At 65.5% G+C, this 57,091-nt stretch carries 54 protein-coding genes (1 of these 54 only partly in view); 22 read left to right on the top strand and 32 right to left on the bottom strand.

The features are described from left to right. From AQZ49_RS09185 to zapE, 5 genes are all read left to right on the top strand, one after another. On the top strand, positions 1-6 hold the 3' end of the coding sequence (locus AQZ49_RS09185; RefSeq protein ID WP_067615004.1) for an Rne/Rng family ribonuclease. The gene continues 2,784 nt to the left of window position 1, outside the view; the window shows 6 of its 2,790 coding nt (coding positions 2,785-2,790); its start codon lies off the left edge, out of view; it ends in the stop codon at positions 4-6. Between the two features lie 71 nt (positions 7-77). After that, positions 78-887 (top strand): carbon-nitrogen hydrolase family protein, encoded by an 810-nt coding sequence (locus AQZ49_RS09180; RefSeq protein WP_067615003.1) that lies wholly within the window; start codon positions 78-80, stop codon positions 885-887. A gap of 111 nt (positions 888-998) precedes the next feature. Continuing rightward, positions 999-1,781, top strand: a complete 783-nt coding sequence (locus AQZ49_RS09175; protein ID WP_067615378.1) for a succinate dehydrogenase iron-sulfur subunit — start codon at positions 999-1,001, stop codon at positions 1,779-1,781. Between the two features lie 16 nt (positions 1,782-1,797). Further along, positions 1,798-2,268, top strand: coding sequence for a PaaI family thioesterase (locus AQZ49_RS09170; protein WP_067615002.1), 471 nt, complete (start codon positions 1,798-1,800; stop codon positions 2,266-2,268). Next, positions 2,269-3,399, top strand: coding sequence for a cell division protein ZapE (gene zapE, locus AQZ49_RS09165; RefSeq protein WP_067615001.1), 1,131 nt, complete (start codon positions 2,269-2,271; stop codon positions 3,397-3,399). Positions 3,400-3,759: 360 nt separating this feature from the next. Here zapE and AQZ49_RS09160 read toward each other — a convergent pair whose 3' ends face one another. Beyond that, positions 3,760-5,076 (bottom strand): EAL domain-containing protein, encoded by a 1,317-nt coding sequence (locus tag AQZ49_RS09160; protein WP_082701674.1) that lies wholly within the window; start codon positions 5,074-5,076, stop codon positions 3,760-3,762. A gap of 417 nt (positions 5,077-5,493) precedes the next feature. On the opposite strand from AQZ49_RS09160, the gene AQZ49_RS22780 reads away from it, so the two are divergent. Then, on the top strand, positions 5,494-5,991 hold the full coding sequence (locus AQZ49_RS22780) for a hypothetical protein (RefSeq protein WP_231739149.1): 498 nt from the start codon (positions 5,494-5,496) through the stop codon (positions 5,989-5,991). Positions 5,992-6,152: 161 nt separating this feature from the next. Here AQZ49_RS22780 and AQZ49_RS09150 read toward each other — a convergent pair whose 3' ends face one another. The 12 genes from AQZ49_RS09150 to AQZ49_RS09095 form a co-directional block, all read right to left on the bottom strand. Further along, positions 6,153-8,048 (bottom strand): XrtA/PEP-CTERM system amidotransferase, encoded by a 1,896-nt coding sequence (locus tag AQZ49_RS09150; RefSeq protein WP_067614999.1) that lies wholly within the window; start codon positions 8,046-8,048, stop codon positions 6,153-6,155. A gap of 5 nt (positions 8,049-8,053) precedes the next feature. Continuing rightward, on the bottom strand, positions 8,054-9,616 hold the full coding sequence (gene xrtA / locus AQZ49_RS09145) for an exosortase A (RefSeq protein WP_231739147.1): 1,563 nt from the start codon (positions 9,614-9,616) through the stop codon (positions 8,054-8,056). Then, positions 9,606-10,826: a TIGR03087 family PEP-CTERM/XrtA system glycosyltransferase gene (locus tag AQZ49_RS09140; RefSeq protein ID WP_067614998.1), complete on the bottom strand. Its 1,221-nt coding sequence runs from the start codon at positions 10,824-10,826 to the stop codon at positions 9,606-9,608. Before AQZ49_RS09140 ends, xrtA begins: the two co-directional genes overlap by 11 nt. Before the next feature lie 3 nt (positions 10,827-10,829). After that, on the bottom strand, positions 10,830-11,882 hold the full coding sequence (locus tag AQZ49_RS09135) for a FemAB family XrtA/PEP-CTERM system-associated protein (protein ID WP_067614997.1): 1,053 nt from the start codon (positions 11,880-11,882) through the stop codon (positions 10,830-10,832). Then, on the bottom strand, positions 11,879-12,733 hold the full coding sequence (locus AQZ49_RS09130; RefSeq protein ID WP_067615372.1) for an XrtA system polysaccharide deacetylase: 855 nt from the start codon (positions 12,731-12,733) through the stop codon (positions 11,879-11,881). Before AQZ49_RS09130 ends, AQZ49_RS09135 begins: the two co-directional genes overlap by 4 nt. Before the next feature lie 8 nt (positions 12,734-12,741). Further along, the gene (locus AQZ49_RS09125; RefSeq protein ID WP_067614996.1) at positions 12,742-13,950 is read right to left on the bottom strand and encodes an XrtA/PEP-CTERM system-associated ATPase; all 1,209 of its coding nucleotides are present in this window, start codon (positions 13,948-13,950) and stop codon (positions 12,742-12,744) included. A gap of 13 nt (positions 13,951-13,963) precedes the next feature. Further along, complete coding sequence (locus tag AQZ49_RS09120; RefSeq protein ID WP_067614995.1) at positions 13,964-15,760, bottom strand: hypothetical protein; 1,797 nt, start codon at positions 15,758-15,760, stop codon at positions 13,964-13,966. 6 nt (positions 15,761-15,766) lie between these two features. Then, positions 15,767-16,801 (bottom strand): AAA family ATPase, encoded by a 1,035-nt coding sequence (locus AQZ49_RS09115; protein WP_067614994.1) that lies wholly within the window; start codon positions 16,799-16,801, stop codon positions 15,767-15,769. Positions 16,802-16,822: 21 nt separating this feature from the next. Continuing rightward, positions 16,823-18,346, bottom strand: coding sequence for an XrtA system polysaccharide chain length determinant (locus tag AQZ49_RS09110; RefSeq protein ID WP_067614993.1), 1,524 nt, complete (start codon positions 18,344-18,346; stop codon positions 16,823-16,825). A gap of 16 nt (positions 18,347-18,362) precedes the next feature. Next, on the bottom strand, positions 18,363-18,977 hold the full coding sequence (locus AQZ49_RS09105; RefSeq protein WP_156428250.1) for an XrtA/PEP-CTERM system exopolysaccharide export protein: 615 nt from the start codon (positions 18,975-18,977) through the stop codon (positions 18,363-18,365). Positions 18,978-19,195: 218 nt separating this feature from the next. Further along, the gene (locus AQZ49_RS09100) at positions 19,196-20,443 is read right to left on the bottom strand and encodes a pyridoxal-dependent decarboxylase, exosortase A system-associated (protein WP_067614991.1); all 1,248 of its coding nucleotides are present in this window, start codon (positions 20,441-20,443) and stop codon (positions 19,196-19,198) included. Further along, positions 20,440-21,960: an AMP-binding protein gene (locus AQZ49_RS09095; RefSeq protein WP_082701672.1), complete on the bottom strand. Its 1,521-nt coding sequence runs from the start codon at positions 21,958-21,960 to the stop codon at positions 20,440-20,442. The genes AQZ49_RS09100 and AQZ49_RS09095 overlap by 4 nt, the downstream gene beginning before the upstream one ends. Between AQZ49_RS09095 and AQZ49_RS09090 the strand changes: the two genes are divergently transcribed. The 4 genes from AQZ49_RS09090 to AQZ49_RS09075 are packed head-to-tail and all read left to right on the top strand — an operon-like array spanning position 21,959 to position 24,691. Further along, a complete protein-coding gene (locus AQZ49_RS09090) occupies positions 21,959-22,978 on the top strand; it encodes a GNAT family N-acetyltransferase (protein WP_067614990.1) in 1,020 nt (339 codons plus the stop codon). The two genes, AQZ49_RS09095 and AQZ49_RS09090, sit on opposite strands and share 2 nt — an antisense overlap. After that, positions 22,975-23,235, top strand: a complete 261-nt coding sequence (locus AQZ49_RS09085; protein ID WP_067614989.1) for an acyl carrier protein — start codon at positions 22,975-22,977, stop codon at positions 23,233-23,235. The genes AQZ49_RS09090 and AQZ49_RS09085 overlap by 4 nt, the downstream gene beginning before the upstream one ends. Continuing rightward, entirely contained in the window at positions 23,232-23,891 is a 660-nt protein-coding gene (locus tag AQZ49_RS09080) for an alpha/beta hydrolase family protein (protein ID WP_067614988.1), read from the top strand. The genes AQZ49_RS09085 and AQZ49_RS09080 overlap by 4 nt, the downstream gene beginning before the upstream one ends. Then, the gene (locus tag AQZ49_RS09075; RefSeq protein ID WP_067614987.1) at positions 23,888-24,691 is read left to right on the top strand and encodes a hydrolase 1, exosortase A system-associated; all 804 of its coding nucleotides are present in this window, start codon (positions 23,888-23,890) and stop codon (positions 24,689-24,691) included. The genes AQZ49_RS09080 and AQZ49_RS09075 overlap by 4 nt, the downstream gene beginning before the upstream one ends. A 37-nt stretch (positions 24,692-24,728) precedes the next feature. Here AQZ49_RS09075 and trxB read toward each other — a convergent pair whose 3' ends face one another. The 3 genes from trxB to AQZ49_RS09060 are packed head-to-tail and all read right to left on the bottom strand — an operon-like array spanning position 24,729 to position 27,750. After that, on the bottom strand, positions 24,729-25,691 hold the full coding sequence (gene trxB, locus AQZ49_RS09070; RefSeq protein ID WP_067614986.1) for a thioredoxin-disulfide reductase: 963 nt from the start codon (positions 25,689-25,691) through the stop codon (positions 24,729-24,731). Between the two features lie 46 nt (positions 25,692-25,737). After that, positions 25,738-26,511: a tyrosine-protein phosphatase gene (locus AQZ49_RS09065; RefSeq protein WP_231739145.1), complete on the bottom strand. Its 774-nt coding sequence runs from the start codon at positions 26,509-26,511 to the stop codon at positions 25,738-25,740. A gap of 33 nt (positions 26,512-26,544) precedes the next feature. Further along, complete coding sequence (locus AQZ49_RS09060) at positions 26,545-27,750, bottom strand: M20 metallopeptidase family protein (RefSeq protein WP_067614984.1); 1,206 nt, start codon at positions 27,748-27,750, stop codon at positions 26,545-26,547. Between the two features lie 89 nt (positions 27,751-27,839). Between AQZ49_RS09060 and AQZ49_RS09055 the strand changes: the two genes are divergently transcribed. From AQZ49_RS09055 to AQZ49_RS21795, 4 genes are all read left to right on the top strand, one after another. Then, a complete protein-coding gene (locus AQZ49_RS09055; protein ID WP_067614983.1) occupies positions 27,840-29,087 on the top strand; it encodes an acetyl-CoA C-acetyltransferase in 1,248 nt (415 codons plus the stop codon). A 43-nt stretch (positions 29,088-29,130) separates the two neighbouring features. Then, complete coding sequence (locus AQZ49_RS09050) at positions 29,131-29,943, top strand: dienelactone hydrolase family protein (RefSeq protein ID WP_067614982.1); 813 nt, start codon at positions 29,131-29,133, stop codon at positions 29,941-29,943. Positions 29,944-29,990: 47 nt separating this feature from the next. After that, positions 29,991-31,670 carry an energy-dependent translational throttle protein EttA gene (ettA, locus tag AQZ49_RS09045; protein WP_067614981.1) on the top strand — a complete coding sequence of 560 codons (1,680 nt, stop codon included), beginning with the start codon at positions 29,991-29,993 and terminating at the stop codon, positions 31,668-31,670. A 123-nt stretch (positions 31,671-31,793) separates the two neighbouring features. After that, entirely contained in the window at positions 31,794-32,402 is a 609-nt protein-coding gene (locus AQZ49_RS21795; RefSeq protein ID WP_231739143.1) for an RcnB family protein, read from the top strand. A gap of 33 nt (positions 32,403-32,435) precedes the next feature. Here the strand turns inward: AQZ49_RS21795 and AQZ49_RS09035 are convergent, their stop codons facing one another. Next, on the bottom strand, positions 32,436-32,708 hold the full coding sequence (locus AQZ49_RS09035; RefSeq protein ID WP_231739142.1) for a winged helix DNA-binding protein: 273 nt from the start codon (positions 32,706-32,708) through the stop codon (positions 32,436-32,438). Between the two features lie 403 nt (positions 32,709-33,111). Between AQZ49_RS09035 and AQZ49_RS09030 the strand changes: the two genes are divergently transcribed. Both AQZ49_RS09030 and AQZ49_RS09025 read left to right on the top strand, forming a co-directional pair. Beyond that, a complete protein-coding gene (locus AQZ49_RS09030; RefSeq protein WP_067614979.1) occupies positions 33,112-33,789 on the top strand; it encodes a prolyl hydroxylase family protein in 678 nt (225 codons plus the stop codon). Then, positions 33,780-35,714 (top strand): DUF885 domain-containing protein, encoded by a 1,935-nt coding sequence (locus AQZ49_RS09025; protein ID WP_231739137.1) that lies wholly within the window; start codon positions 33,780-33,782, stop codon positions 35,712-35,714. The genes AQZ49_RS09030 and AQZ49_RS09025 overlap by 10 nt, the downstream gene beginning before the upstream one ends. Here AQZ49_RS09025 and AQZ49_RS09020 read toward each other — a convergent pair. From AQZ49_RS09020 to AQZ49_RS09010, 3 genes are all read right to left on the bottom strand, one after another. Further along, the gene (locus AQZ49_RS09020; protein ID WP_067614978.1) at positions 35,660-37,303 is read right to left on the bottom strand and encodes a lysine--tRNA ligase; all 1,644 of its coding nucleotides are present in this window, start codon (positions 37,301-37,303) and stop codon (positions 35,660-35,662) included. The two genes, AQZ49_RS09025 and AQZ49_RS09020, sit on opposite strands and share 55 nt — an antisense overlap. Before the next feature lie 207 nt (positions 37,304-37,510). Further along, on the bottom strand, positions 37,511-38,083 hold the full coding sequence (locus AQZ49_RS09015; RefSeq protein ID WP_067614977.1) for a phosphoribosyltransferase: 573 nt from the start codon (positions 38,081-38,083) through the stop codon (positions 37,511-37,513). A 97-nt stretch (positions 38,084-38,180) separates the two neighbouring features. After that, a complete protein-coding gene (locus tag AQZ49_RS09010; RefSeq protein WP_067614976.1) occupies positions 38,181-39,086 on the bottom strand; it encodes a flagellin N-terminal helical domain-containing protein in 906 nt (301 codons plus the stop codon). A gap of 191 nt (positions 39,087-39,277) precedes the next feature. Here AQZ49_RS09010 and AQZ49_RS09005 point away from each other — a divergent pair, with 191 nt between their 5' ends. Together AQZ49_RS09005 and AQZ49_RS09000 are read left to right on the top strand one after the other, a co-directional pair. Further along, the gene (locus tag AQZ49_RS09005) at positions 39,278-42,022 is read left to right on the top strand and encodes an ATP-dependent DNA helicase (RefSeq protein ID WP_067614975.1); all 2,745 of its coding nucleotides are present in this window, start codon (positions 39,278-39,280) and stop codon (positions 42,020-42,022) included. Further along, complete coding sequence (locus tag AQZ49_RS09000) at positions 42,019-42,564, top strand: SixA phosphatase family protein (RefSeq protein ID WP_067614974.1); 546 nt, start codon at positions 42,019-42,021, stop codon at positions 42,562-42,564. The genes AQZ49_RS09005 and AQZ49_RS09000 overlap by 4 nt, the downstream gene beginning before the upstream one ends. 98 nt (positions 42,565-42,662) lie before the next feature. Here AQZ49_RS09000 and AQZ49_RS08995 read toward each other — a convergent pair whose 3' ends face one another. The 5 genes from AQZ49_RS08995 to rpmF form a co-directional block, all read right to left on the bottom strand. After that, positions 42,663-43,109, bottom strand: a complete 447-nt coding sequence (locus AQZ49_RS08995; RefSeq protein ID WP_231739135.1) for a MerR family transcriptional regulator — start codon at positions 43,107-43,109, stop codon at positions 42,663-42,665. A gap of 130 nt (positions 43,110-43,239) precedes the next feature. Continuing rightward, complete coding sequence (locus AQZ49_RS08990; RefSeq protein ID WP_067614972.1) at positions 43,240-43,539, bottom strand: integration host factor subunit alpha; 300 nt, start codon at positions 43,537-43,539, stop codon at positions 43,240-43,242. Positions 43,540-43,682: 143 nt separating this feature from the next. After that, positions 43,683-44,669 (bottom strand): beta-ketoacyl-ACP synthase III, encoded by a 987-nt coding sequence (locus tag AQZ49_RS08985; RefSeq protein ID WP_067614971.1) that lies wholly within the window; start codon positions 44,667-44,669, stop codon positions 43,683-43,685. Next, positions 44,666-45,757 carry a phosphate acyltransferase PlsX gene (gene plsX, locus AQZ49_RS08980; RefSeq protein WP_067615364.1) on the bottom strand — a complete coding sequence of 364 codons (1,092 nt, stop codon included), beginning with the start codon at positions 45,755-45,757 and terminating at the stop codon, positions 44,666-44,668. Before plsX ends, AQZ49_RS08985 begins: the two co-directional genes overlap by 4 nt. A gap of 166 nt (positions 45,758-45,923) precedes the next feature. Further along, positions 45,924-46,103 (bottom strand): 50S ribosomal protein L32, encoded by a 180-nt coding sequence (gene rpmF, locus AQZ49_RS21790; RefSeq protein ID WP_082701671.1) that lies wholly within the window; start codon positions 46,101-46,103, stop codon positions 45,924-45,926. Between the two features lie 250 nt (positions 46,104-46,353). Here rpmF and AQZ49_RS08975 point away from each other — a divergent pair, with 250 nt between their 5' ends. Then, complete coding sequence (locus tag AQZ49_RS08975; protein ID WP_067614970.1) at positions 46,354-46,743, top strand: MAPEG family protein; 390 nt, start codon at positions 46,354-46,356, stop codon at positions 46,741-46,743. A gap of 30 nt (positions 46,744-46,773) precedes the next feature. Here AQZ49_RS08975 and AQZ49_RS08970 read toward each other — a convergent pair whose 3' ends face one another. Together AQZ49_RS08970 and AQZ49_RS08965 are read right to left on the bottom strand one after the other, a co-directional pair. Beyond that, positions 46,774-47,448: an MBL fold metallo-hydrolase gene (locus AQZ49_RS08970; protein WP_067614969.1), complete on the bottom strand. Its 675-nt coding sequence runs from the start codon at positions 47,446-47,448 to the stop codon at positions 46,774-46,776. A 42-nt stretch (positions 47,449-47,490) separates the two neighbouring features. Beyond that, entirely contained in the window at positions 47,491-48,159 is a 669-nt protein-coding gene (locus tag AQZ49_RS08965; RefSeq protein ID WP_369819108.1) for a S24 family peptidase, read from the bottom strand. A gap of 253 nt (positions 48,160-48,412) precedes the next feature. On the opposite strand from AQZ49_RS08965, the gene AQZ49_RS08960 reads away from it, so the two are divergent. Beyond that, entirely contained in the window at positions 48,413-48,820 is a 408-nt protein-coding gene (locus AQZ49_RS08960; RefSeq protein WP_156428224.1) for a hypothetical protein, read from the top strand. Here AQZ49_RS08960 and AQZ49_RS08955 read toward each other — a convergent pair. Beyond that, positions 48,814-49,770 carry a D-2-hydroxyacid dehydrogenase gene (locus AQZ49_RS08955; protein ID WP_231739133.1) on the bottom strand — a complete coding sequence of 319 codons (957 nt, stop codon included), beginning with the start codon at positions 49,768-49,770 and terminating at the stop codon, positions 48,814-48,816. The two genes, AQZ49_RS08960 and AQZ49_RS08955, sit on opposite strands and share 7 nt — an antisense overlap. Positions 49,771-49,931: 161 nt before the next feature. Here AQZ49_RS08955 and AQZ49_RS08950 point away from each other — a divergent pair, with 161 nt between their 5' ends. Both AQZ49_RS08950 and AQZ49_RS08945 read left to right on the top strand, forming a co-directional pair. Then, the gene (locus AQZ49_RS08950; RefSeq protein WP_067614966.1) at positions 49,932-51,149 is read left to right on the top strand and encodes a S8 family serine peptidase; all 1,218 of its coding nucleotides are present in this window, start codon (positions 49,932-49,934) and stop codon (positions 51,147-51,149) included. After that, complete coding sequence (locus AQZ49_RS08945) at positions 51,146-52,630, top strand: type II secretion system protein GspD (RefSeq protein WP_067614965.1); 1,485 nt, start codon at positions 51,146-51,148, stop codon at positions 52,628-52,630. Before AQZ49_RS08950 ends, AQZ49_RS08945 begins: the two co-directional genes overlap by 4 nt. 21 nt (positions 52,631-52,651) lie before the next feature. Here the strand turns inward: AQZ49_RS08945 and cysS are convergent, their stop codons facing one another. From cysS to AQZ49_RS08925, 4 genes are all read right to left on the bottom strand, one after another. Next, complete coding sequence (cysS, locus tag AQZ49_RS08940) at positions 52,652-54,109, bottom strand: cysteine--tRNA ligase (RefSeq protein ID WP_067614964.1); 1,458 nt, start codon at positions 54,107-54,109, stop codon at positions 52,652-52,654. Positions 54,110-54,261: 152 nt separating this feature from the next. Next, positions 54,262-54,969, bottom strand: a complete 708-nt coding sequence (locus tag AQZ49_RS08935; protein WP_067614963.1) for a nitroreductase — start codon at positions 54,967-54,969, stop codon at positions 54,262-54,264. Positions 54,970-55,001: 32 nt separating this feature from the next. After that, positions 55,002-56,816 (bottom strand): cobaltochelatase subunit CobT, encoded by a 1,815-nt coding sequence (gene cobT, locus AQZ49_RS08930; RefSeq protein WP_067614962.1) that lies wholly within the window; start codon positions 56,814-56,816, stop codon positions 55,002-55,004. 31 nt (positions 56,817-56,847) lie between these two features. Then, the coding region (locus AQZ49_RS08925) for a transaldolase family protein (RefSeq protein ID WP_304438457.1) at positions 56,848-57,091 on the bottom strand (244 nt) is incomplete at its 5' end.

Genomic DNA, 57,091 nt, shown 5'->3' with positions numbered 1-57,091 from the left:
GAGTGACCAGGAGCCATCTGCCCGATCGTTCAGCCCTCGCCGGGTGGACGATCGGGCGGACGCCCGGTGATTGAACGATGACCTACTCCAAACCCCCACTTCGCCTTGCCTTGTGGCAACAGCCCGGCGCCTGCGGCCAGCCCGATGCCATGATCGACCGCCTGGCCGCGCTGCTCGACAGCGGCGCGCTGGCGCAGGCCGATCTGCTGGTGCTGCCCGAATTGTGGACCAGTGGCTATTTCGATGCCAGTGCGGTGGCCGACGCCAGCGATCAGGCCGATGGTGATCGGCAAAACCGGATCGCCGCACTGGCCCGGCGGCACGGCCTGGCGATTGCCTATGGATATCCGGAACTGGCCGAAGGGCAGCGGTTTAACACCGTGCGGCTGATCGCGCCCGATGGCACCACCCTGCTGACCTATCGCAAGGTCAATCTCTGGTCCGATTACGAACGCGCGCTATTCGCCGCCGGAACCATGCCCAGCGCGATTGCCGAATATCGCGGCTGGCGGATCGGATTTTCAATCTGTTACGACACCGAATTTCCCGAAACCGTGCGCGATCTGGCGCTGCGCGGCGCCGATCTGGTGCTGGCGCCGACCGCCGCGGGCGATGAATTTCCGCTGGTGGCCGAAGCGGTGATTCGCGTGCGCGCGCTCGAAAACGGGGTGTGGCTGGCCTTTGCCAACCGGTCCGGCACCGAACACGGCTATCGCTTTGACGGACGCTCGGCGATCGTCGGGCCCGACGGGGTGGTGCGTGCGCGGGCGGAACATGACGAGTCGCTGCTGCTGGCCACGCTAGATCCCGATGCGCGGGCGGCCGCGCGCGCGCATTCGCCTTTCCTCGACGAATTGCGCTGGTCGGCGCCACACCTGCCAGGCTGATTGCACGATCAGACGCTTGCCCCTTGCGCCGGTTGCGCTAAGGACACATTCAAACGTTCGCACGTGCGGCAAGGCATCGGGCGAAAGGCCGCATCGCAAAAGGGTTTGGTCATGGCGACTTTCAGTCTTCCGAAGAATTCCACGATCACGGGCAAGGCCCGGCATCACGCCGCGCCGACGAGTGGCCGGGTGCGGAAGTTCAAGGTCTATCGCTATGACCCCGACAGCGGCGAAAACCCGCGCTATGACACCTTCGACATCGATCTCGACCAGTGCGGTCCGATGGTGCTCGACGCGCTGATCAAAATGAAATCGGATCAGGACCCCACGCTGACGTTCCGCCGGTCGTGCCGCGAAGGCATCTGCGGATCGTGCGCGATGAACATCAACGGTCGCAACGGCCTGGCCTGCACCACCGCGATCGAGGATCTGAAGGGCGAAGTGCGCATCACGCCGCTGCCGCATATGGAAGTGATCAAGGACCTGGTCCCCGATTTCACCCATTTCTATGCGCAATACGCCTCGATTCGCCCCTGGCTGCAGACGGTTTCGCCCACGCCATCGGGCAAAGAACGGCTGCAAAGTCCCGAACAGCGCGAAAAGCTTGACGGGTTGTACGAATGCATCCTGTGCGCGTGCTGTTCGACCTCGTGCCCCAGCTACTGGTGGAATTCGGACAAGTTCCTCGGCCCGGCGATCCTGCTGCAGGCCTATCGCTGGCTGGCCGACAGCCGCGACGAAATGACCGGCGAACGGCTCGACGAACTGGAAGATCCGTTCCGGCTCTATCGCTGCCACACGATCATGAACTGCGCCAATGTCTGCCCCAAGGGGCTGTCACCGGCGCATGCGATCGGCGAAATCAAGAAAATGCAGGCCGAACGCGCGATCTGATCGCGGCGCCACGATCGTGACAGAATCAACGCCCGATTTCGTGCGCCGGCCGGCGGCAGATCATCCCGGCTGGGATAGCTGGGATCTGGCCGACCAGACCCGTTTCAACGCGCAGACGATGGGTCGGCTGCTGGTGCGTGAAGAGACCGCACCGGGCGGCGCGCGCCAGGCGCGGTTGCGGATGTTTCCGGCGGTGCAGCACAGCAATCTGCTCGATGCGGTGCATGGTGGGGTCACGCTGGCGTTGATCGACATATCGCTGTTTGCCGCGATCCGCCTGCTGCTCGATGGCGATGCGGGCGGATCGGTGACGCTCGATCTGTCGACCCAGTTCATCGGCGCGGGCCGGATCGGCCAACCGCTCGATGCCGTGTGCGAAGTGCTGCGCGAAACACGGCGGCTGGTGTTCCTGCGCGGCACGGTCGAACAGGACGGCCATCTTGTCGCCGCCTACAACGGCACCGTGCGCAAACCTTCGGCACGCTGAATGCGGGTCAGCGATCGTTATGCGCAGCTCGTTGCGGCGGGCGAATTGCGCCCCGATCCCGAACAGGCCGCCGCTGCCGCGCGGCTCGACCGCTTGCAGCAGGAGCTGGAACATCCCGTCCCGGCGATGAGCCTGGTCGGGCGACTGTTTTCACGCAAGGCCGCCCCGCCCCCGCGCGGAGTCTATCTGTGGGGCAGTGTCGGGCGCGGCAAATCGATGCTGATGGACCTGTTCCACGACAATCTGGCGATCACCGCCAAGCGCCGGGTGCATTTCCACGAATTCATGCTCGATGTGCATGCGCGCCTGCACGAAGAGCGCAAGAAGGAAGTCGGCGATCCGATCCTGCCGGTGGCCGCCGCGCTGGCGGCAGACGCGCGGGTGCTGGCGTTCGACGAGATGGTCGTCAACAACAGCGCCGATGCGATGATCATGAGCCGGCTGTTCACCGCGCTGATCGAACGCCACAGCGTGGTCATCGTTACCACGTCGAACCGCGCGCCGACCGACTTGTACAAGGACGGGTTGAACCGCGAACACTTCCTGCCGTTCATCGCGCTGATCAAGGACCGGCTCGATGTGCTGGGGCTCAACGGCCCGACCGATTATCGCATGGACCGCATGCAGGGCGTCGGCACCTGGCATACCCCGGTGGGCGATGCCGCCACCGCGCAAGTGCGCGAGGCGTTTTTCCGCCTGACCGATTACCCCCCCGAAGACAGCGCCAATGTGCCCTCGGCCGAACTCGATGTCGGGGTCGGACGCACGCTGCATGTACCAAAGAGCCTGAAGGGCGTGGCGGTGTTCAGTTTCAAGCGGCTGTGTGTCGAGGCACGCGGCACGCCCGACTATCTGGCGATCGCGCGCAAATACCACACCGTGATCCTGGTCGCGATCCCGCTGCTGGGGCCCGAACGACGCAACGAGACGATGCGTTTCATCACGCTGATCGACGCGCTGTACGAACACAAGGTCAAGCTGATCGCGACGGCGGCGGCCGAGCCCGCCGCGCTCTACGACACCAGCCGGGGCGGCGATGACGAAGCCCGCTTTGCGTTTGATCGCACGGTCAGCCGACTGATGGAAATGCAATCGCGCGATTATCTGGCACTGGGCCACGGCGACGATTGATCGCAACGGGTTAACGTTGCCCGGTTGGCCGCATTTCACAGTCCCGAAATGAGACGAGGATCGAGGTCAGGTCGATTCGTGATCGGCCACCCGCGTTCATTTCGTTAACCGTGATTCGCGACCCTCAGGCCGCACAAACGAAAAAGCCCGCGCGAAGCGCGGGCTTTCCCAACTTTTTCGCTGCACTCAAACGCCACGGAAACCGGGCAATTTGTGTGGCAGCAGAGCCAAAAGCTTAGGGGTTGGTGCCGAGCAGCCAGCCCCAAAGGCTTCCGCGAGTCTGCGGTTTCTTCTTCATGTTATGTCCTCCATCCACGGTGGAGGACATTATTTACCATTCAATGAAGTGGTTAACAAGTTCTAAACGCGACCGAACTCCCGGTGGTAGCGCGCCTCGTACTCGCGCTCGAACACGGCGAACGGCTGGGGCCGCCCCAGGTAGAAACCTTGCGCATGGTCGCAGCCCATGTCGCGCAGCAGCGCCAGCGTGGCCGCGTCCTCGATCCCTTCGGCCACCACAGTCTGTCCCAGCGCATGCGCCAGCCCGATCGTGCTGGCGACGATCGCGCGTTCACGATGGCTGTCGGTGATGCGCGAAACAAACCGGCGGTCGAGTTTCAACTCGTCGCTGGGCAAGTCGGCCAGATACGTCAGCGAGGCTTCGCCTGTCCCGAAATCGTCGATCGACAGGCGAAACCCGATCTGGCGCAACCGGGTCAGGTTGTGGACGGCGGCCGGGCGATTGCCGACGCTGCTGGTTTCGGTCACTTCGATGGTGATCAGGCCGGGATCGATCCCGCGCCGCAGGGCGATGTCGGCGAAATTCTTGACCAGGTCGGGCTTGTCGACCATCTGGCCCGACAAGTTGACGCTCATCTGAAAGCGTTCGCCGCGCGCATTGATCGCCAGCGCGGCCACGATCGCCTGATCGAGCACCCAATAAGTCAAGGCATCGATGCGGCCGGCGCGTTCGGCCTGGAGGATAAAGGCATTGGGCGCGATCGGTCCGCGCGTCGGGTGATTCCAGCGGATCAGCGCTTCGGCGCCGCAGATGCGGTTGCTGGCAATGTCCCATTGCGACTGGAACGCCAGCCAGATGTCGCCGTTGCGCAAGCCTTCGTCGATGCGCGCGTGGAGCGACAGTTCCCACGGCGCCTCGGCCAGCCGCTGCGCCTCGAACAGTTCGATCACGCGGCCGCTCGACAAGGCCTCGTTGGCGCTGGCCAACGCGGAATTGACGCGCGTGGCGGTTTCGACCCCTTCGTTGCGATCCAGCCCGAAGTGGATGTTGGTGTCGAAAGTGTGCGGCCCGACTTGCAGGGGCGCGGCGAACAGCGCGCGCAGCCCTTCGAGATGGCTCAATTGCATATCGAGCGGACGCGCCTCTTCAACCCAGGCAAAGTGACCGCCATCGGAGTGATAGATTTCGCCTGCACCGCAACCGACCGCGATGCGGCGGGCAATCTGGCGCGCGCATTCGCCATGCAGATCCTGCGGCAGCGTGGCGAGGATTTCCTCATAACGCGCGATCGTGGCAACCACCACATCGCAGCCGACCGGCAGAACGCTGTTGGACAGCGCCAACATGTTGGGCAGACCCGAAGAGCTGGTGTGCTGCACGCGGCGAATGCGCTTTTGCCACAGGCGGATTGCCGCAAAAACCGTGACGCTAACCATAGCGGCATCGGGATAGGCAACTATTCCCACGCTGCGAAGCAACACAGGAAGCGGCAAAACCGCCAATGGCACCAAACCGTAAGCCGTCCATTTGATCCGCCGACTGACTGCGTGATGGCCGACATTCAGTAGACCAAGCACCAAAGCCAAAATTGCCAAACCAGTCAGATCAACATTAAAAGGTCGATCCAACGCAGCCGCGCCAGCAATATCCAATGCCACGGGTGCAACATCCGGCGGATGACCGAAGTAGCTCCCCAACGAGCGCTCGTCTTCAGACGAGATGACCACGGTTCGACCGGTCAATGCAGCACGATCGGTGCGACCACTGATCAAAGATCGTGCTGACAACGTGGGTATACTTGCAGGATCTATCGAGAAATCTGGATAATACCAAGATTGAATCCCAGAGTACCTGTGCGCTATATCTGCGCTAAAAGTTGGATAATTTACCCCGTCGATTTCGACTTTATAGGATCCGATTTCCACGAACCGCAGGAAATCAGTTTTCCACGAAGAAACGACCAACCGATGGTTGTGAGCAAGCGTGGGATCGGGAACGTTGAAATTGTCTTGTCGCGAATGCCACGCCAGATTTGGTCGTATCACGAACGCAGCATTATCTCCCAGCCGCGACAAAGCCACCCGCATTTTCGCATCGTCTGCTGGTTTCTCACCAAACTGCAAAGGTGTGTCGAGGTACAGGCGCTGGGGATTGCTGGTGCGCACGAGATCGATCAGGTGTGCCGCCCCTGCCCCGCCAAGGTCGCTGATATCCTGACTGTTGACGACCACGACGTTCGGCGGCGCAGGACGTTGCCAAAGATTGTAGGCTACGTTCCAGTACACATGAGCCACGGGTTCGCTGAACTGGCTGACCATGTCGATCAGCCCGATCAGCAGCGCGAGCACTAGCGGAGATCGCAGGAGTCTACGCATTTTTCCTTGGCACCGTGGGAACCCATCGCAAAATTAGTCCGAATTGGTTGACATTGGGTTACTTCGGTTACGAGTTGTCAACCAAGCAAACGTCTGCGGATTCTATACAATGGGATACCCGGTCGGCGCCAGACGGGTCAGCCACCGGTGAGGTGCGACAGGCTTTTTTCAAGCATCAGCAGTTGCCACAGCGTGCGGCTGGTATCGGCGCGGCCGGTCAGATGCGCGTCGACCAGCGCGGCGATCTGTGCCGGTTCGAACCAACCGGTGGCAGCCAGTGTGCCACGATCGGTCAATCCACGCGCCGCATCGGCCAATGGCCCGCGAAACCACGCGGCAATCGGTGTGACAAAGCCCATTTTGGGACGGAACAGCACATCGTCGGGCAGTGTCGGGCGCATCACCTCCTTCATCAGCCATTTGCCCGTGGTGCCGCGTACGCGCATGGTTTCGGGCAGCCGCGCGGCAAATTCGATCAGGCGGTGGTCGAGCAAGGGCTCGCGCGCCTCAAGGCTGACCGCCATGCTCGCCCGATCGACCTTGGTCAGGATATCACCGGGCAAATAGCGTTTCAGATCAGCATATTGCGCCCGATCGAGGCCGCTGCGCGCGGGCGCCTGGCGCATCAGGTCGATCATCGGCGTCTCAGCCCGGTAGTCGCCACGCAATCGTTTGAAGGTGGCCGAATAGAGCGCATTGCGTGCCTCTGCGCGAGTGACCGAGACGCTGCGCGCATAGGCCTCTTCACTGTCGAGCGCGAGGCTTTGCAGCGTCGCGCGCGCGCGCAGCGGACGCGGCGCCCAGCCCAGTGCCGGATAGATCGCCCCCAGCCCGCCAAACAGCGTGCGCCGCAACCCGCGTGGCAGGCGCGCGCGCGCCTGATCCTCGCGGTGATGGAAGGTCAGCCGCCGATAGCCCGCAAACGCCTCGTCCGCGCCATCGCCCGAAAGGGCCACGGTGACGTGTTCGCGCGCCAACTGGCACACCCGCCAGGTCGGCAGCGCCGAGGCATCGGCAAACGGTTCATCAAACATAGCGACCAGCGTGTCGACGGCGGCGAAATCGTCCGATCCCACCGTGCGCCGGTAATGTTCGGTGTGAAACTGCGCGGCGATGCGGTCGGCATAGGCGGTTTCATCCAGCGCGGCGACATCGAACCCGATTGAACAGGTCTTGACCGGATCGGCGCTCGCCCCGGCCATCATCGCCACCACCGTCGAACTGTCGACCCCGCCTGACAGGAACGCGCCCAGCGGCACATCGGCGGTCATCCGCGAGGTGACCGCTTCGTGCAGGCGATGCAGCAATTCCTCGCCCAGCGCGGCCTCTGACCCGGTGGCCCGGTCGGCAAAGCTGATATCCCACCAGGCCACCGGTGCAGCCGGCGGCGCGCCGTGGCGCAACAGCCGATAATGCCCGGCCGGCAGCTTTTCCACCCCGCGCAGCAGCGAACGCGTGTCGGGCACATAGCCCCAGGCCATGAAATCCTCGACCGCCAGCGGGTCGATCGCACGCGACAGGCCGGGGTGCACCAGCAATTGTTTGAGTTCAGACGCGAACAGCACGCTGCCATCGGCCAGCGTCGCCATGATCAGCGGCTTTACCCCCAACCGGTCGCGCGCCAGCAACAGGGTGCGCTGACGCAAGTCATAGAGCGCAAAGGCGAACATGCCGTGCAGGCGCGGCAGGCAATCGATGCCCCAGCGCTGCCACGCGGCAATGATCACCTCGCTGTCGCCGTCGGTGTGGAACACCGCGCCGCCCGCGCGCAATTCGCGCCGCAGTTCGCGGAAATTGTAGATCTCGCCGTTGAACACCAGCATGACCTGGCCATCGCTCGATGCCATCGGCTGCGGCGAACCGGCAATGTCGATGATCGCCAGCCGCAAATGGCCCAGCCCCACTCCCGGCGCGGTCCACGTGCCGCGCCCGTCGGGGCCCCGGTGTGGCGCGGCGGCCAGCATGGCCTCGATCCGCGCCGGATCGACCGGACCCAGCCCGCGCGTATCAAAGATCCCGGCAATTCCGCACATCGCGCCTATCCCCCGGTCACGCCATCGATCCAGCGGCCGACCGGGCCGACAGCAGCCAGAAACGCCGCCAACGCCGCCGCCGGATCGCGGTTGAACCGGTCTGATGCCGACACGATCAGCACCGCCGTCACCTGCCGTCGCAGTGCCAGATGATCCCCCATTACATGCAGCCGCAGCGCCAGATTGCTGCCGGTAAGCAAACCGCCGCTGCGATACCATGTCAGGCACAGCCGCCGTTCGGGCAATGGCCCCGCACTCGGCGCCTGGATCACGTCGCTTTTGGCCACACCCATTGTGGGCCCGGCGCGTTCCCATGCCCATCGCGATCCCAGCGGCAGGGCACCCTGCCCAAACCCGCCCGCCTCGCGCCCGGTGCCCTGGTTGGCATAGATCGCCAGCGAGACGTCAACGGTGGCGCCCGCGGCATCGCGCAGACGAACATGGAACTGCCGGTCCGCGCCGCCGTGCAGCGGCACCCAGGCCATGCCTTCGTTGGTGGCGACCGCTGTCCAGCCCGGCGCCACGGGCGCCCGTACCTGTTGCGGCAAAGGTGCCGTCAACGATTGCGCCGCCCCGCCCCAGGCGATGCATCCCAGCGTGATCGCCAGCATCAGCGGCAGGCCGACCATGGGCGACAGGCGCCATGCCGCCAGCCAGCGCACCACCGGATTGGCCACGATGGCATCGGGATCGATCATCGCCCGATCGACCGGTCGGTCAAAAAAACGCCAGCCCACCGCCATGCACAGCGCCATCACCAGCGCAAAGAACACCCAGCCATAGACCACATGGTCGAAACTGCTGGCAAAGCGGATGCCATACCAGCCCGCGATCCAGATCGTACCGAACGCGCGCAAGCCGTTGGCAATGATCGGCACGACCACCGACATCGCCATGAACGCGGCGCGCCGGGTCCAGCGCAGAAAACAGACATTGGCGACCAGCGCGCCATAGGCAACCATCGCGATGAGGAACTTGATCCCCGAACAGGCCTCGGCCACCTCGAAATAGCCCGCAGGGGTGGTGATGAACACGCCGTTGATGGTCGCACGGATATGCGCCAGCGCCAGAAACACCATGGTCAGCCGTGCGGTCAGCGTTTGCAGACCGGGGATCAGCTCATCGCCCAGCGGCACCAGAAACAGCATGTAGAACAACGGGAACGCCAGCCCGACGACCACTTCCGGGCCCATCACCACGGCCAGCCCGGCCTGCGCCATCAGCACCACCGCGAGTTGGCGCAGCACCGCCAGACCCGCCAGATCGCCCAGCACCCACACCAGCCCGGCGCCCGCAAACAGCACCAGCCCCGGCCACCAGCCGCGCGGTGTCAGCCGCAGCACGTCATGATGGCGTTGCGACACCAGCCAGCCGATGATCGGCGGGATCAGCAGGATGTGGTTATACGTCGAACTGTTCCACCACTGCCCTGCCATCGCGCGCCAATCGGCAAACAACAGCCCGATCAGCGCCAGCCATACAAGCGCCAGCGCAAGCAGTGCCGAACGCCATGGCGCAGACACGCGCAGCGCCCCATCGCGTTCGGCGATCATGGCATCAGGCTGCATCGGCCCAGCCCATTATCATCGGCAAGGGCGCCAGTACCTGGTCCCATCCCGCATGCGCCAGCACCCAGCGCCGCGCCGCCGTGCCCATCGCCCGGGCATTTTCGCGATCCGCGATCAGCGCCAGCACCCGCGCGGCCAAGGCTTCTGCCCCTTCGGCAATCGCGAAATGGTCGCCATCGGTGGCATCGATCCCGGTCGCCGCCGCGCCGGTCAGCACCACCGGGCGCGCCATCGCCATCGCTTCGAGCACTTTGTTCTGCACCCCGCGTGCAATCTGCAACGGCGCGCAGACCACATCGGCCGCCGCCAACCACGGGCGCACATCGGCCACTTCGCCGGTCACCAAAGTGCCGTCGACACCATCGAGCGCGCGCACCTCGGCCGAGGGCGCGCGGCCGACAATGGCGAACCCGGCCTGCGGATGGTGCGCACGGATCACCGGCATCACCTCACGTGCAAACAGGATCACCGCGGCGACATTGGGGGCATAGTCCATCTGCCCGGTGAACACGATCAGCGGGCGCCCGCCGCGCACGTCGGGCTTGACGGCATCGGGCGAAAAGTGATCGGCATCGATGCCGTTGCCCAGCGCCACCACCGCGCATCGGCCGGGATCGACCATCCGTGATACGAACAAATCGCGTTCCTGCGGCGTCACCAGCAGCGACACGTCGGCGCGATGCGCGGCGCGCTGTTCGAATTGCGACAGCACGCGCGCCTCGCGCGCATGGACCGCGCGCACCATCCACGACCGCGCCGTGTCCGCATAAGCGGCGAACTTGGCCGAATCGACATCGACGAAATCCATCACCACGCGCCCGGCAAAATCATCGGGCACATATTGCGCCATCTGCCCCGAAAACGCGAAAATCGTGCCGATCCGCCCGGTGTCGAGCATTTCGCGCACCCATTGCCGCAACTGGAACGACGAAAACGCCGCCACGCTGATCGGACGACCGGTTGCCAGCGCCGCCACCGCCGCCAGCCCGAGCGAAGGCGAACGCCGCGCCAGACACCAGTTTTCGGCCAGGCCCGCAATCGCCTCGACCTGGCCGGGCAGGACTTTGCCTTCGACCAGACAGCCGCAATGGACTTTCGCCCGCGCCGCCAGCGCACGCAACAGATGCCACGACCGGATGCGATCCCCCCGATCGGGTGGCCAGGGGATGCGATGGGCGAGGAACAGCACCTCGTCGGCGGGACCGGGCATCGTTCAGGCCAGACCGTTGGCGATCAGCGGCCCGATCCGGTTGGCGATTGCCAGCGGCAGTTTCTGCCACAGCGCGATCCGCGCGCGGTATTTCGGGCTGAGCGGGTTGATATCGCGTGGCGCCATGCCATCAGCGGCCCAGCTTGCATAAGCCAGCGGTTGCGGCGCAAAACCCCAGTTGCGCTTGAAATGATAGGCCCCGGTATCGACTTTGGAGCGTCCGAAATCGAACCGGTCGCAGCCGCGCGTGCGCGCATGGCACATCAGCCGGTAATACATCACATCGTTGGCCCTCAACGCGCGGGCGGCGAACACCCCGCCGCCCCAATAGGGCATGACCGCGCCGCGATGATAGAGGTTGAGCACCGATGCCACCGGTTCGTCCCCGTGCAGCACGGTCAGGATATCGGCATCATCGCCAAAGGCATCGAGCACCGCATCGAACAGCGCACGCGGAAACACCGGCGTGCCCAGATTGCGCACCGATTGCGCATAGACCGCATAGTGCATTTTGCGATCGGAGGCTGTGGTGCCGATGCGCATGGTCATCGCCTGGGCCAGCCCCTTGCGCACTTCGGCGCGCTGCTTGCGCGGGATCGCGGTCAATTGCGCCTCGTCATCGGCGGCCAGCGGCGCGACGAACCCGGCGTGGCTGTCGGTCTTGATGTGCCAGCCCGGCGCCTGCGGCAAAGGCCCGCCGCGCAGTTCGACCGTGCCGCATGACAGCCGCGCGGCCAGCCGCGTCGCCGCCTCGGCCAGCGCACCGCAATGCGCGCCATCGCCGATTACCCCGCCGTCGACGGCAAACCCGGTCGACACCAGCGCGCGCCCGAACAAGGGCGAATGCACCGCGTGCAGCGGCAACAGTGCGGCAGGCACCCCGTCCGCCTCGGCGATCAGCACATGCGCCGTGTGCCCGCTGGCATGTGCCACCGCGCCCAGCCATTCGGGGCGATGAAACACGCTGGCATCGGGCGCATCGGCCACAAAGCGCGCGATCGCAGACGCATCGTCAGCCCCGGCCAGCCGCACGCGGGTCAGCGTCACTGGCTTCATCGCGGCACCCGCTGCGCTTCCGCCCGGGCCAGGGCGTCCATCCGCCCCCAGGCAAAATCATCGAGCAGGCGCCGCACTTTGCCCGCCATCGCGCCCAGCCGGCTGTAATGGCGCAGGCGTGAACGCCATGGCGCGGCGGCCACGCGCGGCTGATCGGGATCGATCTCCCAGGGATGAAAATACGTCAGCGCGGGCCGCGCATCGTGCGTGTTGACCCGCGATACCGCCCAGCGCGACACAGCATAAGGAAACAGCCGGAAAAACCCGCCCCCGCCCGCCGCCATGCGCCGCCCGGCCCATTCGACCGTGGTCACCGGAATTTCGATCAGATCGGCGCCTGCCACCGGGCGAAAGGCAAACCGGGGTGCCTCGCGCCAGCCATAATGGTCGTGCACGATCGGCGCGACACTCGATGAATAGTTATAGCCCGCCTCGGCCAGCACATCGTGCGCCCAGGGGTTGCGCGCATCGATCGAGAAGCTGGGCGCGCGATAGCCGGTGACCGGCTGTCCCGTCACGTCTTCGAGCACGGCGCGCGCCCGCGCCAGATCGGCAGCAAACCCGGCGCGGTCGAGCGTGAACACCCGCGCATGGTCCCAGCCATGGCTGGCCACTTCATGCCCCGCATCGACGATCCGGCGCATCATCGCCGGGCAGCGCTGTGCCACCCAGCCCAGCGTGAAAAACGTGCCCACAACCCCGGCATCGGCAAACAGCGTCAGGATCGCGTCGCAATTGCGCTCTACGCGCAAGTCCAGCGTGTCCCAGCTCTGGCGGTCGATCACCCGTTCGAACGCGCCGACCTGAAACCAGTCCTCGACATCGACAGATAGCCCGTTGACCGGTTGCATGGCGCTGCTCAGGCCGCGCGCACGGCGGCGTTTTCGGCCTCCAGCCATTCGATCAGCATGGTCAGCACGTGGCGGATCGCCTCGTTCTGATCGCCGGTGCGGATTTCGAGCGTTTCGATCCGCCGCGTCAGATCGACAATCGCGCTCAACAGCGGTTCCAGATCGGGTTCGGGCGGCTGAACCACCACGCCCGGCCCCCGCATTTCGGCCAGTTCCATCACCGCCTGTTGCAGTTCGGCAATCTGTTCGTCGCGTTTGGCCACTTCGCGCGCCAGATCGGCCATGATCGCGGTCTGTTCGGCCATCGGCGCGGGCGCGGCGCTTTCCACACCAGGCACGGGCTCTGGCGCGGGCGCAGGCGCGACGGTGGCGACCGGCTCGGGCGCTTCGGGTTGTTCAACATCGTCCGCCAGATCGGCAATCACGTCATCCAGCATCGCTTCATCCAGCAGGCGGGCCTGCTCAACCGAGCCATGGAGCAACAACCGGTTGGCCAGGAGGTTGATACGGCGCGGCACACAGCCGCTGGCTTCGGCCAGCCGCGCGAACACGCCGGGACCGAACACCGGATTGCCGGTCCAGCCGACATGGCGCAGCCGATGTTCGACATAGGCGCCGACTTCTTCAGGCTCCATCGCGTCGAGATGGTGCGTCGCGATCACCCGCTGGCGCAACTGTTCGAGCACGGGCATGTTGAGCGTGGTGCGAAATTCGGGCTGTCCCAGCAAGAGGATCTGCAACAGCGGATGCGCGCCAAGTTGGAAATTCGACAGCATGCGCAATTCTTCGAGCGCGGTGACCGCCAGGTTCTGCGCTTCATCGACGATCAGCAGACAACGCCGCCCGGCGCGCGCCTCTTCCTGCAGAAACATCTCCAGCGCGCCCAACGCCGCCGCCTTGTCGGGCGCGCCACCCACCGGCAAGGCGATACCGAATGCCTGCGCCGCCAGCCGCACCAGTTCGCCCGCATCGAGCCGGCTGGTGACGATCTGGCCCACGGTCAGCCGCTGGCGATCGATCGAGGCGACCAGATGCGCTGCCAGCGTCGATTTGCCCGCGCCCACTTCGCCGGTGATGACGATGAAGCCCTCACCCTGCGACAGGCCATAGCCGAGATAGGACAGCGCCTTGCGATGCGTCAGGCTTTCAAAATAGAATTCGGGATCGGGGGCAAGCTGGAACGGGCGAGCGCTGAACCCATAGAACTGATCGTACATCGGTGTCCGTTCCTTATCGGAAATTGTAGCGCAGCCCGAGCTGGCCCAGCGTTTCAAGCTGTTCGGGTGTCAATTGCTGCTTGATCCCCAGCACTTCGACCGCCGCCGTGCCGACCAGGTGGTCGGTCAGGTGGTGGACCAGCATCCCGTTTAGCCCCCAGTCACCCGAATCGGCAAATCCCGGTTCGTCGGTGCGATAGAGCGAGGCAAAGCCACTGATCACAAACCGGGTCTGGCGATCGATCTGCCCCGACAGGCTGGAATCGATATACCAGGTGCGATCGAGCAGGCCGTTGTCGGCGGCCAGCACGGAATTGTCGGCGGTGATGAAGCGGCGCGTGACATAGCCGGTGCCGACGCTGAAATTCATCCGCCCCAGTGTCAGCGCATAGGCCGCGTTCACCCCGCGCGCGCGATAGATGAAGGCATTGGCCGACCCCAGCGCGCCGGTCGTGCAACTGCCCCCGGTCGAACCGAGATAACACCCGCCGACATTGCCGCTGAACGGATCGCGGGTTACCGAAAAATCGGTCGGCAGCGCCTGCAACGTGCTCATCAGGCCCGAACCGAAGCCGTAGACCCCGTCAAACACCGTCACGTTCAGCGTCGAGCGGCTGTTGGGCGCGTGATAGAACGATCCGTAATAGGTCGTGCTGTCATAGCGTTGGCCGACATAGGCCGCCGCCATCGTGCGCTTGCTCGGTTTCCACACCACCCCCACATCCCAGGTCAGACCGTCGGTCTGATAGGCAAGCTGGCGCGGGCTGTTTGGATTGGTGACATATTGGCCGTTGCTGCCAACGATCGGGTTGCCGTTGGCATCGAGTTCGGCATTGCGCTGCGACACCTGGACTTTTTCCCAGCCCAGATCGCCGACCAGCGCCAGATCGCGCGTGATCGGCTGGGTGATCTGCCCGCCCAGCCGCGCATCGATCAGGCGTTGATCAAGGTTGGAAATGTCTTCGCGCAGATAATTGCCCAGCAGCGCCAGTCCGAACGGCGCCACTTCGCCCGGCCGCACGCCCACTGTGGCGGTGCCCTGCTGGGTCAGCGAATGGCCAAAGATGTCGACCGGCGCGCCCCCGCCGCTGGGAACATAGCTGCGAATCTGGTCGATCTCGTTGTAGCCCACGTCATAGGCCGCCTTGATCCCGACGATCCCGGCATGGGTCTGCAGCGACGGTCCGCCATAGAGCGACCAGATCTGATAGATCGATCCGACATTGTCGACCGGGTTGAGATACGTGCTGCCATTGGCGGCGATCGCGGTGTGCGTGGCCAGACCGCCGAAATCAAACTGCAAGGTGTGCGGGATGATCTGCGTCTGGGTGCGCGCAATCCCGGTGAACGTGTCGGAACTGCCCTGCGCTTTCGTTTCGGAAAAGTGGTGTTCATAGCGGATCGTCGCCACGCCGGTGGTGCTGTGGCTGTTGATCAGCATGTCGGCGCCCGCCGCCAGCGTGGTATAAGTCACCGTCTGCTGTTCGGGCGCGGTCTGGTCATAAATCGTCTGGTCGACTTCGAGATAGGGCACGATGCGCGTGCGCTTGCGCGGTTTAACCGCAGCGGTGCCGCTGGCCGGACCGTGGGCATCGGCCAGGTTGCCGTCGGAATCGCCACCACTCACAGTGTTGTCGGCGGCATTGGCGGTCGTGCCATCGGGCGCGGTGGCGGCGCTGTCGGCCGCATCGGCATTGCCATAGGCAAGCGGCGGCGTGGCACCCGCGCTTTGTGCCAGCGCGGCGTCCCCCCCGTTCCAGGCCGCGATCAGCGCGAGTGCGCTGGCGGCAGTGTGCCAGACCCCGGTCATGCGGTCTTACTCCTTGTACCCGTAATAGGTGCCGAACCGGCGCCCGCTGGGTGAGAAATGCGCGGCGTTGAGCAACAGCTTGATATCCTCGCACCCCGACAACAGCCCGACCGCATCGCGCAATGCGGCCTCGCTGGTCATGTCGGCGCGCACCACCACCACCGCCTGCCCGACATGCAGCGCCAGCGCGCTGGCCGGAGAGGCCGCCAGCACCGGTGAACTGTCGAAAATGACGATCCGTCCGCGCGTGTTGGCGGTCAGCCGGTCGAGCACCTGCACCGTGCGTGCAGAGGCGAGCAATTCGGTATCGGCGCCCGATGCATTGCCTGCGGGCAGCACAAACAGGCCCGGAATGTCGGTGCCCAGAATGCAATCTTCGACCGCCACGCGCGGATCGGCGAGCGCATCGAGCAGACCCGGCCCGCCCGGCAGACCCAGTGTGGACAGCACCGAAGGCTTGGCAAAGTCGGCATCGACCAGCAGCACTTCGGTGTCCTTTTCCGCCGCCAGCGACAGCGCCAGATTGACCGAACAGAATGTCTTGCCCTCGCCAGGCAGCGCCGAACAGACCAGAATGCGTTCGCCATGGCGCGCGGCGCGCCCAGCCTGGCTGTCCGCGGCGGTCAGCAGCAATTGCCGCTTGATGATGCGAAATTCCTCCAGCAGCGCGGTCACCGGGCCTTCGGGCTCGATCAGCCCCTGTTCGCGCAAGTGCTTGCGATCGATCAGGTGGAATGTGCCACGAAAGGTCTGTCCCGCGGGCAATCCGTCGAACCGGGGCGCGGAGGCCACTGCGCCAAAGTCGCGCGCAGCAGGCAGTGCGGCGGTATCGAACGCGGGCGCCGCGAACGACACCGGCACGCCCGCTTCGGCGACGGGCGCAACCGCGACAGGTTCGGCAGGCGGCGCGTCGACTGGCGGCGCGACCAGCCGACGCCAGTCATCGCTGCCGCCCGCGCGTTCGATCAACGAGGCGCGTTTGCCCCGCCGCGGCGGGGCCGCATCGGGCCCGGTCGGGGGAAAGCGGCGGTGGTCGGTCATCTGTTGCGTCCTTCCATCTGCCTAGGCCACCAACCGGCGTTTCATGAATTCCAGCGCCAGCAGCGCCAGCAACACCACCACCAGCCCGGCCAGACCGCCGCCAAACAGCTTGATCTGGCGGCGCCGCTCGGCGAGTGCGCTGTGCGTCAGGGCCAAAGTGACCGCACCCAGCACCGGCAGGCCCAGCGCGCGTTCAAGCTCTGCCGTGGTGGCAAACGTGCCCCGCAGACGGCCCAACGCGAAAGCTGCGCCAAACCCTGCGCCCAGCCCGGCGATCAGCACGCCGGCCAGCATCAACGGGCGATTGGGCGCCGCCGGTTCGCGCGGGGTGGTCGGCGGATCGATCACTTCGAATTTTACCGCGTTGTGTTCGTTTTCGACCTGGCCGCGCAGCCGCAGCGCCTCGCGGTCGCGCAACAGCTTGTCATATTGTTCCTTCAGCACGTCGTAATCGCGGTTGATCCGCGCGGCTTCGGCGGCGACCGCCGGTTCGCCATATTGCTGCGTGGTCAATTGCGCGATGTCGGCCTGCAACCCGGCCTTGCGCGATTGCAGCGCGACCATGCTCGCCTCGCGGTCGGCCTTGATCGATTGCAACGAGGCATAGGCCGGATTGGGCGTGCCCCCGCCACCATGGCCGCCTTCGCTGGCGGCGGCGCGCGCCAGTTGCGCGATTTGCGCGCGTTGCGCGATCACATCGGGATGGCTGTCGGTCAGGCCACGCGCGTGCATCGCGGCCAGATCGCTTTGCGCCTGCGCCAGGGCGCCCTTGGCACCGCCCGCGGTGCCCGGCACGCTGATCGTCGGCGGGGTGCCGGCCAGTTGCCCGTTGATCGAGGCGAGCGCGCTTTGCGCCGCCAGCAGGTCGGATTCGACCCCGCGCAATTCGGACCGGGCCCCTTCGATACGCGCCGTCGCCGCGCCGGTACCCGGCATCATCCCGGCATTCTTGGCCTCGAACGCCTCGCGCTTCTGCTCGGCGGCTTCGAGGTCTTTTTGCCGGTCGGACAATTGCTGGTCCATGAAGGCGAGCGTGTCGCTCATTTCGCCGCGCCCGCCCGACAGGTTTTCCTCGCGAAAGATGTCGATCATCTTTTGCGCGATATCCTGCGCCAGTTTCGCGTTTTCGGCATCGGTATAGCCGCTGCGGCCTGAAGTGGCGGCAATCTCGAACAGATTTTCCTGGCTGTTGGTCACCTTGATCGAATTGGCGAGCGCGGCAACCGCACCTTCCATCGCCTTGTCGCTGGTGACTTTTTCGCCCAGCCGCGTGGCACGCACGACTTTTTCCAGATTGACCGCGCTGGTCAGCGTTTCGCGCACCCGGTCGATATCGCGATGACGATCGGCGCCCAGCCCGATCTGGTCGGACAGCACATCGTCGATGCGCACGAAGATGCGCGCGTGCGATTCATATTTGTTGGGGATCGCGGCCACCGCCAGCCATCCGGCCAGGCACACCAGCCACGCCACCCCCAGCGCAATCCAGCGCCGGTTCCAGATGGTGTAAAGCCCCGCCCGGATCTGATCGACAAGTCCGCTCATCCCCCGCGCCCGCCGCTCAGAACGCGCTTTCGGGGATGATGATCACATCGCCCGGCATCAGCATCACATTCGCACGGGTGTCACCCTTGCGCAGCAAGTCATTGATGCGCAGCGCATATTCCTTTTGTTTGCCGGTCTGTTTGTCAAACCGCACCAGCCGCGCGCGGTTGCCCGCGGCATATTCCGACAGCCCTCCCACCGCGATCATCGCATCGAGCAGCGTCATGTTGGCGCGATATGACAAGGATGCGGGCTTTTCGGTCGCCCCCACCACGCGCACTTGCTGGCTGTACGTGCCGGAAAACTTGTTGACGATCACCGAAACGATCGGTTCCTCGATATATTGCGACAGTTGCAGCTTGATATCTTCGGCCAGCATCGACGGGGTCTTGCCCACCGCCGGCATGTCAGTGATCAGCGGCGTGGTGATCCGCCCGTCGGGCCGCACTTGCACTTGCGCGCCCAGTTCGGGATTGCGCCAGACAAAGATCGTCAACTGGTCGAGCGGACCGATGATATAATCTTCGCCCGGCCCTTCCTGCAGCGACACGAACGCGGCCGGGGGCAATTGCGCCCCGCCGCCGTTGGCGCATCCCGACAGGCCTGCCACCGCCAGCCCGGCAAAGGCCATGGCCGCACGCCGACTGACCGGACGGTGCATGAAGGCGGGCAAGGCGTCGTTTGGCATGAACCATCCTTATCGGGCAGACCGGCTGTCCCGGCTGTCTCCAGGGGGGACACCAGGGCGCATTTTCAAGCCATGGCTATGGCCAAAAAGGGTAAAGATACCGTTAGTGCTTTACCCTTGGGCAGGCGCGTCCCGTCTCGGGACAGTGCCGGGCGTCCGGGTTAATCCTGCCCGATCAGGACTTCACGCGCCGGTCCATGGCCCAGAAATGCCGCCGGGCTGGCGCTGGCGCCATAGGCCCCGGCGCAGAACACCGCGACCAGATCGCCGGGCTCTGCCCGGGGCAGCGCCAGCGCATCGCCGATGCGGTCGAGCGGGGTGCACAGGCACCCCACGACATGCGCCACATCGTCGACGGGCGCGGCAAACCGCGTGGCAATGGCGCACGGATAGTTGCGGCGGATCACGCTGCCGAAATTGCCGCTGGCCGCCAGTTGGTGATGCAATCCGCCGTCGATCACCAGAAAGGTCTCGCCCCGGCTGTGCTTGCGGTCGATCACTTCGGCCAGATAGACCCCCGCCTCGGCAACCAGCCAGCGCCCGAGTTCGAGCACGAACCGCGTATCGCCGAGCACCCCTGCGCGGCGGTCGAGCGCCTCGCCCAGCCCGGCGCCGACCGCCCCGACATCGAGCGGCACCTGGCCATGAACATAAGGCACGCCGAACCCCCCGCCCAGATTGCACAGCGGCACGCCAACTCCCGCCGTATCGGCCAACCGCGCGACCAGATCGAGGGTCGCGGCCTGGCTGGCGATGATCGCCCGGGCATCGAGCGACTGGCTGCCTGCATAGACATGAAACCCGCGCCAGTCCGCGCCCGCCGCGACCAGCCGCCGCGCCAGCGCGGGCACCTGTTCGGCATCGACCCCAAAGGGCCGCGCGCCGCCGCCCATGCGCATGCCCGCGCCCGCCAGTTCGAAATCGGGATTGACCCGGATCGCGAGGCGCGGCGCGATCCCCGCCGCCTCGCCCGCCGCCAGCGCGCGATCGGCCTCATGCACGGATTCGACATGAAGCGTGGCCCCGGCGGCAATCGCGGCGACAATATCCGCACCGCGCTTGCCCGGCCCGGCAAAGCCGATGCGCGGCCCGGCCACACCCGCCGCCAGCACCGCCGCCAGTTCACCGCCCGAGGCAATGTCGAAACCATCGACCCGCGCCGCCATGAACGCCAGCAGCGGCGCAAACGGATTGGCCTTGACCGCATAATGCAGCCCCAGTCCTGTGGGCATTGCCTGCCGCCAAGCGGCAATCCGCGCCGCGATCATCCCCGCATCATAGACAAACAGCGGCGCGCCACCCGCGCGTGCCACCAGATCGCGCGCGCGCGCGCCACCGATCGCCAGTTCGCCGTCGATCGCGGCAAAGCCCGGCGGCACCGGCCCCATCGGTCTGGCAACAAGTGTCATGCCGCAGGCTTATCCGCCAAAGCCGATAATTCCCGGTAAAGGCCCGCACGATCAAGCTTGCCATTGGCTGTCTGCGGCAAGGCATCGCGCCAGTCGAGCACGCGCGGGATCATGAAGGCGGGCAATTCGCGCACCAGTGCGGGGATCAGCGCGGCACGGTCGGCCCCCGGCACGCCGACCGCCACCAGCGCGATGGCCTGGCCCAGGTCGGCATGGGGAAGACCCAGCGCAACCACCTCGTGCACCAGCCCGGTGGCCAGCGCCGCGTCCTCGATCTCTTGCGGGCTGACGCGGGTGCCGGCGGTCTTGATCATCGCGTCGCGACGCCCGACAAAGTGCAGCAGCCCCGCCGCATCGCGCCGCACCCGGTCGCCCGACCACACCGCCATGCCGCCCAGCCGCGAAAACGCGGGCGCCGGACGAAAGCGTTCGGCAGTGCGTTCTGCATCGCGCCAATAGCCCTGCGCCACCAGCGGCCCGGCATGGACCAGCTCGCCTTCCTCATCGACGCCCGCCTCGGTGCCGTCGTCGCGCACCACCAGGACTTCGGCATGGGGGATTGCCGTGCCGATCGCGGTGGGGTGCGCATCGATCAGCGCGGGATCGAGAAAAGTCGAACGGAACGCCTCGGTCAGGCCATACATCGCATAGAGATCAGCCTGCGGCGCCAGGGCGCGCAACCGCCGCACCAGCGCGGCATCGAGCGCACCGCCGCTGTTGGTCATCCGCCGCAAACCTGTCGGCGGCCAGTCGAGCGCGGCCAATTGGCGCCACAGTGGCGGCACGCCCGCCAGCGTGGTGATGCCGTGGCGCGCAACCGCGCGCAGCACGTCGCGCGCCAGCAAATAGTCGTGCGGCACCACGCTGGCCCCCGCCGCCCATGCCGAAAGAAGCTGATTCTGCCCGTAATCGAACGCCAGCGGCAGCACCGCCAGCACGCGATCGTCGGGCGCCAGCCGCAGATAATGGGCCACGCCGGTCGCCCCGAGCCACAGATTGGCATGGCTGAGCATCACGCCCTTGGGCGCCCCGGTCGAACCGCTGGTATAGAGCAACGCGGCCAGCGTCCCGGGATCGGCCTGCGACGCGGGCAGCGGATCGCACGCATCGAGCGCGCACAGCAACGCCGTATCGGGCACGCCCGCCACATCGATCGTGGCCAGCCGTTCGGCATTGGCGATCAGCAGCGCGGCACCGCTGTCCGCCAGGATATGCGCGACTTGCGCGCGTTTGAGCACGGGATTGACCGGCACATGTACCAGCCCGGCGCGCGCGCAGGCCAGCGGCATCAGACATGCCAGTTCCGCCTTGGGCAACCAGCTTGCCACGCGTGCCCCCGGCGCGGCATGGCTTGCCAACCATGCCGCAAGCTGGCCTATACGCCGATTTAACGCGGCATAGTCCATGATCCGGTCACCCAGGATCAGCGCCGGGGCATGGGGCGCGCCCCGCAACGGCAGATGATCGAGCGGGCGGGCCACCGGATCGGAAGGGGATGCAGCAGTCGCGGTCACCATGAAAGTCTATCACGCAGACCTTTACGAAGCGCAAGCAGACCCGGCGCTGGCCGCGCTGTTCGCGCAGGGCCCGGGCGTGACACCGTTCGACCGGCTGGATTGGCTGCGGCTGATGGCCGAGGAATGCCTGCATCCGGCACAATGCCTGATCGCGGTGGCGCGCGAAGGCGATGCGATCGCCGCATTGCCCTTGTGCGCCACGCGCGCAGGCTATGCCCCGCTGGCCAACTGGTACAGTTTCATCGCCCGCCCCCGCTTTGCCGCCCAGGGTGCGCGCCTGTTACCCGCCCTGATCCGCAGCCTGTCGCCGCGCGGCGCGTTGCACCTGGCGCCGCTACCCACCGCCGAGGCCGATGTGATGCTGGCCGCGGTGCGGCAGGCCGGGTGGATCGGTTTGCTGGCGCCCGATCATCGCAACCACAGATTGCACCCCGCCGGGCGCGATTTCGCGACATGGTGGGCAACCCGACCCGGCCAGTTGCGCGAAACCGTACGGCGCAAGCGCGGCAAAGTGTCCGTGCACATCGGCCACGCCTTCGATCCCGACATCTGGGCCACCTATGAAGCGATCTATGGCAAAAGCTGGAAACCCGCCGAAGGTTCGCCCGCGTTTCTGCGCCGCTTTGCCCAGGCGGAGGGCAACGCCGGGCGCCTGCGGCTCGGGCTGGCCACGGTCGACGGCACACCGGTCGCCGCGCAGTTCTGGACTGTCGAGGCAGGCACCGCGTTCATCCACAAGCTGGCCCACGATCCGGCAGCGGCGGTGCATTCGCCCGGCACGGTGCTCAGCCATGCGCTGTTTGCCATGGCGTTCGACGAGGACCGTGTCGATACGATCGATTTCGGCACTGGCGATGATGCCTACAAACGCGACTGGATGGAAACCGCGACCGTGCGCCACCGGCTGGAGGCCTATCACCCGCGCGCGGTGCGGCACTGGCCCGCGCTGGGGCGGATGGTGGCGAAACGGGCGCTGCACCTTGCCCGTGGCGATGCGGATGATAAGGCGACGCGATGAACGAACACACCGATGCCGGTTTGCGCGACGTGCTGGGCCAGGTGCTGGGGTTAAGCCCGGCCCGGCTGGCGGCGATGACCGCGCCCACGCCGTTGCTGGGCGCGCTGCCCGAACTCGATTCAATGGCGATCGCCACGCTGTTCGGCGCGCTGGAGGATCATTTCGGGGTGATCTTCGACGATGCCGAACTGACCGGTGACACGCTGGCGACCTTTGGCACGCTGGCCGCGCTGGTGCAGGCAAAGCGCGCCGGGTGATCGTGGCCTGGCCTTGTTCGGGCGGCGATGAATTCGCCGCGGTGTTCGACCGCGACCGGCGCCACCGGCTGCTGATCGTGCCGCCGCTGTTCGCCGAAATGAACCGCACCCGGCGCTTTGCGATCGACACCATGCGCGCGCTCGACAGTGCGGGGATCGACAGTTTTCTGCCCGACTTGCCTGGCACCAACGAAAGCCTGCAACCGCTCGCCAGCCAAAGCCTGCACAGTTGGCGCACTGCCATGGCGCGCGCGGCGCGCCATTTTGCCGCGACCCATGTGCTGGCTCTGCGTGGCGGTGTGCTGGTATTTCCCAACGCACTGCCCGGCTGGGTGCTCGAACCGGTCGGCGGGGCCAGCCTGTTGCGCCAGATGCTGCGCGCAGCGGTGCTGGCCGCGCGTGAGACGGGCGAATACGTCGACAGCGCCGACTTGCTGGAAACCGGACGCACCGAAGGGCTGCGGCTGGCCGGGTACGACCTCGGCCCGGCGCTGATCGCCGGGCTGGAAAGCGCGCGCCCGCTCGATGAAGGCCAGCGCGAGATCCGCCAGTCCGAACTTGGCGGCCCGGCGCTGTGGCTGCGGGCCGAGCCCGGGCATGATCCGGCGCAATCGGCGCGGCTGGCGGCGATCATCGCCTCCGGGATCGCCGCATGACCCGGCGCCCGGTCACCTTTCCGTGCGGCGGCGCGCGACTGTCGGGCATGCTCGATTGCGGCAATCTGCATGGCCAGACCGGCCTGATGATCGTGTCGGGCGGCACCGAAGTGCGTGCCGGGGCCTTTGCCGGCCAGGCGGACATGGCCGCGCGTCTGGCCGATACCGCAGGCGTGCCGGTGTTCCGGTTTGACCGGCGCGGGATCGGCGACAGCGAAGGCAACGATCCCGGCTGGCAAGGCGCGCGCGATGATATCGCCGCCGCGCTGGGCACGTTCCGCGCGGCCATGCCGGGCATGCGCCGGGTGGTCGGCTATGGCCTGTGCGATGCGGCCAGCGCATTGATGCTGCACGCAGCGACGCTGGGCGATCATGGCTTCGATGCGCTGGTGCTCGCCAATCCGTGGATGCTCGACGGCGATGACCAGGGCCACAGCCCCGGCGCGCTGCGACGGCGCTATGGCGCAAACCTGATCGATCCGCGCGCGTGGGGGCGGCTGGTCAGCGGACAGGTCAATCTGTTGCGGCTGCTGCGCGGGCTGGGCCGGGCAACGCGGCGCGAACCGGCCGCATCCCCGCTGATCGCGCAATTGCAGGCCGGGCTGGCGCGCTATGAGGGGCCCGTCACACTGCTGGCTGCGGCGGGCGACCGCGTCGGCGCGCAATTTTGCGCGGTGTGGCCCGGCGATGACCCCAGACTGGTGATCCATCCCGGCCACAGCCACAGCTTTACCGACGATCCCGATGCTTGCGCCTGGCTGTTTGACAGACTGGTTGAGGCGACCGCCTCAAGACACTGAAAATCCTCCCCCTCCCCATGCTGGGGAGGATCGCGATCTATTCGGCGGCCTGGCTGAGCAGGGCAAAATCGCGTTCGGCCAGAAAGCGTTCGGCATCGAGCGCGGCCATGCAGCCGGTGCCCGCCGCCGTTACCGCCTGGCGATAGGTGTGGTCCATCACATCGCCGCAGGCAAACACGCCGGGGATGGCGGTCTTGGGCGTGCCCGGTTCGACCACGATATAGCCATTGGCATCGAGTTCCAGCTTGCCCCGGAACAAGTCGGTCGCGGGCGCATGGCCGATCGCCACGAACGCGCCATCGGTCGTCACTTCGTGGAATTCACCGGTCACCGTGTCGGTCAGCGCCACCCCGGTCAGCCCGTTTTCACCCACGAAGCGATCGACCGCCTTGTTCCACAGCACGCTGATCTTGGGATGGGCAAACAGCCGGTCCTGCAAGATGCGTTCGGCGCGCAAGGTATCGCGGCGGTGGATCAGCACGACTTCGCTGGCATGGTTGGTCAGGTACAACGCCTCTTCGACCGCCGTGTTGCCGCCGCCGATCACCACGACTTTCTTGCCGCGATAGAAAAAGCCGTCGCACGTGGCGCAGGCCGATACGCCCTTGCCGCCCAGTTCCGCCTCGCCCGGCGCGCCCAGCCAGCGTGCCTGCGCGCCGGTGGCGATCACCAGGCAATCGCCTTCATAGATATCGCCGCTGTCGCCCACCGCGCGGAACGGCGATCCGTCGAGGCTGATATCGGTGATCGTGTCCCAGATCATCCGCGTGCCGACATGTTCGGCCTGCGCCTGCATTTCCTGCACCAGCCAGGGGCCCTGGATCACATCGCGAAAGCCGGGATAGTTTTCGACATCGGTGGTGATGGTCAATTGGCCACCCGGCTGCAACCCCTGCACCACGATCGGCTGCATCCCCGCGCGCGCGCCATAGATCGCAGCGGTCAGCCCGGCCGGGCCCGAACCGACGATAAGCATGCGGGTCTTGTGCGTGGTCGTCATCGCTGTCTCCGTTTACGCCCGCGAGATAAGCACGCGGGCCGCGGAGTCAATCGACCAGACGGGCTTCGATCATGACAATCTGTGCCGGACCGATCCCCAGCACATCGCGCGCATAGGCTTCGATGCTGCCGCACTGGTCGCGAATCGCGGCGAAGGCGGTGTCGAGATAGACCGCCTCCACCCCCAGCACCACGCGCATGGTGGCCTCGTCCAGCCCCATGTCGGCCAGCGAATGGCTTTGCGAGGCGATCCGCGCCTCGATATTCCCGGCGGTGTTGGTCAGCAGGTAATCCTCGACAATATCGTCGTAATGAACGCCCAGCAGATGGTGGATCAGCGCCACGCCCAGCCCGGTGCGGTCCTTGCCTGCCAGACAGTGCAGCAGGCTGGCGCCTTCGCGGGTGGCCAGCGCCTGCCCATAAAGGCGCCAGGTGCCGGTCAACACGCCGCGAAACGCCATGCCTTCGTAAAGCCGGATCATCCGGTCGCGCGCGTCGCCGGGTGTACGGATCCGGTCGGCGGCTTCGGCGTGTGCGGCCTGGCCCTGCATGCTGGCGGTTTCGCCGGGGACGAACAGCACGTCGCCCGCAAAATCTTCATGCCGCAGGCACGGAAACGCTGCGCGTTCGCTGTCGCCGCGCAAGTCGATCACCGTGGCAATGCCCAGATCGCGCACCCGTTGCAGATCGTCAGGCGTTGCGGTGGCATGTTGCCCCGATCGCCACAGCCGCCCGCGCACCAGCCGCCCGGCGCGCGCCTGATACCCCCCATAATCGCGAAAATTGTGAATGCCTTCAAAGTGCAGGACGCGCTCGTTCATCATTGTTCCCGTATGCCGTCGCCAGATGACGGTTTAAAAACCCTGTGCGAGAAACCGCTCGGCGCACCCGGCCAGCAGTGCGGTGCCCAGCGGCAGGGCGCCTTCATCGACCACCATGCGCGGCGAATGGATGCCCCGGCACTGGCGCAGATCAGCCTCGGGCGCCGCGACCCCCAGAAAGAACATCGCGCCAGGCACTTTTTCCAGCACATAGGCAAAGTCTTCGGCGCCCATGATCGGATGCGACAGCCGGTGAAAGCGCAAGGGCGCGCCGATCTCGTGTGCCACCGCTTCGCCCAGATCGACCGCGCGCGCATCGCACAATGTCACCGGAAACCCCTCGAACACCTCGGCGCTGGCCGACAGGCCATGCGCGGCGGCGATGCCGGTTGCCAGCGTGATCAACTGTTCATGCACCGCCACGCGGTTGTGCGGCGACAGCGTGCGGATGGTGCCCTTCAGCACCGCGCGATCAGGGATCACATTGTGCGCGGTGCCCGCATGGATCTGCGACACGGTCACCACCACCGGATCGGCCACCGGAAAGCGGCGCGTGACCATCGTCTGGAGCGCTGTGACGATTTCACAGGCAATCGGCATCGGATCGAGCGTCTGGTGCGGCATCGAGGCATGGCCGCCGCGCCCCTCGACGGTGATCTCGAACCGGTCGGCCGAGGCCAACAGCGCACCGGCGCGCCCCGCGACCACGCCATGCCCGCTGTCGGGCATCACGTGCAGCGCAAAGGCCGCATCGGGCAGCGGATCGAGCAAGCCATCGTCGAGCATGAACCGCGCACCATGAAATCCTTCCTCGCCGGGCTGGAACATGAACAGCACTTCGCCCGCAAACCGGTCGCGCCGCGCGCACAGCACATCGACCGCGCCCGCCAGCATCGCCGCATGGGTATCATGCCCGCACGAATGCATCGCGCCGGGCACCTGGCTGGCAAACGGCAGCCCGGTTTCCTCGTCCATCGGCAGGGCATCGGTGTCGCCGCGCAAAACCACCCGGCGCAACGGCCCGGTGGCAGGCGCCGTGCCGACCAGCCGCGCCACCAGCCCGGTGGTCGAAGGCCCTTCGCGCCATTCCAGCGGCAAGTGCGCGAGTGCCGCGCGCAGCTTGTCGCGGGTACGCGGATTGTCGAGGCCCAGTTCGGGTTCGGCATGGATCGCCCGGCGCAAGGCGACGATCCGGTCGGCAAAACCACGGGCGGTGTCGAGGATCTCGGTGTGCAGCATGGCGGGGTCTCCTTGGCCCCACCTTAACGCTTGCGCGGCTGCCGCAAAGCCTTTAATCGTTCGGTTAAACGTTTTGGAGGAACCCTGTCATGGCCGAAGCCTATATCATCGACGCCGTTCGCACCCCGCGCGGGATCGGCAAGCCGGGCAAAGGTGCGCTGTCACATCTGCACCCCCAGCAACTGGCCGCCACCGTGCTCAAGGCGATCAAGGATCGCAACCATCTCGACACCAGCACGGTCGATGACGTGATCTGGTCGACGTCATCCCAATATGGCAAGCAGGGTGGCGATCTGGGCCGCATGGCCGCGCTGGCGGCGGGCTATGACATTTCGGCCAGCGGCACCACGCTCGACCGGTTCTGCGGCGGCGGGATCACTTCGGTCAACCTGGCCACTGCCAGCGTGATGTCGGGGATGGAAGACTGCGTGATCGCAGGCGGCACCGAAATGATGAGCTTTACCGCAGCGCACGGCGCCGAACAGGCCAATGCCGGGATCAAACCGCTGGGCATGGGTTCGGGCAATGCCGCGCTCGATGCGATCCACCCGCAATCGCACCAGGGCGTGTGCGGCGATGCGATTGCCGCCAAGGAAGGCATCGGCCGCGAGGCGCTCGACGCGCTGGCGCTGGTCAGCCAGAAGCGCGCCGCCGTGGCGATTGCCGAAGGGCGCTTCGCCAAGTCAGTGGTGCCGGTCTATAACGACGACGGCACCGTCGCGCTCGATCGCGAGGAATTTCCGCGTCCCGAGACCACGATCGAAGGGCTGTCTTCGCTCAAGGCCAGCTTTGACGGGGTCGCCGATTTCGACCTGGGCGGCACGACTTTCCGTCAGCAGATCAAGCGCCGCTATCCCGATCTGGAATGGAAGGGCGTGCATCATGCCGGCAATTCGTCGGGCGTGGTCGATGGCGCGGCGGCGATCCTCATCACCAGCCCCGCCTATGCCGAAAAACACGGGCTGAAGCCCCGCGCGCGCGTGGTCGCCTATGCCAACCAGGGCGATGACCCGACGCTGATGCTCAACGCCCCGGTTCCGGCCGCCAAAAAGGTGCTGGCGAAGGCAGGACTGACCGTTGAAGACATCGACTTGTGGGAGATCAACGAGGCCTTTGCGGTGGTTGCCGAAAAGTTCATCCGCGATCTTCATCTCGACCGCGCCAAGGTCAACGTCAATGGCGGGGCGATGGCGCTGGGCCACCCGATCGGCGCCACCGGCTCGATCCTGATCGGCACCGTGCTCGACGAACTCGAACGCACCGGCGGGCGTTATGGCCTGGTCACGATGTGCGCGGCGGGCGGCATGGCCCCGGCCATCATCATCGAGCGCCTCTGAACTGTCCTCCCCGGCGCGGGGAGGATTTGGTAGAGGGGTGACCATGCGCAACGTTGATGCCTTTGCCGAATATACCGCATTCGATTTCACCGCCGGTCCCTATACGCGCAAAGTCTGGCGCAAGGGGACCGGTCCGGCGGTGATCGTGATGCACGAAATGCCCAACTTGCACCCGCTGGTGCTGCGCTTTGCCGACCGCGTGGCGGCGGCCGGCATGACGGTGTTCTGCCCCAGCCTGTTTGGCGAGGACGGACGCGTGCCAAGCAAGCGGTACATGATGGCGCAGGCGATCTGGACTTTGTGCGTGCGGCGCGAATTCAACGCCTGGGCCAATGGCAAGTCGAGCGCGATCGTCGACTGGTTGCGCGCGCTGGCGCGCCATGCCCATGACGAATGCGGCGGACGCGGTGTGGGCGCGGTTGGCATGTGCTTTACCGGCGGGTTTGCGCTGGCGATGATGACCGAACCGTCGGTGGTCGCCCCTGTGCTGTCGCAGCCCTCACTGCCGATCAGCAAAAAGGGCGCCGCGATGATCGATGCCAGCGAGGCCGAACTGGCCTGCGCCGGCTCACGGTTGGCCGCCGAAGACCTGTCGATGCTGGGCCTGCGTTTCAAATCGGACAAGCTGGTGCCGGCTGCGCGCTTTGCCATGCTGAAAGACCGCTTTGGCGACCGGTTTCGCGCGATCGAGCTGGACGATGCCGATGCCAACCCCGATACGCCGTTCGATCCGCATTCGGTGCTGACCTGGCACGTGATCGACCAGCCAGGCAGCACGACACGATCGGTAGAGGCAGAAGTGATCGGATTTTTCCGCGAAGCGACCGCCCCGCTTGCAGGCACCGCGCCCGCCTAGTAGAGCGCCGCGAGACGACAGTTCACGCGCATTGCCAAAGGACGACCATGGCCGCCCAGTACGCCTACGTCATGAAGAACATGACGAAGACTTTTCCCGGCGCGCAAAAGCCGGTGCTCAGCGATATCAACCTGCAGTTCTATCAGGGTGCAAAGATCGGCATCGTCGGCCCCAACGGTGCCGGCAAGTCGACCCTGATGAAGATCATGGCCGGGATCGACAAGGATTTCACCGGCGAAGCCTGGCCGGGTGAATATATCACCGTGGGCTATCTGGCGCAGGAACCCCAGCTCGATCCCAACAAGACAGTGCTTGAAAACGTCAAGGACGGCGCGCGTGAAGTGGCCGATCTGGTCGACCGTTTCAACGAGATTTCCAACCTGATGGCCGATCCGCCGGAAGACGTCGATTTCGACGCGCTGATGGACGAAATGGGCGACCTGCAGGGCAAGATCGATGCGGTCGATGGCTGGACGCTCGACAACCAGCTTGAAATCGCGATGGAAGCGCTGCGCTGTCCGCCGTCGGACTGGTCGGTCGAAAACCTGTCGGGCGGCGAACGCCGCCGCATCGCGCTGACGCGCCTGCTGATCCAGAAGCCGTCGATCCTGCTGCTCGACGAACCGACCAACCACCTCGATGCCGAATCCGTCGAATGGCTGGAAAACCATCTCAAGGAATATGCCGGCGCGGTGCTGATGATCACCCACGACCGCTATTTCCTCGACAACGTGGTCGGCTGGATCCTTGAACTCGACCGGGGCAAATACTTCCCCTACGAAGGCAATTATTCGACCTACCTGGAAAAGAAGTCCAAGCGGCTCGAACAGGAAGATCGCGAAGCGACCGGTCGGCAAAAGGCCATCAACGACGAACTCGAATGGATCCGCGCCGGGACCAAGGGTCGCCAGACCAAGTCCAAATCGCGTATCAAGAAGTTCGAGGAACTGGTCGCCAGCCAGAACAACCGCAGCCCGGGCAAGGCGCAGATCGTCATCCAGGTGCCCGAACGTCTGGGCGGCAAAGTGATCGAGGCCAAGGGCCTGACCAAGGCCTATGGCGACAAGCTGTTGTTCGAGGACTTGTCGTTCCTGTTGCCGCCGGGCGGCATCGTCGGGGTGATCGGCCCCAACGGCGCGGGCAAATCGACCCTGTTCAAGCTGATCACCGGGCAGGAACAGCCCGATGAAGGAACCATCGACATCGGCTCGACCGTACGGCTGGGCTATGTCGATCAAAGCCGCGACGCGCTCGATCCGACCAAGAACGTGTGGGAGGAAATCTCCGGCGGGCACGACTACATGAAAGTCAACGGGTTCGACACGTCGACCCGTGCCTATGTCGGCGCGTTCAACTTCAAGGGCCAGGATCAGCAGAAAAACGTCGGCAAGCTGTCGGGCGGTGAACGCAACCGCGTGCACATGGCCAAGATGCTGAAACAGGGCGGCAACGTGCTGCTGCTCGACGAACCGACCAACGACCTCGATGTCGAAACGCTGGGCGCACTGGAAGAAGCGATCGAAAACTTTGCCGGTTGCGCGGTGGTGATCAGCCACGACCGGTTCTTCCTCGATCGTCTGGCCACGCATATCCTGGCCTTCGAAGGCAACAGCCACGTCGAATGGTTCGAAGGCAACTTCGCCGCTTATGAAGAGGACAAGCGCCGCCGTCTGGGCGATGCCGCCGACCGGCCGACGCCGCTGGCGTACAAGAAGCTGTCACGCTGAACCGATGGCGGGGGCGACCAAGCCCCCGCCATGCGGAATGTTGAGACTTTATCCACCGGTCATGCGGAATAACCCTGATCGCCCGGCGATTCGCACTTTGCGCGTCGGGCCAGGAGATTGGCCATGGCGCGACGCGACCATCGCAAGCTGATGCTGCTGGCCACCGCGCCGGACGTCGCGATGGCCACCACCCGCGCCGCGGCTACGCATGCCGCCAGCACGCCGGTCGCTGCCGCGCCGGCCTTGCCGACCCGCATCGCACCTCGGCACGCACCGGTCGCAAGCCCGGTCCCACGTCATATCGCCGCGCACGCCGCCAGCGCTCCATCACGGCACACGGCTGCACAGGCCCAGGTCGCCGCCGCCGATGCAGAGCCACCGCGGGCCCGTGTGGCAGCCTATGCCGCGCCGGTGGGTGCCCAGCGATGGAATCGCGGGTGGCACGGTGAAAGCCGGTATGACTGGGCCGGCTGGCGCGCCAGCCACCGTGAAACCTATCGGCTGGGCTATTATTATCCGCCCTTGGGCGATTATGCCTATGCGCCGGTCGGCAATGATACGCCGCTCGATGCCGCGTTCATGGCCGAACAGTTCTGGATCGCCGATCCGTCGATCTATCACTTGCCCCCGGTCTGGGGCCCCTATCGCTGGGTGCGCTATTACAACGACGCGCTGCTGGTCGATATCGACACCGGGCAGGTCATCGACGTGGTGCGCGCCATTTTCCTGTGACGCGCGGCGATCATTTGCTGTGACGCGCGGCGATCAATCACCGATCCTGATCGCATCGAGCACGCGGATCATCAGCGCGTCACCCGCCTCGGTCAGGCGCACATAGCGGCGGCGCCCGTCGACATTGTCGGACGCGCGATAAATCAGCCCTTCCTGTTCCAACCGGGCCAGCCAGCGCAAGATCGTGGTCGAGGGTACACCGGCCTCGATGCACACGCTCGACACCTGGATCTCGCGGCGGCTGCGCTGGGCGATGAACACGTCGAGCAGGATATCCCATGCCGGTTCCCCGAACAGGCCCCCCATTCCCGCTGCCGCGTCCCGCCGACGCCGTGCCTCATAGGCCATCTTTGCACGACGCAAATACCGACTATCGTTATCCACACGGACGTCCAAGTCTGTCGTCTCCGTCAAACGGGTTGCCAACCATCAACCGATCAGAACAGCGGGACAAATCCAGATTGTCCGGTTCAACTGTTGGCCCAGTGACCAACATGACATGAACGAGAATCGCGCGTCCCGCTTCGGTTCGGATACTTCCGGTATCCCCGTATTAACCACCGTCACACGAGATTTTTGCTGTTTTTGCAATGAGTTTTGTCCAGAATGGACTAAAACCAGCCGCTATAACGTGCATGGTGCCGCTTTGCCGGGCGGCGCCACCCCCTCTTGCCGTCCGCGTCACCTTGCTCCATGAACCTGCGCAATCATGGTTTTTTCCTTCAATTCCGCCAATCGCCACCCCGACCGCGCCGATCTGGCCCGCATCGGAGAAACCGTGCGGGCCAGACTCGATGCCGACCCGTCAGCCTATCGCCTGCCGGTCGAAGGCGTCGAGATCTATGCGGTGGCCGATTTTCTGTCCGCTGCCGATTGCCGGCGACTGATCGCGGTGATCGACACCGTGGCCCGCCCATCGCCCACCTACAACAACAACACCGACGGTGGCCGCACCAGCTATACCGGCGATGTCGACCCGCGCGATCCGTTCATCGGCATGCTGCAACGGCGGATCGACGACTTGCTCGGCATGGACCCGGCGCTGGGCGAAACCCTGCAGGGCCAGCGCTATGCCGTGGGTCAGGAATTCAAGCACCACTACGACTACTTCGTCGCCAAACACGAATATTGGGATGATGAACGCAAACGCGGTGGCCAGCGCAGTTGGACCGCGATGGGCTATCTCAACGCGGTCGAGGAAGGCGGCGCCACCGATTTTCCCAAGATCAGCCTGTCGATCCCGCCGCAGGCCGGGGTGCTGCTGATGTGGAACAACATGCTGCCCGACGGGCGACCCAATCCGCGCACGATCCACGCCGGGGCGCCGGTCCTGCGCGGGGTCAAATATGTCCTGACCAAGTGGTATCGGGCGCGTCCGTGGTCGTGAAACGAGGCTGGGCACTGGCCCTGCTGGCGCTTGGCGCCTGCGCCGGCCAGCCGCCCCGCCCCGCGCCCCCGCCACCCGTCGACCTGCCTGCGCCGGCCACGCTCGACACCCAGCCCGCTGCCCTGCGTCCGCCGCCCGCACCGCCAGCCGCCGACGCGGACGGCACCGGATCGATGGCCGACCGGCTCGACCGCCTGTTTGCCGAAGACAGCCGCGCCGAACAGGCGCTCGATCCGCTGGGCGCGATGGCGCGCGGCGAAGCGGTGCCGCACGATCTGCTGGCGCTGGTGTTCACGCCAGAACTGGCCGCGCGGCAACGCGCGGTGATCGAACACACGCTGACGCAACTCGATCGCATCGACCCGGCCGCGCTCGATCCGCCACACCGCCTGTCCTACGCGGTGTTTCGCCAGACCCTGAACGACCAGCATGCGCTGCTCGATCCCGCCGCGCAGGCCCTGCTGGGGGTGCAGCCGTTCAACCATTTCATGGGCTTTCCGGTCGAGTTTCCCGAAATGGCGGCCACCGGCGAAGGCGGATCGCTGCGCACGCTGGGCGAAATCGAGGCACGGCTGGCGCTTGAGCGCGGCCTGCCGCTGGTGTTCGCCAACGCCGAGGCGCGCTTTCGCGAAGGCATCGCCAGCGGCGTGGTCGAACCGCGCCTGACCGTGGTCGCGATGATTGCCGAAATCGACGCGATCCTGGCGCGCCCGCCCGGAACCTCGTTGTTCATGGTGCCCGTACGTCACCTGCCCCCCGGCACCCCCCAGGCCCGGCGGCGGCGGATCGAACGCGCGTTTCTGGCCACCACCACCGAGGCAGTCTATCCCGCCTATGCTCGGTTGCGCCGGTTTCTGGCCGAAACCTACCTGCCCGCCGCGCGCGATTCGGTCGGGTTGTCGGCGCTGCCCGGCGGCGCTGGGCTCTATCGCCTGCTGGTGCGCGAAAACACCACGCTGTCGCTCGATCCCGATGTGGTCCACCAGACCGGGCTGGACGAAGTCGCGCGAATCCAGCGCGCCATGCAGGGTGTCGAAGGCGAGCTGGGCTATACCATGCCGCTGCACACCTTTTTCGACGTGATCCGCACCGATCGCCGGTTTCACCCCACCAGTGCCGAACAGCTTGGCCAGGGGTTTCGCGGCGTCGGCGCAAAGGTAACCCGGCTGGCGCCGCGCTATTTCCTGCATCTGCCGCGCACGCCGCTGGCAATCCGCCCCTATCCCGAATACCGCGCGCGGTTTGAAGCAGGCGGCAGCTATAGCGAGGGCCTGCCCGATGGCAGCCGTCCCGGCGTGTTCTGGTACAACACCTATGACTGGCCGCACCGGTTCATGACCGGGATCACCACGCTCTATCTGCACGAAGGCGCGCCGGGGCATCATTTCCAGATCAGCCTTGCCCAGGAAAACGACAGCTTGCCCGATTTTCAGCGGTTTGGCGGCAACCCGGCCTATGTCGAAGGCTGGGCGCTCTATGCCGAAACGCTGGGCTATGACATGGGGCTCTATCGCGATCCGCTGCAGCACTGGGGCACGCTCGACGATGAAATGCTGCGGGCGATGCGGCTGGTGGTCGATACCGGGCTACACACGCGCGGCTGGACCCGCGATCAGGCAATTGCCTATATGCTCGACAATTCGGGCATCGGGCGGATCGACGCCGCCGCCGAAGTCGATCGCTATATCGCCAATCCGGGACAGGCGCTGGCCTACAAAGTCGGCGCGATGACCATCCAGCGGCTACGCGACGAAGCCCGCGATGCGCTGGGCGCGCGCTTCGACATCCGCGAATTCCACGATCAGGTGCTCGGCAGCGGCGCATTGCCGCTGCCAGTGCTGGAGGCCAAGATCCACCAGTGGATCGCGGATCAGGCCCCCGCCAGCGCCTCGGCAATCAATGCGCGGGTGTTGGCCAGGCCATAGAGCGCGATAAAGCTGCCCATGCGCGGCCCCGCCGACGATCCGAGCAGCGTTTCATACAGCGCCTTGAACCAGTCGCGCAGCGATTCGAACCCGAAATCCGGCTCTTTGCCCACTTCATAGACCACGGTCTGAAACGCCTCTGCCCCGGCATCGGCAGTCATTCCTGCCAGCGCCGCATCAAGCGCCGTCAGCGCTGCGGCTTCATTGGCCAATGGGGCCCGGCGTTGCAGCGTGGGCGCGACAAAATCGCGGTTATAAGCCAGCGCGCACGTCACCAGCGTGTCGAGCGCCGGATGCGCGGCGGGGTCGGCATTGATCACATAGTTGCCCAGATAAGACCACACTTGCTCGCGGCTGGCGCCCGCGCCCAGCACCCCGACCAGATTGAGCAGCAGACCATAAGTCACCGGCAACTTGTCGCCATCGCCGCCGTGATAGCCATTGGCGCGCAGCAAGTGCCACACCGGATTGCCCAGTTGCTGTTCCACCGGCTGCGTGGCCAGCTTTTCGCGGAACTGCCAATATTCGTCGACCGCGCGCGGGATGATGCCGGGATGCAGCGACTTGGCGCTCTTTGGCTCACGGAACAGATAGAAGCCCAGCGATTCCTCGCTGCCATAATCCAGCCATTGCTCGATCGTCAGGCCGTTGCCCTTCGATTTCGAGATCTTTTCGCCCTTTTCATCGAGGAACAGCTCATAGATCAGCCCCTCGGGACGGCGCCCGCCCAGCACGTGCGCGATGCGACCCGATTGCAGGTGGCTATCGGTCAGGTCCTTGCCGCACATTTCATAATCGACGCCCAGCGCGACCCAGCGCATCGCCCAGTCGACCTTCCATTGCAACTTGGCCTGGCCGCCCAGCACGGTCTGTTCAACCAGGCTGCCGTCGCTGTCGGCAAAGCGCACGATCCCGGCCTCGGCATCGACCACCTCGATCGCCACTTGAAGCACCACCCCGGTGGAAGGTGACACCGGCAGCACCGGCGAATACGTCTGCCGCCGTTCTTCGCGCAAGGTCGGCAGCATGATCGCCTGGATCGCGTCATAATGGCGCAGGACATTGATCAGCGCCGCGTCGAACGCGCCCGAATTGTAGCGATCCGACGACGAGACGAATTCGTAATCGAACCCGAACCGGTCGAGAAATTCGCGCAAGCTGGCATTGTTGTGCGCGGCAAAGCTGTCGTGCGTGCCGAACGGATCGGGAATGCGCGACAGGGGCTTGCCCAGATTGGCCGTCAGCACGTCCTTGTTGGGCACGTTGTCGGGCACTTTGCGCAAGCCGTCCATATCGTCGGAAAACGCCACCAGCCGGGTCGGATGGCCGCCGGTCATCGCCTGATAGGCGCGGCGCACCAGCGTGGTGCGCAACACTTCCTGAAACGTGCCGATATGCGGCAGGCCCGACGGGCCATAGCCGGTTTCGAACAGCACCGGCACCAGATCGCCCGCCGCATCGCGCTTGCCGCCGGGGAAACGTTTGACCAGCTTGCGCGCCTCTTCGAACGGCCACGATTTCGACACCTGGGCGGCGGCGAACACGGCATCATCGACAGGGGCGGGTGAGATTTGGGCAATATCGGTCATAGCCGTGCGGCCATTCGCGATTATGCCGTGTTTGGCAAGCCTCAATCCCTGACGCCTGATAGGGAATTCCGGCGTTGCCGGAATTCCAGGAAGTCGGCACCGGCCCGCTCCCCCGCCCGACCACCCATAGGGTACTATTGTTGGGTGGTCGGGCGGGGGAGCGGGCCGGTGCCGACTTCAAAATTCGCGCGTTCCGCGAATTTTCAATCAATCTCTGAGAATCAGGCTCGCCTGCGGCTTGTGCGCGCGGATTTCGGCCTCGGTCAGGCCGCAGATTTCATGGGGAAACACCAGCCATTCGTCGGTTTCGTGCACGTAATAATCGGGCCGCATGGTGGTCTTGTTGCGGGTGGGTTTCCAGTAGACCGTGGCGATGCGGATTTCGCGCGGGGTGTTATGGCGGCACCGGGTGCGCAGTTCGCGCAGCGTCGCCTCGATCGAGCGGCCCGAATCGAACACGTCATCGACCACCACCAGCCGGTCTTCGGGGTTCAGCGTGTCGATCAGATAACCCAGCGAATAGACCCTGACTTCGCTGTGCTGTTGGTCGATCCCGGCATAGGATTTGGTGCGGATGGCGATGTGATCGGTTTCGATCCCGCGATATTCCAGCAATTCCTGCACCGCGATGCCGACCGGCGCGCCACCGCGCCAGATGCCGACGATATGCGTGGGGCGAAACCCCGAATCGACGATGGCATTGCCCAGCCGGAACGAATCCTCCAGCAGGCGATCGGCGGTGAGCCAGGTTTTCTCGATGGCGGTCGCAGCGTTTTCCATTCGTCGCATCTATGCGCACAGGGGCCGCGCGTAAACACCACAAACGGGGCCAGGCATGCGCCCGGCCCCGCCATGGCGGGAGAATGGATCGAAGCCTTCAACCGCTCTTGAGCAGTGACAGCACATTCTGCTGGCTCTGGTTGGCCTGCGCGATCATCGCGGTCGAGGCCTGCGACAGGATCTGCGCCTTGGCCAGATTGGTGGTGGCAGACGAATAATTGGTGTCCTGGATCTGGCTGCGCGCCGACGTCAGGTTGGTGATATCGGTGTTGAGATTCTCCACCACCGAGGTCAGCCGGTTCTGCGCCGCACCGAGCGCAGACTGGTTGGCGTTCACTTCCGCGATCGAGGCATCGACATTGCTGATCGTCGTCGCAGCGGCAGCCTGGGTCGACACATCGAGTGCCAGCGTGACCCCCGATGCGCTGCTGAAGGCCGTCAAACCCTGCCCGCTGGCATTGGTGCCGAAGATTTCGGAGCCGTTGAACGCCGGGCTGTCGATCACCACGTTGTTGCCGTTGTTGGCGCCGGTCTGGATCGTCGTCTTGATATCGTTGCTGCCATTGGCGGCCGGTGCGCCCGAAGTGACGGCAAACACGTTCACGCCGTTGAACGTTGTGCTGTCGAGGATCGAGCTGATCTGGTCGGTCAGGTTGGCAACTTCGGTCTGCATCGAGGCGCGATCGGACGACTGATACGTGCCCGAACTCGACTGCACCGCCAGTTCGCGGATGCGTTGCAGCATGTTGGTCACTTCGGTCAACGCACCGCCGGCGGTTTGCGCCAGCGAGACGCCGTCATTGGCATTCGACACGGCCTGAGTCATGCCATCGATCTGCGATGTCATCGTGTTGCTGATGGCAAGACCCGCGGCATTGTCGGCTGCGCTGTTGATTTGCAGGCCGGTGGAAAGCTGTTCCATCGCCTGCGAAGTCATGGACTGCGCGGAGTTCGAAGCGTTCGACGCCTCCATCGCAGAGATGTTGGTGTTGATTACGGTCATGATCCCATTCTCCACTATGGGCGAGAACCGTCCGGACCGGATAGGCGGGGCTGTTGCACACCCGGTCCGAATGGTTCCCAAAGCCACAGAACGACCGACGCCACGAACAATTAAGCATGTTGCGCAACGAATACCGGCGCGGCGGCGCGGGCCCGTTTACTTTCGCCCCCGCGCCCGCCACACGAGGGGCAATGGATTCGCCGCCTGCCACCCTGCAACCCCTGCCGATTGCGGCGCTGCATGCCAGCCACGGCGGATGCTGGATCGACGATGCCCGGGGCCCGCGCGAAATCAGCAAGGGCGATGCCATCGTGGCAGCCGCCGATACCGCGCTGATCGTGCTCGGCGCGCCGCTGGTGGCCAGCCGCCTGGGCTATCCCGACTTGTCGGGGCTCGATCTGCTGGAACTATATGCCTTTGTTTTTCCGGCACGTTTCATGGTTCCCACACCACGCGGGCTGGCCCATGCACTCGATCTGCCCGAACCGGTCGGCGATGCGGCGGTGGCGTCGTTTCTGCGTCTGGCGGCGGCCGGGCTGATCGCGCAGACCGCGCGCGACGACTGGCCCGAACGCGAAGGCGCGTGGACCCAGTTGCAAACCATGGTGCGGTTGCGCTGGCCCTGGGCGCCGCTGTTGACCGACACTATCCGCCGCCCCGATCGCGCCGAACGCTGGCTGTTTGCGCGCCTGCCCGAATGGGAAGAGGCCGCCCCCCGCCCCCAGCCCGCGCAAGTCGTGCTCGACGAGGCGGCGATCGCCACCCGCCTGGCGACGATTGCCGGTGCCGGAGCCGAAGAGCGCCCCGCCCAACGCGATTTCGCGCGCGAGGCGGGCCATGCGTTCAGCCCGCGCGGCACTGCGCGCGTGCCGCACGTGGTGCTGGCGCAAGCGGGCACCGGCACCGGCAAAACGCTGGGCTATCTCGCCCCGGCCTCGCTGTGGAGCGCGCTGACCGGCGGAACGGTATGGGTTTCGACGTATACCAAGGCGCTGCAACGCCAGTTGCGCCGCGAAAGCCGCCGCGCCTTTGCCGACCGTCAGGCAGGCGAACGCCCCAACGTGGTGGTGCGCAAAGGGCGCGAGAACTATCTGTGCCTGCTCAATCTCGAAGACGCGTTGCAGGGCGGGTTTCAGGGCCGCGCGGCGATCCTGGCGCAACTGGTCGCGCGTTGGGCGGCCTATAGCCAGGATGGCGACATGATCGGCGGCGATCTGCCCGGCTGGCTGGGCACGCTGTTCCGCCGCCGGGGGATCACCGCGCTGACCGACCAGCGCGGCGAATGCATCTATGCCGCCTGCCCGCATTACCGCAAATGCTTCATCGAACGCGCTACGCGCGCCTCGGCAGAGGCCGATCTGGTGATCGCCAACCATGCGCTGGTGATGATCAATGCGGCACGCGGGCGCGAAAATGGCGGCGTGCCGACACGCATCGTGCTCGACGAAGGCCACCACGTGTTCGACGCCGCCGATGCGACGTTTGCCGCCGCGCTGACCGGCGCCGAAACCATCGAATTGCGTCGCTGGGTAGTCGGGCCCGAAGGCAAATCCCGCGGCCGCCGCCGGGGTCTGGCCGCACGCCTGGCCGATGTCGCCAGCTATGACGAGGAAGGCGGACGCGCGATCACCCGCGCGCGCGAAGCCGCCGAAGCCCTGCCGGGCGAAGGCTGGCTGGCCCGCATTGCCGAAAATGCGCCGTCCGGCCCGGTCGAAGCGCTGCTGAGCGCCACCCGCGCGCTGGTCCATGCGCGCGATGAAAGCGGCGGGCAGGACGCCGGCTATGGCCTCGAAACCGAAGTGGCCGGGCTCGACGGCGCCTATATCGCCGTCGCCGGAGAGGCCGAGGACGCGCTGGAGGCTTTGCGCCAGCCGCTCGTCCGGCTGGGTGCACGGCTCGATGCCATCCTGGGCGATCCGCCTGACTGGCTCGATGGGGCGGCGCGCGCGCGCATTGAAGGCGCGCGCGGGTCGATCCAGTGGCGGTGTGATCTGCTGGCCGGGTGGATCGCGCTGCTGGCACGGCTGGGCGGCCCTGCCGATCCCGATTTTGTCGACTGGCTGGCGGTCGATCGCTCCGAAGGCCGCGAATGGGATATCGGCCTGCACCGCCGCTATCTCGACCCGATGAAGCCGTTTGCAGCCACCGTACTGGCGCCCGCGCACGGCGTGCTGATGACCAGCGCGACGCTGTGCGACCGTCTGGCCGGGGTGCCCGACTGGGAATCCGCGATCGTGCGCAGCGGGGTGCGGCACCTGGGCGTGGCGCCGCGCCTGTTCGCGGTCGACAGCCCGTTTGACTATGCGGCGCAGGCCGAAGTGCTGATCGTCACCGATGTGCCGCGCGGCGATATCGGCGCCCTGGCAGCGGCCTATGCACGCCTGATCGAGGCGGCTGGCGGCGGCGCACTGGGGCTGTTCACCGCGATCCGGCGGATGCGCGCGGTGCACGGGCGGATTGTCGACCGGCTCGCCCGCGCGGGCCTGCCGCTCTATGCCCAGCATGTCGATCCGATCGATACCGGCACGCTGGTCGATATCTTTCGCGACGATCCGCGCGCCTCGCTGATCGGCACCGATGCCTTGCGCGACGGGGTCGATGTACCTGGCGTTTCGCTGCGGCTGGTGGTGATGGAACAAGTGCCCTGGCCCAAACCGTCGATCCTGCACCGCGCTCGGCGGCTGGCCGGGGGCGGACAGGCCCATGACGATGCCATCATCCGCGCACGGCTGGCGCAGGCGTTTGGACGGCTGATCCGTTCGGGCACCGATCGCGGCGCGTTTGTGGTGCTGTCGGCGGCATTTCCGTCGCGGCTGATCGGGGCCTTTCCGGTCGGCACACCGGTGCGGCGGGTGACACTCGATGTCGCTTTACAAAGCATCGCGGGCAGTGTTTCTGGCGCGACCGCCTCGATAACCACCGGAAACCCCGCGTGAAGACGCTTTGCCTGTTTCGCCACGCCAAGTCCGACTGGTCCGATGCGCGTGCACGCGATTTTGATCGCCCGCTCAACGCGCGCGGCCAACGCGGGGCCGCCGCGATGGGCCGCCATGTGTGCGCCAGCGGGCGGCGATTCGACCGGGTGATCGCCTCGCCCGCCGTGCGCGTGACCGAAACCATCGAGATTGCCAGCCGCGCGTGGTGCCGCACCCTGCCGATCGAATGGGACCGGCGCATCTATCTGGCCAGTTCGGCCACGTTGATCGACTTGTTGCGCGATATCGATGGCGATCCCGCCAGCCTGCTGATGGTCGGCCACAATCCGGGCCTGGAAGACCTGATTTTCGACCTTGTGCCCGAAGACGGCACCAGCCCCTTGCGCACGCTGGTCGAACAGAAATTTCCGACCGCGACGTTTGCCGTGCTCGAATGCGCAATCGATCGCTGGGCGGATATCGATATCGGTTGTGCGCGCCTGACCGAACTGGTCAGGCCGCGCGATCTCGATCCGACTTTGGGCCCGGAATTGCCCGGCTAAAGCATACTGCGTTTAATCTGAAACGCAGTATGCTTTAGGAGTCTTTGTTTTCACATCGTTTATTGCAAAAAACCGGTACCCACTTTTTGCACGATGCTCTAAGTGCTAGCCAATTCGCGCGCCAGCCGGTTGCGGATCGCTTCAAGATGCTGGCGCAACACGCTCAGCGCGGCCACCAGCGTCTGCTCGGGATCGGCATCGCGGTCTGCGCCTGCGGCCACCGCAGTCTGGCGATTGATCGCATCGATCAGCGGCGCGTGCGATTCGCGTGCTGGCGCGGCGACCACTCGCCGCACCGGCGGACGGTCGAGCGCCCGGCGCGCACCGCGAATGGTATAGCCCTCGCGGTGCAGCAAGCGGTCGATATCGATCACCAGCCGGATATCCTCGGGACGGTAATAGCGTCGTCCGCCCGCGCGCGTCAGCGGCCGCAACATGGGGAATTGGTCTTCCCAATATCGCAGGACATGCTGGCGCAGCCCGAGCGCCTGAGCCACTTCGCCAATGGTCCGCAACGCGTCGGCTTCCTTGCCGTCGCGAAACAAGTCCCCGTCCCGAAACAGGGCATTGTCATCGCGTATCGCCGGTGCGCGTTTTGTGGCCAAACCGTTGCGCACCCGGGGTGTCCGCCCGGGTTTTGGCGTGGCGGGGGATGTCCCGCTCACTGCCAAAGGCTCAATCGCCCGCGCAGATGCGGTCCTTCAGCATCTGGCTGGCGCGAAACGTCAGCACGCGGCGCGGTGTGATCGGCACCTCGACCCCGGTCTTGGGGTTGCGACCGATCCGCTCTGCCTTGTCGCGCAGCAGAAATGTGCCAAAGCCCGAAATCTTGACATTTTCACCCTCTGCCAGGGCATCGCAGACATGGTTGAGAATGGACTCGACCATTTCGAGCGATTCAGCACGCGACAATCCGACACGGCGATTGATGCTTTCCGCGAGATCCGCCCGCGTCAAAGTGCCAACAGAACGCATCTTATTTTCCCCCAATTGAAACAATTGCCCACTACCCATCTGCAAAGATAACGGGTTTTCGTCCCAACGCAATGCGTTACGGGATTTATATGGGCCATTTTGGGGCGCTGGCGGGGTCCGGCAAGCCGACTTTGGTCTAAGTCTCAGATTCGCGCGAGCGCGGCACCCCAGGTGAAGCCACCGCCCATCGCTTCGAACATCACCAGGTCACCCGGTTTGATTCGCCCGTCGCGCACGGCCTCGTCAAAGGCGAGCGGCACCGATGCGGCGCTGGTGTTGGCGTGATGGTCGACGGTCACGATCACTTTTTCCGACGGCAACGACAATTTGCGCGCAGTCGCGTCGAGAATGCGCAAATTGGCCTGATGCGGCACCACCCAGTCGATCTGCGTCGCGGTCAGCCCTGCCTCGGCCAGCACTTCTTCCAGCACGCCCGCCAGGTTGACCACCGCATGACGGAACACCTCGCGGCCCTTCATGCGCAATTTGCCCACGGTCTGCGTGGTCGACGGCCCGCCATCGACATAGAGCAAATCGTTATAGGCGCCATCGGCATGCAGGCGGCTGGCGATGATACCCGGCGCAAGCGGATCGGCAGGGTCGACCTCGACCGCTTCGAGCACAACCGCCCCGGCCCCGTCGCCGAACAGCACGCAAGTCGTGCGGTCTTCCCAATCGAGGATACGGCTGAACGTTTCGGCGCCGATCACCAGCGCGCGACGGACATTGCCCGCACGCAGCAGCGCATCGGCCGTTGTCAGCGCATAGAGAAAGCCCGAACAGACCGCCGCCAGATCAAACGCGATCCCCCCGCGACAGCCCAGATTGTTCTGCACGATGGTCGCCGTCGCGGGAAAAGTCTGGTCGGGCGTGGCGGTCGCCAGCACGATGCAATCGATCGACGCCGCATCCCAGCCCGCCGCATCGAGCGCACGGCGCGCGGCCAGCGTGGCCAGCGAACCGGTGGTTTCCCCCTCGCCCGCCAGATAGCGCGCGCGAATGCCCGTGCGCTCGACAATCCATTCGTCGGTGGTGTCGACCATCGTCGCCATTTCGGCGTTGGTGACGCACCGTTCGGGCAGGGCCGATCCGCTGCCGCGAATGACCGACCGACGCACTGCCGCGGTCATGACTTATGCTCCGTGGCGGGCTGGTCGGAACCACGCAAGCCGCTTCGCACGGGTTGCTGGATCGTTTCGGTACCGACATCGGCAAGGTCGGCAGCAATACGCGTGGTCAGATTTTCCTCCAGCAGGCGGGCAGTGATCTCGATGGCATGCGCCACGCCCAGCGCCGTGGCGCCACCGTGACTTTTGACGACAACGCCGTTGAGCCCGACAAACAGCGCGCCGTTGTGGTTGTTGGGGTCGAGATGGTCGCGCAGCAATTGCGTGGCCGGGCGCGAAATCAGAAAGCCGAATTTCGACCGCAGCGAACTGGAAAAGCTGCGCCGCAGCAGATCGGCGACAAAGCGAGCCGCCCCCTCCATCGCCTTCAACGCGATATTGCCGGAAAAGCCGTCGGTGACGACCACATCGACATCGCCCCGGCTCAGCTTGTCGGCCTCGGTAAAGCCGTCGAAGGTGAACGCCAGCGCGCCACCGGCCTGTTTGAGCATGGCGGCGGCATCGCGCAAATCGTCGGTGCCCTTGGTTTCTTCGCTGCCGATGTTGAGCAGCCGCACGCGCGGGCTGGCCAACCCGTTGACGATCCGCGCATAGGCCGCGCCCATGATCGCAAATTGCACCAGATTGCGCGCATCGCAGGCGGTGTTGGCGCCAAGGTCGAGCATGACCAGATCGTGATCGCCCAAGGTCGGCAGCAGCGCAGCCAGCGCGGGGCGGTCGATACCCGGCAGCATGCGCAACGACAGCTTGGCCATCGCCATCAGCGCGCCGGTGTTGCCCGCGCTGACCGCGGCGCCGGCATCGCCCTGTTTGACCGCGTCGATCGCCAGGCCCATCGATGTCGTGCGGGCCCGGCGCAATGCCTGAGTCGGGCGTTCGTCGCCCGCGACCACGTCGGGCGCGTGGCGCACTTCGCAACACGCGGCGAGGCCGGGATGGGCGGCAATGGCGGCGGTGACTTGCGCCTCGTCGCCAACCATCAGAAAATTGAGCTGGGGGTTGCGCGTCTGCGCGAGCGCGGCGCCGGCAACCATCACACGCACGCCTTCGTCACCGCCCATCGCGTCGATTGCGATACGCGGCAGCATCATGGTGTGGTGGTCCCCTTTTGCGCGTTTGCTGTTTCCCGCGCACTGCCCGCAAAATATCGGGCCAGCCGCGGCCGGGCCCGACGCCATGCACCGGTTACCGGTGGTGTCGTGGCCCGGTCATGCACGCGCTGATTCGCCTTGGCGATCCGGCGCGCGATGCCTCAATTCAGCTACCGACTGCGATCACTTCGCGACCGTTGTAATGGCCGCAAGCGTTGCACAGCATGTGCGGACGCTTCAGTTCACCGCAGTTCGAGCATTCATGGAATGCTTCGGGTTTCAGCGCATCGTGGCTACGGCGCATGCCACGACGAGAAGGCGATGTTTTGCGTTTTGGGACGGCCATTTCGGCACCTGTTCCTGATAATCTGATGTCTGTGTCACGGGCGCGATAGGCAAGAACCTGCGACCAGACAACCCCCAAAGGCGCATCATGCATGCAACATGCACAAGACCAGGGATGGGGCTGGACGAAACTTGCCGCTCGCGGGCGAAGGGGCGCCTATACGCATTTTCGGATGATTTGCAAGCCATGCTGGGCTAGCCATGCGTCGGGCCAAAAAAACAACCCGGCCACCACAGGAGTTCACGAGAGGATGTATCTGCCCATCAGCCTGGCGTCGGTCGCGGCCGCCGCCTTTACCAACATATGGTTGACCATGCGCATCGGCATGGTGCGCTCTGCCAAGAAGATCTCGGTGGGCGACGGCGGCGACGACGAACTGATCCGTCGTATGCGCGCGCAAGCCAATTTCATCGAGAACACTCCGATCATGCTGATCATGATCGCGGTGATCGAACTGTCGCGGCCGGGCAACCTCTGGCTGGCCGGGGTGGCCGCGCTCTATGCGCTGGGCCGGATCGCGCATGGCGTGGGCATGGATGGCGGGGTGTTCAAGGCAGGCCGCTCGGTCGGCACGCTGATCACCATGGTCAGCCTGATCGGCCTGGGCATCTGGGCCGCCACCATCGCACTTGATATGTAAGGCCCATCCCTCCCCGGCAACGGGGCGGGATCACGCCAGCATATAGTCGCTGACATAGGAATTGGTCTGCCGTTCGCGGCCAAACGTGCTGACCGGGCCATGGCCTGGCACGAATGTCACGTCGTTGCCCAGCGGCCACAGCTTTTGCGTGATCGAATCGATCAGTTGCTGATGATTGCCCAACGGGAAGTCGGTGCGCCCGATCGAGCCCTGAAACAGCACGTCACCGACAATGGCAAAACGCGACGCCGCGTGGAAAAACACCACGTGCCCCGGGGTATGGCCCGGACAGTGCACCACATCGAGCGTGCATTCGCCAATCGTGACGGTATCGCCATCGTGCAGCCAGCGCGTCGGTTCGAACACCTGCCCGTCGATGCCATATTTGCGGCCATCTTCATCGAGTCGGGCGATCCAGAACCGGTCCGCCTCTTCCGGCCCTTCGATCGGCACGCCCAGTTCGCGCGCAAAGGCGCCGGTCGCACCGCAATGGTCGATATGGCCGTGGGTGACGAGCAGCTTTTCGATGGTCACCCCGGTCTTGGCGATCGCCTGACGCAACAGCGCCAGATCCCCCCCGGCATCGATGAACGCGCCGCGCATGGTTTTGGTGCACCACACCAGCGTGCAATTCTGCTGCAAGGGGGTGACGGGAATGATCGCCACTTTCAGCGGCGGCGCGGGCGGAGTGGCGGGTTCGGTCATCGCGTTACAAGATGATGCGATGGCCGCCCAAGCGCAACCCCCTCAAATCCGCCCGCCTTTCCACACCACCCGCCCGACGATCGCCACATCGCCCAGCACGCGTTCGACAGTGGCATAGGCCGGGTTGTCGCTGATCACGCGGATCGTCCCGGCCGACCCTTGCGCCAGCCGCTTGACCAGCAGCACGTCGTCGATCCGCACCACATGAATGCCCTCGCGCCAGCCACGGGTCGACCGGTCGACCAGAATCTCGTCGCCATCGCGCAAAGTCGGCTCCATTGAATCGCCCGCCACCTCGATCACCGACAGATGCGCGGGATCGAGCCCCAGCGTGCGCAACCAGCGCTGGCTGAACCGCAAGCGGTCATCGGCCACCTCGTCGGCGGCCAGCGCCCCCGGCCCGGCCGACGCGCCCAGCGCCAGGCGGGGAATATCGACCCATTCCGACCGCCCCGCGCGCGGCGCCGACACCATAACGCCCGGTGCGACCACCGCGCCCAGTTCGCCTTCGTCCACGCCGAAAAACATCGCCAGCGCGCGGCGGTCGTTTTCCTCCAGCTTGCGCGGGCTGCCCTTGCGCACAAATTGCTGCAGATAGGCGGCATTGCGCCCGATCATTGCCGACAGCGCGGCCAGACTGACGCCGCGCGCGCGCGCCAGCTCCATCAGACGGGTGCGGGCATTGCTGTCATCAGGCAGGTCCATCGGCATGGTTGGCGAGTCCTTACCCCAATTTCGAAGGATTTTTCCTAGACCGAAAGATTTTTCCTGTCAATCTAGGAAATATATTACGCCGACTCGAAGGAAACAGACGATGCGCCTTGCCACTCTCATCACCGCTTTCGCCGACCTGGTCGGCCCCGTGCCACAACTCGCCGGGTACGGCGCGTCGCGCCGCGATCCAATCTTTCCCAGGGCATGGCGCACTTGTGCCGCTGCCCTGCAACCACGGGTGGAACATTTCATGAACACTGCAACCCGGAGCACGACCATGTGGCGCAACACCGACACCCCCCGCCCCGCCGCCCGCCCGGCCCGCACCCATTCCGGCCATCGCCCGCGCATCACCACCGGGCAACGTCTGGCCCAGGCGCTGTTCGATCGCGCCGGACCGCTGGCCCGCCTGGCCCGCCACGGCGAAACCCAATGGGCCAGCGCCACATTCACCGGATCGCGACACACTTTCGTGCTGCGCTTTGAGAGCGCCGAAGCGGTCGAGGCTGCCGAAGCGCTGACCATCGCGATCGGCGATGCCGATATCGCCATCCAGGGCGCGCTGATCGCCGAAATCACCGTCACACGCTTTACCCAGACACTGCTGCCGCATCCCCAGGCGGAAATCGAGGTCAGCGCACTGCTGCTCGATCAGTAACCCGCCACCAGATCGACTTGCGGCGCGACCGGTTCGCCGCGATGCCAGCGGTCGAGATTGACCAGGAACCGGTCGACCGCGCGCGCAAACATCTTGTCCTGCGCGCGGCCCGACAGATGCATGGTGATATGGGCATTGGGCACGCGCCACAGCGGGTGCCCCGGGGGTAGCGGCTCTGGCGTGCACACATCGAGAAATGCGCCGCCCAGATGCCCGCTGTCCAGCGCCGCGATCAGGGCATCCTGATCGATCACGGTGCCACGCGCGACATTGATCAGCGCGGCGCCCGGCTTCATCGCGGCAATCTCGGCGGCGCCGATCAGGCCCACCGTTTCGGGCGTGGCCGGCACCGCGATGATCACCCAGTCGAATTCGGCCAGCCGCGCGCGCCAGGCATCGGGGCCGATGGCGCCTTCGGCAGGGCGCCGACGCACGGTGGTGACCGCGACATCAAACCCGGCCAGCATCCGCGCCACGCGCCCGCCGATTTCGCCGCCGCCCAGAATCAGCGCACGGCTGCCATGCAATTCCTGTTTGCCCGGCGATTCCTGCAGCCATTCCTGGCGATCCTGGGCGCGCACGACTTGCGCATAGCCCTTGGCCATCGTCAGCATGCCCATCACCACATATTCGGCGATGGTGATGGCGTTGATCCCCGCGCCGTTGGTCAGCGTGACACCACGTTCGGCCAGCAGCGGCAGCGGAAACGCGTCAACCCCGGCATAGATCGAATTGAGCCAGTGCAGCCGCGTCGCCAGCGCGATCGCCGCCGCCATCGGCGCGGGCTTGTGCAAATCGAACCAGCCGATCTCGGCCAGCGGTGCCAGCGTCATCAGCTCTTCGGTCGAGGTAAAGCCGCGCAGATCGACCCAATCGGGCACGCGCCCCGCCAACAGCGGCGCCGCCAGCGCATTGACCACGACAATGGTTTTTTCCGAGCCTTCACCCACGCTTCTGCTCCCGCTTCGATCGATCTGCATCGCCCCGGCCAGCATCTGTTTTCGGACGCGGAGCATCGATTTCCCTCGGGTTCGGAGGTGATTGGCCACCCGCACCCGTCGGCGAAGGCTTACCCGTAACGCGACGGGCGACAAGCGCAAAGGGAGGGACCATGCCGCAATTCATCAAGCCGTTGCTGGCGCATCTGGCCATGCTGGTGCTGGCCTGCGCGCCCGGTGCGGCACATGCTGTGTCACATCCCGGGCCGATCGTGCCGGATATTGCGGGCGGGCGGGTGGTATTGCACCGCGCGGTCTGCGCGCGCGATGCGCGGCCCCTGCACATGCATTGCCACGCCCATGTCGTGGTGCGTGCCGACGGCACCCCGCTTGGCGGCAAGGCGGCGGTCAGCGCCAGCCCGCCCTCAGGCCTGTCCCCCGCCGATCTGCGCAACGCCTATCACCTGACGTTGACCGGCAGCAACGCCACGGTGATCGCGATTGTCGATGCCTATGGCTATCCCAGGGCGGAAAGCGATCTGGCGACCTATCGCGCGCAATTCGGCCTGCCGCAGTGTACCGTGGCGAGCGGATGCCTGACGCGGATCAACCAGCGCGGGGGCACCACCCTGCCTGTTACCGACACCGGCTGGTCGCAGGAACAGGCGCTCGATATCGAAATGGCCAGCGCGATATGCCCGGCCTGCCGCATCCTGCTGGTCGAAGCCGATGACGACAGCGAGGCCAATCTGGCCGCCGCCGTGGCCATGGCCGCCTCGCGCGGGGCGATCGCGATTTCCAACAGCTATGGCGGTGCCGAAGATGGCACGCGCCCGTTCGCGCATGCCTATCACCTGCCGGGGATCGCCGTCACCGCCAGCGCGGGCGACAGCGGCTATGGCGCCGAATTTCCCGCGAGCGCGCCGTTGACCATCGCGGTGGGCGGCACGCGGCTGGTGGCCAATGCCACCAACGCGCGCGGCTGGTCCGAAACGGTGTGGTCGGGCACCGGCAGCGGGTGTTCGGCAATGTATGACAAACCCGTGTGGCAGACCGACCCTTTGTGCACCAAACGCATGATGAACGATGTTGCAGTGGTGGCCGCCCCCGGCACCGGGGTTGCGACGTATGGCCCGCTTGGCCCCGGCAACACTTCGGGCTGGATGGTGTTCGGCGGCACCAGCGTCGGCGCGCCGATGATCGCGGCGATCTTTGCCGCCTATGGCGCAAAGCCGACCGGGGCCCGATCGCTGTGGCGCCACACGGCAGAGCTTTACGATGTGATCAAGGGCAGCGACGGCGCCTGTGGCGCAACCTATTTCTGCGAGGCGGAACCGGGCTATGACGGGCCATCGGGCAATGGCACGCCCAAAGGCAAGGCGGGATTGTGACCCTGCGTGCCGCCGTTGCGGGCCTGTGCATCACCGTACTGATGCTGGCCATGCCGGTGCGCGCCCAAATCGCCGACATGCGGACCGATGTTGCCCCTGCCGTGCTGACCGCGATTCAGCCAATCGCGCAAGGTGCCACCGAAACGCGGTTCCGGCTGGATTTTGCACCGCGTGCCAATGGCTTTGCCGCCCTGGCCGAAACCCCCGCCACGGCCGGGCGCGCGGCGCTGGCCTTTGCGCTGACCACGCGCGCCAGCAGCGCCAGCCTGCAGGCGCGGCTAGACGGATTTGTCCGCTCGATCAGCTTTGAACAGGCCGACAGCGTGCTGATCGTCCATTTCGCCAGCCTGGCCCCGGCCCGCGCCGAGGCCCGCGCGATCAGCCCCAGCGCAATCGAGATCACCGTGCACCCGCTCGCCCGCCCCGCCGCCGATCCCGCCCCCATGCATGGCACCCCCGCCGATGACAGCGATGCGATCAGCGAACTGGTCATGCTGAAATACGCCGATGTCAGCGAAGTGGTCGGGCTGATCAGCCCCGGCGCGACGATCAAGCCCAACGACCATTTCACCCCGCGCGAACCCGGCTTTGGCTCGACCAGCCTCACCGGCGGGACTTATGCCGCGCAAAGTTCGGGCATTACCGAGGCGCCCGACCAGCCGCTGGGCGAAGCGGTCGATGCCACCGGCACGATCGCGGTCGATCGGCGGCTCAACGCGATCTGGCTGCACGGATCACCCGAACGGCTGGCCCGGCTCAAGGCGCAGATCGCGCGCATCGATGTGCCGCTCGACAGCGTGCTGTTCGAAACCGAACTGGTCGAACTGACCGAAAGCGGGGCAAAAACGGTGGGCATCGATTTCACCAATGCCAATGGCCAGATTGCGCTGTTTTCGGTGCAATCGGGGCAATATGTGCCATCGGGCTTCAGCCCCAACGGCGGCGGCGTGCTGACCAGCGGGCAGTTGCAGGCGGCGATCTCGGCGCAGATCAGCAAAGGCAATGGCAAGATCGTGTCGCGCCCGCGCATCGCAGCGCTGTCGGGCAGCACGGCCAAGATCATCACCGGCGACGCGCTGCCGATCCTGACCTCGATCACGCTGTCGGGGGTCAACGGCGTGTCGCAACAAGTGCAATATGTGAATGTCGGCGTGACCTTGCAGATCGCGCCCCGCGTGGCCGACGACGGCGTGGTGACCAGCCACGTGTTCTGCGTGGTGTCGAGCGTGACCGGCTATGCCCAAGGCTATCCCACCATTTCGCAGCGCGAGGCAGAGACCGTGGCAATGGTGCGTGACGGTGAAAGCTTTGTGATCGGCGGGCTGATGCAGGACACGGTGCTCGACAACAGCAGCAAGATCCCGCTGTTGGGCGATATTCCGCTGTTGGGCCAGGCGTTCCGCAACACATCGCACACGCGGCAGAATACCGACCTCTATATCGTCGTCACCCCGCACATCCTGCACGCCCAACGGCCCTGATCCTCCCCGTGCCGGAGAGGATTATGGCACGCGCCAGTCCCAGCCGAGCGGGTCGCCATCCATCACCTCGACCCCCGCGGCGGCCAATTCATCGCGCAGGGCGTCGGATCGGGCGAAATCCTTGTCGGCGCGCGCGGCGCGGCGGTCGTCCAACACTTCGCCGATGGTCTGTTCATCGATCACCGCGGCCATGGGCCGGATGCGCAATTCGGTACGGCTCAGCGTCAGCAGATTGAGGCCGAGCACGCTGTCCACGTTGGCAATCGCGCCCAGCTTTTCGGCCGGATCGACCTTTTTCAGCGCGACGATCTCATCCAGCACGGTCAGCGCCAGCGGGGTGTTGAGGTCTTCGCTGATCGCTGCATCGAAGCGGTCGAGCAGATCGGCAAACTTGGGCCCCGGCGTCGCATCCGCCTCGCCCGCGCGATCGCGCAACTGCGCGATCGCCAGAACCAGCCGTTTCAGCCGGGTCAACGCCGCGCCCAGCCCTTCCCATGAAAACTCCAGTTCGCTGCGATAATGCGCCTGCAGGCACATCAGGCGATAGGCCAGCGGGTGATAGCCGCGATCAATCAGCAGTTGCAGGCGCAGGAACTCGCCCGAACTTTTCGACATCTTGCCCGACCGTTCGACCAGGAAATTGTTGTGCATCCACACCCGCGCGCCCGAATTGGCCGGGTCGGTCAGGCTGCCGGTGCAGCAAAACGCCTGATTCTGCGCGATTTCGTTGGGATGGTGGATTTCGCGATGGTCGATCCCGCCGGTGTGAATGTCGAACGGAAAACCAAGCAGCGCGCCGCTCATCACAGAACATTCCAGGTGCCAGCCGGGCGCGCCCCGGCCCCACGGCGAATCCCATTCCATCTGCCGCGTTTCGCCCGGCGGGGTCTTGCGCCAGATGGCAAAGTCGGCGGCGTGGCGCTTGCCCTCCACTTCCTCGATGCGCCCCTCGCCCTCGTCCGTCTGCGCGCGCGCCAGCCGCCCGTAATCGGCCACCGAACCGACATCGAAATAGAGCCCGGTGGGCAATTCATAGCAGTGCCGCTCGGCAATCGTCTTGGCGAATTCGATCATCTGCGGCACATAATGCGTGGCAATCGACCATTGCGCGGGCGCGCGGATATTCAGCGCGGCAATATCGGCCCAATAGGCCTCGGTATAGTGGCGCGCGATATCCCAGATCGATTGCGCACGCGCGGCGGCGGCGGCTTCCATCTTGTCTTCGCCCGCATCGGCATCGTCGGTCAGATGGCCGACATCGGTGATGTTGATCACGTGAGTCAGCGCATAGCCCTTGTATGACAGCGTGCGTCCCAGCACATCGGCAAACACATAGGCGCGCATATTGCCGATATGCGGATAGTTGTAGACCGTCGGCCCGCACGAATAGACGCGCGCCTCGCCCGGGTGAACGGGGCTGAACGGCTCCGGCTGGCGAGTCAGGCTGTTGAACAGCACGAGCGGACGGGGATTGATCATGGCGTCGGCCTTGCCCCGGACAGGAACGGACCGTCAAGCCTGCCCGATCCACCCCATGCCCCAACCCCCGTTCGTGCTGAGCCTGTCGAAGCACGCGTGTGAGGCGAATGTTGGCGCGCGTGCTTCGACAGGCTCAGCACGAACGGGGGTTGTTAAGAATTTGTTTCTTGGGGAAATCCCACCCAGGTCACGACTTCATCCAGCGCGGCCCGCGCCACCGGAAACCGGTTGATCGGTGCATCTGGATCGCGGTGGCCGATCGCCAGGCCGCAGAAAAAGATGTGATCATCGGGGATCGGCACCACGCTGCGGATCTGCGCCTGGAACACCGCCCAGGCTTCCTGCGCGCATGAATCGAGCCCCGCCTCGCGCAGCAGCAGCATCACCGTCTGCAACCACATGCCCACGTCCGACCATTGCGGCGGGCCCATATAGCGCGGCATGTGCACCAGCATCAGCACCGGCGCGCCAAAGCCCCGGAAATTGGCGGCAAATTGCGCCAGTCGCCCGGCCTTGTCGTCGCGCGGAATGTTCAGCGCGGCATACATCGCCTCGCCCACGCCATACCGCCGGTCGGCATAGGCGCCCGCCAGTTCGGACGGATAGACCGCATATTCCGGGGCATGCGCCGCGCGCCCCTGCGGCAGCACCGCCGCCACCGTCGCCAGCAGGCGCGCCAGCGGTTCGCCGGTCAGCACATGGGCATTCCAGGGCTGCACATTGCCGCCCGACGGCGCGCGCTGCGCCTTTTCCAGCACGCTGCGCAGAACTTGGGGATCGACCGGATCGGACAGAAACCGGCGAATCGAGCGGCGACTGGCAACGGCGGCGGAAACGGATGGCGATGCGGGCTCGGTCATGGACGTTTAAGTGACCGGTTAAACGGTGCGCGTCAATCGTCCTCGAACAAGTCCGCCAACTGTTCCACGATCGTGCCGCCCAACTGTTCGACATCCATGATCGTCACCGCGCGGCGGTAATAGCGGGTGACATCGTGGCCGATGCCGATCGCCACCAGTTGCACCGGCGACTGCTTTTCAATCCAGTCGATCACTTTGCGCAAATGCTGTTCGAGATAGCCCGCGCTGTTGACCGACAGCGTCGAATCATCGACCGGTGCACCGTCGGAAATCACCATCAGGATGCGGCGATCCTCTTGCCGCGCCAGCAGGCGGGTGTGCGCCCACAACAGCGCCTCGCCATCGATGTTTTCCTTCAGCAGGCCTTCGCGCATCATCAGGCCCAGGTTCTTGCGCGCGCGGCGCCAGGGTTCATCGGCCTTTTTGTAAACAATGTGGCGCAAATCGTTGAGACGGCCCGGATTGGCCTGCTTGCCGCCGGTCAGCCATGCCTCGCGCGACTGCCCGCCCTTCCACGCGCGGGTGGTAAAGCCCAGCACTTCGGTCTTGACCCCGCAGCGTTCGAGCGTGCGTGCCAGAATGTCGGCGCTGATCGCCGCGATCGAGATCGGCCGTCCACGCATCGACCCCGAATTGTCGATCAGCAACGTAACCACGGTGTCCTTGAATTCGACATCGCGTTCGACTTTGTAACTGAGCGAATGGCCCGGCGAGATGACCACCCGCGCCAGCCGCGCCGCATCGAGCAGGCCTTCTTCCTGGTCGAAATCCCACGACCGGTTCTGCTGCGCCATCAGGCGCCGCTGCAACCGGTTGGCCAGCCGCGTCACGACCGATTGCAGCCCCTTCATCTGCGCATCGAGATAGGCGCGCAGCCGGGTCAGCTCTTCCTCGTCGCACAGATCGGTGGCGGCGACGACTTCGTCATAGCTTTCGGTATAGGCCTTGTAGTCGAAACCGTCGGGCAAGTCGGTCCAGGGCCGGTTGGGCCGCGTCGGCAGCATGCCTTCTTCGCCATCGTCGGCAATATCGGCATCGGCGCTGTCTTCGGCTTCGCTCGGTTCCTGGTCCTGATCGCCGTCTTCGCCGCCCTCGCTGGTGTCGCCGGCCATTTCGCTGGGCGACTGGTCGGACGCGTCTTCGCCTTCGTCGGGCTGTTCCTCGCCATCGTCGAGGTCTTCGCCTTCGTCGTCCTCGCTGTCGGTGGGGGGCGCGTCGCTCGGCTGAGTCAGTTCGAGATGGCCCAGCAGATCGAGCGCAAGCTGCTGAAACGCCTTTTGATTGTCGAGCGCATCGGCCAGCGCGGCAAAGTCGTCGCCCGCCTTGGCGGTGATCCAGCTTCGCACCAGATCGGTGCCCAGCCGCGCCGTTTCGGGCACCGGCTGGCCGGTCAGCGCCTCACGCAGCAGCAGCGACACCGCGCTTTGCAGGGGCACGTCTTCGGCCCGCGCGGCGCGCGCGATCGGATCGCTGAGCATGCGCACATCGGTCGCCGCGCCGATGTTGCCGCGAATCCCGGCATAGCCGTCCGACCCCAACGCTTCGTAGCGGACTTGTTCGATCGCATCATAGACCGCGCGTGCCACCGGTTCACCCGGTGCGCGCGCCTGATGCAGCGCCGCGTTGTGCAGCCGCAGCTTCAGCGCCATCGAATCGGCAAAGCCGCGCGCTTCGGCCACTTGCGCGGCAGGCAGCGCGCGCGGCGGCATCGGCACGCGCAAGGCGGTGCCGGCCTGTCCCGCCGCATCGGCAGTCCAGGCAACCTCGATCTCGGGTTCTTCGGCAAGCGCCCGTGCCGTGCCGGTCAGCGCGGCACGGAACTGGTCCAGAGGCGATTCATCACGCAAGGCAGTTGGTCATCCCTGAATTGGGCGGATATCAGCCAATGCTCTGCCCCGTCTTGGCCCAATCCGCAAGGAACCCTTCGATGCCCTTTTCGGTCAGCACGTGGCGGAACAGCCCCTTGATCACGGCGGGCGGCGCGGTGATCACATCGGCGCCGATGCGCGCGGATTCCAGCACATGGATGCCATGGCGGATCGAGGCGACCAGGATCTGCGTCTGATAGTGATAGTTGTCATAGATCAGGCGGATGTCCGAAATCAGCGCCATGCCGTCAAAG

Origin of the sequence: Novosphingobium sp. FSW06-99, assembly GCF_001519065.1 — a bacterium.
In the GTDB taxonomy this organism is placed as follows: domain Bacteria; phylum Pseudomonadota; class Alphaproteobacteria; order Sphingomonadales; family Sphingomonadaceae; genus Novosphingobium.
This window is presented reverse-complemented; position numbering and strand designations above follow the sequence as displayed.

Excerpts from the sequence above, each read along its gene's own strand:
- plsX (WP_067615364.1), bottom strand. The coding sequence starts at position 45,757 with ATGATGCTGCCGCGTATCGCAATCGACGCGATGGGCGGTGACGAAGGC.
- AQZ49_RS09120 (WP_067614995.1), bottom strand. The coding sequence starts at position 15,760 with ATGACCGGGGTCTGGCACACTGCCGCCAGCGCACTCGCGCTGATCGCG.
- zapE (WP_067615001.1), top strand. The coding sequence starts at position 2,269 with ATGCGGGTCAGCGATCGTTATGCGCAGCTCGTTGCGGCGGGCGAATTG.
- trxB (WP_067614986.1), bottom strand. The coding sequence starts at position 25,691 with ATGACGACCACGCACAAGACCCGCATGCTTATCGTCGGTTCGGGCCCG.
- AQZ49_RS09105 (WP_156428250.1), bottom strand. The coding sequence starts at position 18,977 with ATGGCCTTTGCCGGGCTGGCGGTGGCAGGCCTGTCGGGATGCGCCAAC.
- AQZ49_RS09065 (WP_231739145.1), bottom strand. The coding sequence starts at position 26,511 with ATGAACGAGCGCGTCCTGCACTTTGAAGGCATTCACAATTTTCGCGAT.
- cysS (WP_067614964.1), bottom strand. The coding sequence starts at position 54,109 with ATGATCAATCCCCGTCCGCTCGTGCTGTTCAACAGCCTGACTCGCCAG.
- AQZ49_RS09030 (WP_067614979.1), top strand. The coding sequence starts at position 33,112 with ATGGTTTTTTCCTTCAATTCCGCCAATCGCCACCCCGACCGCGCCGAT.
- ettA (WP_067614981.1), top strand. The coding sequence starts at position 29,991 with ATGGCCGCCCAGTACGCCTACGTCATGAAGAACATGACGAAGACTTTT.
- AQZ49_RS09150 (WP_067614999.1), bottom strand. The coding sequence starts at position 8,048 with ATGTGCGGAATTGCCGGGATCTTTGATACGCGCGGGCTGGGTCCGGTC.
- AQZ49_RS09035 (WP_231739142.1), bottom strand. The coding sequence starts at position 32,708 with ATGGGGGGCCTGTTCGGGGAACCGGCATGGGATATCCTGCTCGACGTG.
- AQZ49_RS09015 (WP_067614977.1), bottom strand. The coding sequence starts at position 38,083 with ATGGAAAACGCTGCGACCGCCATCGAGAAAACCTGGCTCACCGCCGAT.
- AQZ49_RS09140 (WP_067614998.1), bottom strand. The coding sequence starts at position 10,826 with ATGCCCGGTCCCGCCGACGAGGTGCTGTTCCTCGCCCATCGCATCCCC.
- AQZ49_RS08975 (WP_067614970.1), top strand. The coding sequence starts at position 46,354 with ATGTATCTGCCCATCAGCCTGGCGTCGGTCGCGGCCGCCGCCTTTACC.
- AQZ49_RS09110 (WP_067614993.1), bottom strand. The coding sequence starts at position 18,346 with ATGAGCGGACTTGTCGATCAGATCCGGGCGGGGCTTTACACCATCTGG.
- AQZ49_RS09160 (WP_082701674.1), bottom strand. The coding sequence starts at position 5,076 with ATGGTTAGCGTCACGGTTTTTGCGGCAATCCGCCTGTGGCAAAAGCGC.
- AQZ49_RS09010 (WP_067614976.1), bottom strand. The coding sequence starts at position 39,086 with ATGACCGTAATCAACACCAACATCTCTGCGATGGAGGCGTCGAACGCT.
- AQZ49_RS09050 (WP_067614982.1), top strand. The coding sequence starts at position 29,131 with ATGCGCAACGTTGATGCCTTTGCCGAATATACCGCATTCGATTTCACC.
- AQZ49_RS09115 (WP_067614994.1), bottom strand. The coding sequence starts at position 16,801 with ATGACCGACCACCGCCGCTTTCCCCCGACCGGGCCCGATGCGGCCCCG.
- AQZ49_RS08950 (WP_067614966.1), top strand. The coding sequence starts at position 49,932 with ATGCCGCAATTCATCAAGCCGTTGCTGGCGCATCTGGCCATGCTGGTG.
- AQZ49_RS09100 (WP_067614991.1), bottom strand. The coding sequence starts at position 20,443 with ATGACACTTGTTGCCAGACCGATGGGGCCGGTGCCGCCGGGCTTTGCC.
- AQZ49_RS21795 (WP_231739143.1), top strand. The coding sequence starts at position 31,794 with ATGGCGCGACGCGACCATCGCAAGCTGATGCTGCTGGCCACCGCGCCG.
- AQZ49_RS09090 (WP_067614990.1), top strand. The coding sequence starts at position 21,959 with ATGAAAGTCTATCACGCAGACCTTTACGAAGCGCAAGCAGACCCGGCG.
- AQZ49_RS09095 (WP_082701672.1), bottom strand. The coding sequence starts at position 21,960 with ATGGTGACCGCGACTGCTGCATCCCCTTCCGATCCGGTGGCCCGCCCG.
- AQZ49_RS08935 (WP_067614963.1), bottom strand. The coding sequence starts at position 54,969 with ATGACCGAGCCCGCATCGCCATCCGTTTCCGCCGCCGTTGCCAGTCGC.
- AQZ49_RS09175 (WP_067615378.1), top strand. The coding sequence starts at position 999 with ATGGCGACTTTCAGTCTTCCGAAGAATTCCACGATCACGGGCAAGGCC.
- AQZ49_RS09060 (WP_067614984.1), bottom strand. The coding sequence starts at position 27,750 with ATGCTGCACACCGAGATCCTCGACACCGCCCGTGGTTTTGCCGACCGG.
- rpmF (WP_082701671.1), bottom strand. The coding sequence starts at position 46,103 with ATGGCCGTCCCAAAACGCAAAACATCGCCTTCTCGTCGTGGCATGCGC.
- AQZ49_RS08985 (WP_067614971.1), bottom strand. The coding sequence starts at position 44,669 with ATGACCGCGGCAGTGCGTCGGTCGGTCATTCGCGGCAGCGGATCGGCC.
- AQZ49_RS09125 (WP_067614996.1), bottom strand. The coding sequence starts at position 13,950 with ATGTACGATCAGTTCTATGGGTTCAGCGCTCGCCCGTTCCAGCTTGCC.
- AQZ49_RS09085 (WP_067614989.1), top strand. The coding sequence starts at position 22,975 with ATGAACGAACACACCGATGCCGGTTTGCGCGACGTGCTGGGCCAGGTG.
- AQZ49_RS09180 (WP_067615003.1), top strand. The coding sequence starts at position 78 with ATGACCTACTCCAAACCCCCACTTCGCCTTGCCTTGTGGCAACAGCCC.
- AQZ49_RS09005 (WP_067614975.1), top strand. The coding sequence starts at position 39,278 with ATGGATTCGCCGCCTGCCACCCTGCAACCCCTGCCGATTGCGGCGCTG.
- AQZ49_RS09130 (WP_067615372.1), bottom strand. The coding sequence starts at position 12,733 with ATGCAACCGGTCAACGGGCTATCTGTCGATGTCGAGGACTGGTTTCAG.
- AQZ49_RS09020 (WP_067614978.1), bottom strand. The coding sequence starts at position 37,303 with ATGACCGATATTGCCCAAATCTCACCCGCCCCTGTCGATGATGCCGTG.
- AQZ49_RS09055 (WP_067614983.1), top strand. The coding sequence starts at position 27,840 with ATGGCCGAAGCCTATATCATCGACGCCGTTCGCACCCCGCGCGGGATC.
- AQZ49_RS08960 (WP_156428224.1), top strand. The coding sequence starts at position 48,413 with ATGAACACTGCAACCCGGAGCACGACCATGTGGCGCAACACCGACACC.
- AQZ49_RS08990 (WP_067614972.1), bottom strand. The coding sequence starts at position 43,539 with ATGCGTTCTGTTGGCACTTTGACGCGGGCGGATCTCGCGGAAAGCATC.
- AQZ49_RS08965 (WP_369819108.1), bottom strand. The coding sequence starts at position 48,159 with ATGCCGATGGACCTGCCTGATGACAGCAATGCCCGCACCCGTCTGATG.
- AQZ49_RS09075 (WP_067614987.1), top strand. The coding sequence starts at position 23,888 with ATGACCCGGCGCCCGGTCACCTTTCCGTGCGGCGGCGCGCGACTGTCG.
- AQZ49_RS09135 (WP_067614997.1), bottom strand. The coding sequence starts at position 11,882 with ATGAAGCCAGTGACGCTGACCCGCGTGCGGCTGGCCGGGGCTGACGAT.
- AQZ49_RS08970 (WP_067614969.1), bottom strand. The coding sequence starts at position 47,448 with ATGACCGAACCCGCCACTCCGCCCGCGCCGCCGCTGAAAGTGGCGATC.
- xrtA (WP_231739147.1), bottom strand. The coding sequence starts at position 9,616 with ATGCAGCCTGATGCCATGATCGCCGAACGCGATGGGGCGCTGCGCGTG.